Source organism: Nocardioides oleivorans (assembly GCF_004137255.1).
GTDB classification, from domain to species: domain Bacteria; phylum Actinomycetota; class Actinomycetes; order Propionibacteriales; family Nocardioidaceae; genus Nocardioides; species Nocardioides oleivorans.
In genome coordinates this window covers 1,805,710-1,862,609 of the sequence record NZ_SDWT01000001.1, presented here as the reverse complement: position 1 = coordinate 1,862,609, position 56,900 = coordinate 1,805,710, and the positions used below count along the sequence as shown (strand labels likewise).

48 protein-coding genes, 1 pseudogene and 1 riboswitch (2 of these 50 only partly in view) are annotated in these 56,900 nt (G+C 71.4%); of the genes and pseudogenes, 23 read left to right on the top strand and 26 right to left on the bottom strand.

The annotated features are described in order from the left end of the window. The 4 genes from EUA93_RS08820 to EUA93_RS08805 form a co-directional block, all read right to left on the bottom strand. Positions 1-352, bottom strand: partial view of a TatD family hydrolase gene (locus tag EUA93_RS08820; RefSeq protein WP_129399786.1) — the beginning only. Its footprint begins 407 nt before the window's first position; 352 of the gene's 759 nt are visible here — the first part of the coding sequence; its start codon is at positions 350-352; the stop codon falls past the left edge of the window. A 14-nt stretch (positions 353-366) separates the two neighbouring features. Continuing rightward, on the bottom strand, positions 367-1,743 hold the full coding sequence (qatC, locus tag EUA93_RS08815; protein ID WP_129399785.1) for a Qat anti-phage system QueC-like protein QatC: 1,377 nt from the start codon (positions 1,741-1,743) through the stop codon (positions 367-369). After that, positions 1,740-2,342, bottom strand: a complete 603-nt coding sequence (locus EUA93_RS08810; RefSeq protein WP_207208639.1) for a hypothetical protein — start codon at positions 2,340-2,342, stop codon at positions 1,740-1,742. Before EUA93_RS08810 ends, qatC begins: the two co-directional genes overlap by 4 nt. A gap of 103 nt (positions 2,343-2,445) precedes the next feature. Further along, complete coding sequence (locus EUA93_RS08805; protein ID WP_165355101.1) at positions 2,446-4,476, bottom strand: KAP family P-loop NTPase fold protein; 2,031 nt, start codon at positions 4,474-4,476, stop codon at positions 2,446-2,448. A gap of 228 nt (positions 4,477-4,704) precedes the next feature. Here EUA93_RS08805 and EUA93_RS08800 point away from each other — a divergent pair, with 228 nt between their 5' ends. Beyond that, positions 4,705-6,486: a diadenylate cyclase gene (locus tag EUA93_RS08800; RefSeq protein ID WP_129399782.1), complete on the top strand. Its 1,782-nt coding sequence runs from the start codon at positions 4,705-4,707 to the stop codon at positions 6,484-6,486. A 245-nt stretch (positions 6,487-6,731) separates the two neighbouring features. Here EUA93_RS08800 and cbiE read toward each other — a convergent pair whose 3' ends face one another. Beyond that, positions 6,732-7,946, bottom strand: a complete 1,215-nt coding sequence (gene cbiE, locus EUA93_RS08795) for a precorrin-6y C5,15-methyltransferase (decarboxylating) subunit CbiE (protein WP_129399781.1) — start codon at positions 7,944-7,946, stop codon at positions 6,732-6,734. An 18-nt stretch (positions 7,947-7,964) separates the two neighbouring features. Then, positions 7,965-8,111: riboswitch (cobalamin riboswitch) on the top strand. A gap of 27 nt (positions 8,112-8,138) precedes the next feature. Between cbiE and EUA93_RS08790 the strand changes: the two genes are divergently transcribed. The 7 genes and pseudogenes from EUA93_RS08790 to EUA93_RS08760 all read left to right on the top strand — a co-directional run bounded on the left by EUA93_RS08790 (position 8,139) and on the right by EUA93_RS08760 (position 16,102). After that, entirely contained in the window at positions 8,139-10,208 is a 2,070-nt protein-coding gene (locus EUA93_RS08790; RefSeq protein ID WP_129399780.1) for a magnesium chelatase subunit D family protein, read from the top strand. Further along, on the top strand, positions 10,205-10,843 hold the full coding sequence (bluB, locus tag EUA93_RS08785; RefSeq protein ID WP_129399779.1) for a 5,6-dimethylbenzimidazole synthase: 639 nt from the start codon (positions 10,205-10,207) through the stop codon (positions 10,841-10,843). The genes EUA93_RS08790 and bluB overlap by 4 nt, the downstream gene beginning before the upstream one ends. After that, positions 10,843-11,457 (top strand): cob(I)yrinic acid a,c-diamide adenosyltransferase, encoded by a 615-nt coding sequence (gene cobO / locus EUA93_RS08780; protein WP_129399778.1) that lies wholly within the window; start codon positions 10,843-10,845, stop codon positions 11,455-11,457. The genes bluB and cobO overlap by 1 nt, the downstream gene beginning before the upstream one ends. After that, positions 11,451-13,918, top strand: a pseudogene (locus tag EUA93_RS22300) (cobyrinate a,c-diamide synthase). The gene cobO and the pseudogene EUA93_RS22300 overlap by 7 nt, the downstream one beginning before the upstream one ends. Positions 13,919-14,074: 156 nt before the next feature. Next, the gene (locus tag EUA93_RS08770; RefSeq protein ID WP_129399777.1) at positions 14,075-14,293 is read left to right on the top strand and encodes a CbtB domain-containing protein; all 219 of its coding nucleotides are present in this window, start codon (positions 14,075-14,077) and stop codon (positions 14,291-14,293) included. Between the two features lie 10 nt (positions 14,294-14,303). Then, positions 14,304-15,110 carry a CbtA family protein gene (locus EUA93_RS08765; RefSeq protein ID WP_129399776.1) on the top strand — a complete coding sequence of 269 codons (807 nt, stop codon included), beginning with the start codon at positions 14,304-14,306 and terminating at the stop codon, positions 15,108-15,110. A gap of 62 nt (positions 15,111-15,172) precedes the next feature. Then, the gene (locus tag EUA93_RS08760) at positions 15,173-16,102 is read left to right on the top strand and encodes a cobalamin biosynthesis protein (RefSeq protein WP_242497295.1); all 930 of its coding nucleotides are present in this window, start codon (positions 15,173-15,175) and stop codon (positions 16,100-16,102) included. On the opposite strand, the gene EUA93_RS08755 is transcribed toward EUA93_RS08760, so the two are convergent. The 5 genes from EUA93_RS08755 to EUA93_RS08735 form a co-directional block, all read right to left on the bottom strand. Further along, on the bottom strand, positions 16,086-16,514 hold the full coding sequence (locus tag EUA93_RS08755; protein ID WP_207208638.1) for a DUF6069 family protein: 429 nt from the start codon (positions 16,512-16,514) through the stop codon (positions 16,086-16,088). The two genes, EUA93_RS08760 and EUA93_RS08755, sit on opposite strands and share 17 nt — an antisense overlap. Continuing rightward, on the bottom strand, positions 16,511-17,479 hold the full coding sequence (locus EUA93_RS08750) for an RNA polymerase subunit sigma-70 (RefSeq protein WP_242497294.1): 969 nt from the start codon (positions 17,477-17,479) through the stop codon (positions 16,511-16,513). Before EUA93_RS08750 ends, EUA93_RS08755 begins: the two co-directional genes overlap by 4 nt. Positions 17,480-17,665: 186 nt before the next feature. After that, entirely contained in the window at positions 17,666-18,178 is a 513-nt protein-coding gene (locus EUA93_RS08745; protein WP_129399774.1) for a YflT domain-containing protein, read from the bottom strand. 31 nt (positions 18,179-18,209) lie between these two features. Continuing rightward, positions 18,210-18,953: a cobalt-precorrin-6A reductase gene (locus EUA93_RS08740; RefSeq protein ID WP_129399773.1), complete on the bottom strand. Its 744-nt coding sequence runs from the start codon at positions 18,951-18,953 to the stop codon at positions 18,210-18,212. Then, positions 18,950-20,446, bottom strand: a complete 1,497-nt coding sequence (locus EUA93_RS08735) for a cobyric acid synthase (protein WP_129399772.1) — start codon at positions 20,444-20,446, stop codon at positions 18,950-18,952. The genes EUA93_RS08740 and EUA93_RS08735 overlap by 4 nt, the downstream gene beginning before the upstream one ends. 419 nt (positions 20,447-20,865) lie before the next feature. On the opposite strand from EUA93_RS08735, the gene EUA93_RS08730 reads away from it, so the two are divergent. The 3 genes from EUA93_RS08730 to EUA93_RS08720 are packed head-to-tail and all read left to right on the top strand — an operon-like array spanning position 20,866 to position 23,904. Continuing rightward, a complete protein-coding gene (locus EUA93_RS08730) occupies positions 20,866-22,269 on the top strand; it encodes a glycoside hydrolase family 16 protein (protein ID WP_129399771.1) in 1,404 nt (467 codons plus the stop codon). A gap of 29 nt (positions 22,270-22,298) precedes the next feature. Next, positions 22,299-23,084 carry a pentapeptide repeat-containing protein gene (locus EUA93_RS08725; RefSeq protein ID WP_129399770.1) on the top strand — a complete coding sequence of 262 codons (786 nt, stop codon included), beginning with the start codon at positions 22,299-22,301 and terminating at the stop codon, positions 23,082-23,084. Positions 23,085-23,133: 49 nt separating this feature from the next. Then, positions 23,134-23,904: a lysophospholipid acyltransferase family protein gene (locus tag EUA93_RS08720; protein ID WP_129399769.1), complete on the top strand. Its 771-nt coding sequence runs from the start codon at positions 23,134-23,136 to the stop codon at positions 23,902-23,904. Between the two features lie 2 nt (positions 23,905-23,906). Here the strand turns inward: EUA93_RS08720 and EUA93_RS08715 are convergent, their stop codons facing one another. The 7 genes from EUA93_RS08715 to dnaK all read right to left on the bottom strand — a co-directional run bounded on the left by EUA93_RS08715 (position 23,907) and on the right by dnaK (position 33,019). Next, on the bottom strand, positions 23,907-24,176 hold the full coding sequence (locus EUA93_RS08715; protein ID WP_129399768.1) for a hypothetical protein: 270 nt from the start codon (positions 24,174-24,176) through the stop codon (positions 23,907-23,909). 55 nt (positions 24,177-24,231) lie between these two features. Continuing rightward, on the bottom strand, positions 24,232-25,542 hold the full coding sequence (locus EUA93_RS08710; protein ID WP_129399767.1) for a reverse transcriptase family protein: 1,311 nt from the start codon (positions 25,540-25,542) through the stop codon (positions 24,232-24,234). A gap of 297 nt (positions 25,543-25,839) precedes the next feature. Next, on the bottom strand, positions 25,840-28,746 hold the full coding sequence (locus EUA93_RS08705; protein WP_165355098.1) for an Ig-like domain-containing protein: 2,907 nt from the start codon (positions 28,744-28,746) through the stop codon (positions 25,840-25,842). A 121-nt stretch (positions 28,747-28,867) separates the two neighbouring features. Then, a complete protein-coding gene (locus tag EUA93_RS08700; protein ID WP_129399765.1) occupies positions 28,868-29,284 on the bottom strand; it encodes a heat shock protein transcriptional repressor HspR in 417 nt (138 codons plus the stop codon). Further along, on the bottom strand, positions 29,281-30,453 hold the full coding sequence (gene dnaJ, locus EUA93_RS08695) for a molecular chaperone DnaJ (RefSeq protein ID WP_129399764.1): 1,173 nt from the start codon (positions 30,451-30,453) through the stop codon (positions 29,281-29,283). The genes EUA93_RS08700 and dnaJ overlap by 4 nt, the downstream gene beginning before the upstream one ends. 11 nt (positions 30,454-30,464) lie before the next feature. Continuing rightward, positions 30,465-31,139 (bottom strand): nucleotide exchange factor GrpE, encoded by a 675-nt coding sequence (gene grpE / locus EUA93_RS08690; RefSeq protein WP_242497293.1) that lies wholly within the window; start codon positions 31,137-31,139, stop codon positions 30,465-30,467. After that, on the bottom strand, positions 31,136-33,019 hold the full coding sequence (gene dnaK / locus EUA93_RS08685) for a molecular chaperone DnaK (protein ID WP_129399763.1): 1,884 nt from the start codon (positions 33,017-33,019) through the stop codon (positions 31,136-31,138). The genes grpE and dnaK overlap by 4 nt, the downstream gene beginning before the upstream one ends. A 194-nt stretch (positions 33,020-33,213) precedes the next feature. Between dnaK and EUA93_RS08680 the strand changes: the two genes are divergently transcribed. Next, a complete protein-coding gene (locus EUA93_RS08680) occupies positions 33,214-33,504 on the top strand; it encodes a Dabb family protein (protein WP_129399762.1) in 291 nt (96 codons plus the stop codon). A gap of 40 nt (positions 33,505-33,544) precedes the next feature. Here the strand turns inward: EUA93_RS08680 and EUA93_RS08675 are convergent, their stop codons facing one another. Then, a complete protein-coding gene (locus EUA93_RS08675; protein ID WP_129399761.1) occupies positions 33,545-34,345 on the bottom strand; it encodes a GNAT family N-acetyltransferase in 801 nt (266 codons plus the stop codon). A gap of 118 nt (positions 34,346-34,463) precedes the next feature. On the opposite strand from EUA93_RS08675, the gene EUA93_RS08670 reads away from it, so the two are divergent. The 3 genes from EUA93_RS08670 to EUA93_RS08660 all read left to right on the top strand — a co-directional run bounded on the left by EUA93_RS08670 (position 34,464) and on the right by EUA93_RS08660 (position 38,964). Then, complete coding sequence (locus tag EUA93_RS08670) at positions 34,464-35,177, top strand: SGNH/GDSL hydrolase family protein (protein ID WP_165355097.1); 714 nt, start codon at positions 34,464-34,466, stop codon at positions 35,175-35,177. A gap of 210 nt (positions 35,178-35,387) precedes the next feature. Then, positions 35,388-37,421: a M4 family metallopeptidase gene (locus EUA93_RS08665; protein WP_129399759.1), complete on the top strand. Its 2,034-nt coding sequence runs from the start codon at positions 35,388-35,390 to the stop codon at positions 37,419-37,421. Between the two features lie 103 nt (positions 37,422-37,524). Continuing rightward, positions 37,525-38,964, top strand: coding sequence for a M28 family metallopeptidase (locus tag EUA93_RS08660; protein WP_129399758.1), 1,440 nt, complete (start codon positions 37,525-37,527; stop codon positions 38,962-38,964). A 14-nt stretch (positions 38,965-38,978) separates the two neighbouring features. Here the strand turns inward: EUA93_RS08660 and EUA93_RS08655 are convergent, their stop codons facing one another. After that, positions 38,979-40,904: a M3 family metallopeptidase gene (locus EUA93_RS08655; RefSeq protein ID WP_242497292.1), complete on the bottom strand. Its 1,926-nt coding sequence runs from the start codon at positions 40,902-40,904 to the stop codon at positions 38,979-38,981. 64 nt (positions 40,905-40,968) lie between these two features. Between EUA93_RS08655 and EUA93_RS08650 the strand changes: the two genes are divergently transcribed. Next, positions 40,969-41,799: an aldo/keto reductase gene (locus EUA93_RS08650; RefSeq protein WP_129399757.1), complete on the top strand. Its 831-nt coding sequence runs from the start codon at positions 40,969-40,971 to the stop codon at positions 41,797-41,799. A gap of 148 nt (positions 41,800-41,947) precedes the next feature. Then, a complete protein-coding gene (locus EUA93_RS08645; RefSeq protein WP_242497291.1) occupies positions 41,948-43,174 on the top strand; it encodes an MFS transporter in 1,227 nt (408 codons plus the stop codon). Here the strand turns inward: EUA93_RS08645 and EUA93_RS08640 are convergent. Further along, positions 43,171-43,698 carry a hypothetical protein gene (locus EUA93_RS08640; RefSeq protein WP_129399756.1) on the bottom strand — a complete coding sequence of 176 codons (528 nt, stop codon included), beginning with the start codon at positions 43,696-43,698 and terminating at the stop codon, positions 43,171-43,173. The two genes, EUA93_RS08645 and EUA93_RS08640, sit on opposite strands and share 4 nt — an antisense overlap. A 105-nt stretch (positions 43,699-43,803) precedes the next feature. Between EUA93_RS08640 and EUA93_RS08635 the strand changes: the two genes are divergently transcribed. The 4 genes from EUA93_RS08635 to EUA93_RS08620 all read left to right on the top strand — a co-directional run bounded on the left by EUA93_RS08635 (position 43,804) and on the right by EUA93_RS08620 (position 46,526). Then, positions 43,804-44,598, top strand: a complete 795-nt coding sequence (locus tag EUA93_RS08635; RefSeq protein ID WP_129399755.1) for a hypothetical protein — start codon at positions 43,804-43,806, stop codon at positions 44,596-44,598. Between the two features lie 10 nt (positions 44,599-44,608). Further along, positions 44,609-45,115: a DUF1648 domain-containing protein gene (locus tag EUA93_RS08630; protein ID WP_129399754.1), complete on the top strand. Its 507-nt coding sequence runs from the start codon at positions 44,609-44,611 to the stop codon at positions 45,113-45,115. A gap of 101 nt (positions 45,116-45,216) precedes the next feature. Then, entirely contained in the window at positions 45,217-45,516 is a 300-nt protein-coding gene (locus tag EUA93_RS08625; protein ID WP_129399753.1) for a hypothetical protein, read from the top strand. Continuing rightward, on the top strand, positions 45,513-46,526 hold the full coding sequence (locus tag EUA93_RS08620) for a hypothetical protein (RefSeq protein WP_129399752.1): 1,014 nt from the start codon (positions 45,513-45,515) through the stop codon (positions 46,524-46,526). Before EUA93_RS08625 ends, EUA93_RS08620 begins: the two co-directional genes overlap by 4 nt. A 31-nt stretch (positions 46,527-46,557) precedes the next feature. On the opposite strand, the gene EUA93_RS08615 is transcribed toward EUA93_RS08620, so the two are convergent. The 6 genes from EUA93_RS08615 to EUA93_RS08590 all read right to left on the bottom strand — a co-directional run bounded on the left by EUA93_RS08615 (position 46,558) and on the right by EUA93_RS08590 (position 55,511). Continuing rightward, positions 46,558-47,319 carry a sucrase ferredoxin gene (locus EUA93_RS08615; protein ID WP_129399751.1) on the bottom strand — a complete coding sequence of 254 codons (762 nt, stop codon included), beginning with the start codon at positions 47,317-47,319 and terminating at the stop codon, positions 46,558-46,560. 48 nt (positions 47,320-47,367) lie between these two features. Continuing rightward, positions 47,368-48,438, bottom strand: coding sequence for a hypothetical protein (locus tag EUA93_RS08610; protein WP_129399750.1), 1,071 nt, complete (start codon positions 48,436-48,438; stop codon positions 47,368-47,370). Between the two features lie 68 nt (positions 48,439-48,506). After that, the gene (locus EUA93_RS08605; RefSeq protein WP_165355096.1) at positions 48,507-51,461 is read right to left on the bottom strand and encodes a helix-turn-helix transcriptional regulator; all 2,955 of its coding nucleotides are present in this window, start codon (positions 51,459-51,461) and stop codon (positions 48,507-48,509) included. 347 nt (positions 51,462-51,808) lie between these two features. Beyond that, positions 51,809-52,981, bottom strand: a complete 1,173-nt coding sequence (hutI, locus tag EUA93_RS08600) for an imidazolonepropionase (protein WP_129399748.1) — start codon at positions 52,979-52,981, stop codon at positions 51,809-51,811. Further along, positions 52,978-54,306 carry a formimidoylglutamate deiminase gene (locus EUA93_RS08595; protein WP_129399747.1) on the bottom strand — a complete coding sequence of 443 codons (1,329 nt, stop codon included), beginning with the start codon at positions 54,304-54,306 and terminating at the stop codon, positions 52,978-52,980. The genes hutI and EUA93_RS08595 overlap by 4 nt, the downstream gene beginning before the upstream one ends. Then, positions 54,303-55,511, bottom strand: coding sequence for an allantoate amidohydrolase (locus EUA93_RS08590; RefSeq protein ID WP_207208635.1), 1,209 nt, complete (start codon positions 55,509-55,511; stop codon positions 54,303-54,305). The genes EUA93_RS08595 and EUA93_RS08590 overlap by 4 nt, the downstream gene beginning before the upstream one ends. An 85-nt stretch (positions 55,512-55,596) precedes the next feature. Here EUA93_RS08590 and EUA93_RS08585 point away from each other — a divergent pair, with 85 nt between their 5' ends. Both EUA93_RS08585 and EUA93_RS08580 read left to right on the top strand, forming a co-directional pair. After that, on the top strand, positions 55,597-56,211 hold the full coding sequence (locus tag EUA93_RS08585) for a nitroreductase family protein (RefSeq protein ID WP_129399746.1): 615 nt from the start codon (positions 55,597-55,599) through the stop codon (positions 56,209-56,211). Beyond that, positions 56,208-56,900: the 5' portion of a M20/M25/M40 family metallo-hydrolase gene (locus EUA93_RS08580; protein WP_129399745.1), read on the top strand. 666 nt of this gene lie beyond the right edge of the window; the window shows 693 of its 1,359 coding nt (coding positions 1-693); its start codon is at positions 56,208-56,210; the stop codon falls past the right edge of the window. Before EUA93_RS08585 ends, EUA93_RS08580 begins: the two co-directional genes overlap by 4 nt.

Sequence of the window (56,900 nt, the reverse complement as noted above, 5' to 3'; positions counted from 1 at the left end):
GCTGCGCTTCTGCTAGGACAGCGCTGAAGATGCGGAGTTGGTCCTTCTTTGTCGCTCGTCCCTGTTTCGAGAAGTCGAGACCGACTTCACCGATCCAAGTGGTCTCGGGCACCAGCCGAAAGAAGCGCGCAAGATCGTTGGGAGTGAAGGTGTGGGATCGAAGCGGGTGGAGCCCTAGAGCGACCTGGATGTGATCGCGTCGCCCGAGCCGCGTACGTAGGCGCCGGTACTCCTCGGGGCTCTCGGTGACGGCCACGATGGAGGTGGTGGACTCGGCTGCTCGAACGACGGAGATCGGGTCGCCGTATGCGCCGATATGACAGTGGGTGTCGATAAGGTGCGCTGGGTTCATCTTCCCGGTTCTAGTTAGAGGTAGCCGTGTCGTTCGAGGCGCGCCCTGGTGTGGTCGGACGCGCCGCGCAGCCAGTCTTGCAGTTCTCTTAGGCCGTCGCGCCAGACGCGGACGAAGGCTTGGTGCTCGCCGTTGGGAATAGGACCGTTGCGAAGGATGTCGCGGTCGGGTCGGTCGTTGAATGCCCCGTTTATCACGGCACGTAGGTCGGCCGAGCGTGCCGTGCTCTTATCGAGGAGTTCTTCGCCCGTCAGCGCGTCCCAGGCGTAGTTATGTTGAGGGTCGGTGTCCCACCCCACGTGTGCCATTGATGCGCGGCGAATCAGACATGGGAAGCAGTAGCCGCAGTTCCCCTGCCTCTTCTGCACGTAGCGGGCGGCTTCTGGATGGGAGCAGGAAACGCTGTGTGGCGCGAGCCGTTTGAGGAGTTCAGGGTTCAGGGTCTCAGCGAGAATTTTACCCTTCGTCTTCAAACGAAAGGGGTTAAGAATCGGGTTGGACACTCCCAGTCGGTGGACCGCCTCCTGCAGGCCATTGACGAAGTGTGGGTGTGTGGTCCGTGTGCTGTAACTTCCGCTCCTCGCACGGGTCAAAGGGACGTTGATCCCGATGAACCCATTCTCTGGAATGTATACGGGCGTGTCGGGACCGACGGATGCCGCTAGCGCCAGCGCTGTAGTGAGAAACAGGAGTGATCTAGCACGAGTGGTGTTCTCGCGGTGGTGCGGGAGTGGACGCTGCTGCGAACTGTTCAGCGGAGCCGGGCGCAAGAAGAGCTGCTTTGATACAAGGCGATCCGGCCCATAGTGACCCCTGAGCTCATGCAGGAGTCTTTCTTGAGCGGTGGACGCCTGTCCGCCCTCATTGTGAGAGACGAGACACAGGCGACGGTTCGAGTCCTCCTCGAGAAGGTCAATAACTCCGGTGAGGGAATCGAGGCCACCCGAGAACAAGCAGACGCCGTCGACTGGGCCGACCGGCGTCACCTCACTGGGGACGCGCCTCAGTCCCTCGATTGGAGACCGGGGTTCCTCGTACACATCGATGGTCCATTGGTCGCCCGTCAAGAAGTTGAGGACGGATCCAATATCAGTGCCACGCCATCTTTTCGGGTCCGCGACTGGAATCGCGACTTGAAGACTGCGAGTCCAGCCATCCGCGGCCGCTGAGCGAAGCGCGGTCTTGTCCACGCAGTAGGTCGTGGCGCCAAGAAGAAAAAGGTCAAGTGCTTCGCGTGGGGCGCGCCATCCGTCGAGGAACCTTGCGCCCGCTTGCTTTCCGAGTTGAATCGTCGCCGTCGGGCTTCCAGGTGCCCAGTCGAGCACGCGCACGCCGGGGTCAGCAGGAGCGAGTGGTTGGGTGAGGTCGGTTCTGGTGCGGTACTCGGTCATGTCCGGTCCCCTGCATCGAGTGCGCTGATGGCGTCGTACGCTGACTTCATCGCGCTCTCCGCGATGGCCCTTCCCTGCGCGCCTTCCCAGTCGATGCTGCCGACATCGGACGGGACCGTGATCCCAACGAGATTCTCAATGATGTCGCGCATCTGATGGTCAGCTTGACGTTGGGACGCCGGATCAAGGCGGCTGAGTCGCTCGGCAACCACTGGCATCCGGTTGTAGATATACAGGGCGAGGAAGCGCTCGAGAAGGTTGTGCAGCTCTGCTTCCGTCACTCCGACACCTGCAAGCTCCTGCCACGAGTCGGCGTCGCCAAAAAGGTCGTCGAGGATGTCGCAGCCCGCATCTCGCGCAGCTTGGGCGTCGAGGTCGTCGCCGTTGCCGCCGATGAAGCTGATGAGCTCGTCAAGGACGAGGAAGCGGTCTTGGCCGACGAGTCTGACGAGACCCAGGGTGTTGAGGGTCTGTTCGACACCTTCAGTGGCAATGCCGGACAGGAGCGCACCGAGACGAGAGACTCCTCGCGTCCCCGCGACCCCGGTCGATGTGGCGGCCGCGGCTCCTCCAAGTACCGCGACATGGCGGGCAACCACACGTTCAGCTCTGAAGCCGGAGTCTGGACGACCGAGCCCGCGCACGTAACTGGTTGTTGCAACTTTGAGGGGCGTCCAGTTGCCTCCTCTTCCGGCAGTGCGGTCAGCCGACGTCCCCACTAGGTCCCGTCCTTTCACGCGCGGCCAGCGACGCCTCTAGGACGGTCTTGAGCGCGGTGTTGTCGCTGGACGCCCACACCTCGAAGAGGCTGCTGACGCCTGGACCGCCAGCAGGGAGGCGATTGACAGCCTTAGACGCGGTTTCGGGTGGGATGCTCGTCGCGGGGATACGCTTCAACACGTCACAGACCTGCTGAACGATGTCAGGAATGTGTTCCGCGAGCTCAAGTGCCGCGGTCATGGCGGTGCTCGCGGGAGCCCGTTGCACTCTCTCGAGTAGTGCTTCCGTGAACTGAGCCCGCTCGATGCTGTCCAAGTCCTTCACCTGGGGGTAATAACTGCGGCGGCTCGCGCTGAGGTCGTTCTGGACCTGAGTAAGGAGTTTCTGGAGAGCTGAGCTGAGGCGTGACGCAGAGACGCCGAACGAGAGCTTGTCTCGGGAGTAGGTGAAGTACTTACGAAGGTCAATGCTCGCAAGAGGCGGATCGGCGCGGAGCCAAGCAGCGATGTGTGGTTTATCAGCCCAGGTTTGCGCTTCAGATTCAGCAACCGGGGCGCTACGTCCCTTTGCGGGTTCTGCGGGATTCTTCTTGGCAGGCTTGGGTGAGACGCGCTTCTCGGGTGACTTCGCCTCTACGGACGCAGGCGCGGCACCGCGCGCCCGGTCTTCGGCCTGGGAGATCTCAGGACAACTCCCACCTGCGGCGATCTCCCAATCGAAGAGCCTCTGGAAGTCGGTCTGATGCTGGTCTTCAAGAACCATGAGCTTGGCGAGGATGGGGACCTTCAGATCGATGCTCCGGCGCGCTGCACTTCGATACTTGAGGAGAAGGTTGTTTAGAAACCGTTTGAGTTGGCGAGGGTTACCCCGAAGAGACGTGCTGAGGATCGGTGTCACCTCCGCGGCCCACGACAGGTCTGTGGCGAGTTCGTTCGGGATGTCCCCTAAAGCCTCCCCGGCGATTCCGGTATTGAACGCGACCGTGAGGTCACCCGTCGCGCGAACGGCGTCGGCCGCTTCCCGAACCTTCGCAAAGTCCCCCTTCTCCAGGTGCAACTCCGCGAAGAGAAGGTTTACGTAGGTCTCGGCCTCTGGCGCGGAGAGCGGAGGGATCGCGATCTTCAACTGGAGCATCTTCTCGAGGTAGTCGCGACCGATCCCAGCCCCGTCCGGCTTCCTCAAGTCCGGATAGCGCGAATCAATCGCGGCTTCGACGACCGACTGATTCAGCGCGAGGACGTACGCGGTCCTTGGCGTATTCAAGAACAGCCGAATCGCCTCAAACGTGTCCACAACTGTTCCCGGGAGGCATCGGTCGAGGTCATCGATTAGAACTATGACCGCTTCGTAGGGGGAGGCGGCAACGAGCTCGCCGAACAGCGTCCTGAAGCTTTGGATGTCGTTTGCGTGCTCTGCGTTGTCGTCGCCAGCACCGATCTCGTCAGGGGGCTCAGCGAGTGCCGTTTTCACCTCGCCGGCAACAGCCCCGGCACCCGTGGCCGCCAGGCTCACGACTTCCGGGTCGAGATCGGGGCTCACGACCTGCATAACGATCGGCGTCGCGCCGGCAACCATTGAAGCGCTAACACGTCCGCTGCGTCGACCGAGTCTCTTGAGGGCCTCGACGACCCTTCTGAGTCTAGTAATGTCGGCGGACAGTGTCGGCGCGTTCTTCTGGAGCGCATCGAGAATCGACGTCATCAGGGCGGTCTTGACGTCGTCGTAGTCCTGGTGCTGCCACGGGCTAAATTCGATGACCAGATAGCTGGGCTGGTCTACCTGTTCGCCATCAATCTCGACCGCAGCGGTGAGCGCAGCGATCTCACGGCCGGCGATACCCATGAGGCTGCTCTTGCCAGACCCCCAATCACCGAGCACGCCTACCGTGAGCGGGAGGAGTCGCGGCTCGGTGAGCGCAACAACCAGCCCGTCAACTAAGAAGTCGAACCCGAGTAGATCGAAATCGGCCTCGTTGTCAGCCCACACAGCAACCCCCGCCTCTGATGCAACCACGCTGCCACAGGGGCAGCACTGACGTAGCATTCTTGCCTGCTGACGCCTGGCAGTCGCGTTTACGACATCCGGGGTCTACCAAACCTTGTTGTTCTTGACGATCTCTCCCGCGCAAACGTGGCGGTTCACCGAGACTTCTTGCGTTGAAGCGATACGAGCCGCATCCCTCAGTTGGCCGCGCTCGACATTGGCTCGCGCCGAGGGTCGGTGTCAGGAAACAATGCATCTGTGCGAGACACCATCGACCAGTTCATGTGGCCGTTCCAACATTCATTCCGAGTCACCTTGGAACTTGCGGCTAGCCAGATCTTCGAGCAGATCGGGTTTGGCCTCGGGGTCCGAGCCTTCCTAGTCGGGTTCACCGACGACCCCGGGCAGCGTCACCCGATCTGTTTCGAGTCCGAGCTCGACGAGCTGGCCAAAGTCGATCTGAGCCACGTCCCCGCTGACGCACGCACCAGATATGCCGACAACGCTGGGTCCACCACGATTATCACCAGTGGTCGGCACCACGACCGCTACCACCGCGGGCTTCTCGACTCCATGCGCGCCGAGGCTGTTCAGGATGCACTGACGTCCTCATCCGCCGGCGCCGACCTCACGTTCTTTGTCGGGAGGTCCGCGCGCATAGGCGCGTACGAGATTCATCCCGTTGCCGCCGTCCCCACCGGCCGCTGGAACGGTAGGCCAGCCTTGAGCAGGACAACCATCGACCGGTACTCGGTCACCCCTTCCTTCCAGCATGCGGTGATGGAGGAACTGCTCTTAGCCGTTCTCAGCGACCTCCGCAACATCGAGCCACCAGAGATGTTCATGCCCAGCTGGGCCGCACGCTCCGAGATCATCCGCAAGGCGGCACAACGATTCGCGCAATCGGTCGCTGTCTATAGCGGCTACGAGTTCGCATCAGACGTAGCCGTGGCACTCGACGAAATCTCGGCTCAACCGTACGAGGGCCGAAGCAGCAATGGTGCCCTGGCCCTCGCCTCACCGGACAACCCGAAGATCGATCTCACTCTCCGGTTCGCAAGACCCATCCCCCTGTCCGAGACGCGTTCCATGCGCAAGGCGCTAGAGATGGCCACAAACGACCTCCATCTGCTGTGCGATGGCGAAAAGGTTCACGGTCTCGCAAAGATTCGAGACACGTATTCATCCGCGGACGAGGATATTTTCAGTTTCGTTGTCGTGGCTCGCGGTGCCTGGGAACTGCGTCATCACCTAGACAGGCTTCTCCGCGTCGAGAACACGCGCCCTACCTTCCCTCAACCATCCATCGATCCCGATGCCTTCAAGAGCATCGCCCGTCGCGTATTTTCCAGTTCTGTCCCAGCCGATGCGGAAAGACTGTGGGATCTCGCGGACCACGCATCCAAGGCTTCGCACGGCACGATCCTCGTCGTGCACAACGACGCACCGGGGGAGGCCGCACGGCTCGCTCCCCAAGCGCAGCAGGTTGCGCCGGGGCACCTCAACCCTGAACTCATCGACGCAATCACGCGCATCGACGGGGCGGTACTCGTGGATCCCGCGGGCGAATGCCACGCCATCGGGGTGATTCTCGACGGTGAAGCCACCGGAGACGGAGACCCGGCGAGAGGAGCCAGATACAACTCAGCAGTGCGCTATGCGAAAGCCAACGATCGGAACTGCATGGTCGTCATCGTGAGCGAAGACGGAATGATCAACGTGCTCCCAGACCTCCGCCGTCAAGTCACGCGCGCCGGAATCGAAGAGGTGGTACGGAAGGTCGAGGCCGCTGTCACGAACGACCCTGAGGATGGTGTGTTCAACAGGCGGTGGCGGCACATCGAGTCCGTTGCCTTCTACCTTTCCGCCGACCAGTGCGACCGGGCAAATGACGCTCGCGAGCAAGTTGAAGCCAAGCGCAGTAGGCATGCGAAGCGCGAATCGAATGACGGCCTTGGACACATCCTCAACGTCTCCTGGAAGAGGCTTACTCCAAACGCCGCGATGGACGCCACGTACTTCTATGAGGGCTGCAGTTAGAGGTCGGCTGCCAGAGCGGACTCAGATACATCGGAACTGTGGCGCGCCCGCAACAGAGGTCGCAGGGGGTTTGGGGCGCAGGAGCCCTCAGTTGACGAGTACTTCCTGAAGCTTGCATGCCGCCGCCCGTGCATCTCTGAATGAACACTGGGCGCTCGCCTAGCGAGGGTCAGCGCATCACTCTGGGCTACTCGTCGACGGTTGGATGTGCGGCATTCTGGGCGGATCGCAGCAGGTCCTGCGCTTCAGACTGGCGCTCGATCTAGAGCCCACTGAGTGACCCTGCGCGCGGGCGTCCACCCAGTGAAGGTCCCTACTGGCGCCGCGGTCTCGACCCCGATCCGAGTCAGCTCGCCGCCGTGGTCGGCGTACGCCTTGGCGAGCAACGTCTCGGTCTCGAGGGTGACGCCGTGAACGACGAGGCGGCCGCCTGGCTTCAACGCGGCGAGGCAGGTGTCCAGGACGCCTTCACGAGTGGCGCCGCCCCCGATGAAGATCGCGTCCGGGGCTTCGAGATCTGACAGTGCTGACGGAGCTCGGCCTTCGACGACCTGGAGGTCGGGGACGCCGAGAGCCTGAGCGTTCCGCGCAATTCGAGCCGCACGCTCGGGGTCGGACTCGATGGCGATCGTGCGGCATGTCGGGTGGGCGCGCATCCACTCGATGCCGACCGAGCCGGCACCCGCGCCGACGTCCCAGAGGATTTGCCCGGGGGCGGGCATGAGGCGGGCGAGCGCGGAGGCGCGGAGGTCTCGCTTGGTGAGCTGGCCGTCGTTCTCGAAGGCCGAGTCCGGCAGTCCGGGCGCCCAGGAGGCCAAGCCGTTTCCGGACACCCCGATGGCAATGATGTTCAACGCGGGAGACGCGACCGACCACGAGGAAGCGACGCCTGACCGAACACTTTCGGTCGACGAGCCGAGGTCCCCGAGGACCGTGAAAGAAGAGGCACCCCACCCGGCAGAGGTCAGCAACGACGCCACCGCAGCGGGTGTCGAGGCATCCGACGAGAGCACCAGGATCCGGCGGCCCGGTGCTAGGGCTAGCACCAGACGTTCCAAGGGACGACCAACAAGCGAAACGACCTCGCAGGACTCGGAAGACCATCCCATCCGCGCCCGAGCCAGTGCCACCGACGAGATGGCGGGCACCACCCGCACCGGAGCGCCGTACTCCAAGAGCGTCGTTGCGATCCCCGACACCAGCGGGTCACCGGAGGCAAGCGCGACGACCGGGCGACCGGCGTACTCAGCGAGCAGCGCAGGCAGAGAAGCAGCCAACGGCGAGGGCCACGACACCCGCACCTGACCGCCGACGGAGGGCACCAGGGAGAGGTGTCGCGAGCCGCCCCAGAGCACCGACGCCTCCAGCACCAGCGACTGCGACGACGGGGAGAGCGAGACCCAGCCGTCGGCGCCGATCCCGACGACCACGATCTCCGTGGGCACACCAGTGGACGACATGGCCGCAGACGCTATCGTGACGCGGACAAGGCGAGAGGTGCCCCGAAGCTTGGGGAGAATCTGGGAAGCCGGTGAAAGTCCGGCACAGGGCCCGCTGCGGTGACTCGAGACGTCGAACATGACGATCCGGGAAGTCCGAAGACCGGCCTCCCGTCGACCAGTTCCAACCTGGCAACGAGAGCGGGAGCCCCCATGCCACAGCAGTACCCCCTCTGCGCAGTCGTCGGCAGCGACGACATGACGCTCGCCCTCCTCCTCACCACGATCTCCCCCGAGGTCGGCGGCGTGCTCGTGCGCGGCGAGAAGGGCACGGCCAAGTCCACCACCGTCCGCGCCCTCGCCACCGTGCTGCCGCCCATCGAGGTGGTCGCCGGCGACCGGTTCTCCTCCGCCCCCGGCGAGACGTCACCCGACGGAGCCTGGGGCAGCGACGCGGAGACCGAGACCCGGCCCGTACGCCTCGTCGAGCTCCCCGTCGGCGCCACCGAGGACCGCGTGCTCGGCTCGCTGCACCTCTCCAAGGTGCTGGCCGACGGCGTCGCCGAGTACGAGCCCGGCCTGCTCGCCCGCGCGCACCGCGGCATCCTCTACGTCGACGAGGTCAACCTCCTCCACGACCATCTCGTCGACCTGCTGCTCGACGCCGCCGCGATGGGCCGCTCCACCGTCGAGCGCGACGGCGTCTCGGTCGCCCACGCCGCCCGCTTCGTGCTCGTCGGCACCATGAACCCCGAGGAGGGTGAGCTCCGCCCCCAGCTCCTCGACCGCTTCGGCCTCACCGTCGAGATCGCCGCACCGCGCGACCCGCAGCTGCGCGCCGAGGTCGTCCGCCGCCGGCTCGCCTTCGACGCCGACCCCGACGCCTTCGTCGAGTCGTACGCCGACGCCGAGCGCGCGCTGACCGACCGGATCGCCGCCGCCCGCAAGCTGCTCCCCGAGGTCGAGCTGACCGACGCGGTGCTGACCAAGGTCGCTGAGGTGTGCGCCGCCTTCGAGGTCGACGGGATGCGCGCCGACATCGTCACCACGCGCACCGCGATCGCCAACGCGGCCTGGAACGGACGGACCCACGTCACCCGGGCAGACATCCGTCAGGCGGCGCTGCTGGCGCTGCCCCACCGGCGGCGGCGGAACCCGTTCGATGCTCCCGGGCTCGACGAGGAGCTGCTCGACCAGGTTCTCGGGGACGAGGAGCCGGACCCTGAGCCGCCGCTTCCGCCGGAGCCGGACGGTGATGGCGGAGGCGACGACCAGGCGCCGGAGTCCGATCAGGGCGATGGTCCGGACGCCGGGTCGGATGGATCGGGTTTCGAGACGGGCGCAGAGCGCCCTCCTCAACCAACGGCGGAAAGCGCAGAGCGCCCTCCTCAACCGACGGATCAGCAGGAGGACCCGGGTTTCGACACGGGCGCAGAGCGCCCTCCTCAACCAGCGGATGGTTCGGGCGCCGGGCAGACGTCGGTCATTGGAGCTGCGGACCCCTACAAGGTGAAGCGGTTCGAGGTCCACGGCACGGGCGCCGGGGAGTCGGGCAAGCGGAGCCGCGCGCTGACGAGCAACGGGCGCCGGATCGGGGCCGACCCGACCGGCAACGGCGGGCTGCACCTGATCGAGACGATCCGGGCAGCGGCTCCTCACCAACAGGCACGAGGGCGCCAGGGTGGTCGGATCCTCTTCCAGGACGGCGATCTGAGGACGGCACGACGTGAGGGACGCGAGGCCAACCTCGTCCTCTTCTGCGTCGACGCGAGCGGATCGATGGCCGCGAAGAAGCGGATGGAGCAGGTGAAGACCGCGATCCTCAGCCTGCTGCTCGACGCCTACCAGCGCCGCGACAAGGTCGGGCTGGTCACCTTCCGCGCCGACAGCGCCGAGGTCGCGCTGCCGCCGACCCACTCGGTCGACATCGCAGCGAAGCGGCTCGCCGACCTGCCGGCAGGGGGTCGTACGCCGCTCGCCGAAGGCCTGCTCACCGCGGCCGAGGTGCTGCGGGTCGAGAGGGTGCGCGACCCGCGACGCCGCCCGCTCCTCATCGTGATCACCGACGGCCGGGCCACCCAGGGCGCCGACGCCGTGGTCAGGAGCCGGCAGGCTGCCGCATGGCTCGCGGAGCAGCACACCAGCGCCGTCGTCGTCGACTGCGAGCAGGGCCCGATGCGGATGGGCCTCGCCGGTCAGCTCGCGCTGGCCATGCAGGCCACGCACCTCCCGCTCGCGGAGGTCAGCGCGCAGGCCCTCACGAGCATGGCGCGCGCGGCATGAGCAGCCAGCTGGGTCAAGGTCTCTACGACGTCATCGCCCGCCGGCGCGACGTACGAGCCGAGTTCAGCGGCGACGACCTGGACCAGGACGCGCTGCGACGGGTGCTGCGAGCCGCCCACCAGGCGCCGTCCGTCGGGCACTCGCAGCCGTGGGACTTCGTGCTGGTGAAGGACGAGGTGAAGCGCAACGAGTTCGCCGAGCACGTCGAGACGGAGCGCAAGATCTTCGCCGACCAGCTCGACGGCGAGCGGCGTGCCACCTTCGAGAAGATCAAGGTCGAGGGCATCCGCGAGTCCGGCCTCGGCGTGGTCGTGACGTACTCCCCCGGACGGGGCGGGCAGCACGTGCTCGGCCGTCACGCGATCGCCGACGCCGGCCTCTACTCCACCTGCCTGGCAATCCAGAACCTCTGGCTCGCCGCCACCGCCGAGGGCCTCGGCGTGGGGTGGGTGTCGTTCTACCGCGAGGAGTTCCTCGCCGACCTCGTCGGCCTGCCCGACGGCGTACGCCCTGTCGCGTGGCTCTGCCTCGGGCCCGTCACCCGCCTGCAGGAGGTGCCCGACCTGGTCCGGCACGACTGGCGCAAGGGCCGCACCCTCGACGAGGCCATCCACATCGACAGCTGGAGCGCCTGATGCCCAAGGGAGTGCCGACCACCGTCCCCGACGACGGCCTGACCACGCGCGAGCGCCGCAACCGGCCGCTCATCATGGTCCACACCGGCCCCGGCAAGGGGAAGTCGACCGCCGCCTTCGGCCTGGCGATGCGCGGGTGGAACCAGGGCTTCAGCATCGGGGTCTTCCAGTTCGTGAAGTCCGCCAAGTGGCGCATCGGCGAGCAGACCGTGCTCGAGCGCCTCGGCGAGCTGCACGAGGAGACCGGCGAGGGCGGGCCCGTCACCTGGCACAAGATGGGCTCGGGCTGGTCGTGGTCGCGCAAGGCCGGCACCGACGAGGACCACGCCGCCGACGCCGCCGAGGGCTGGCAGGAGATCAAGCGCGCACTCGCCGAGGAGCGCCACGACCTCTACGTCCTCGACGAGTTCACCTACCCGATGAAGTGGGGCTGGGTCGACGTCGACGACGTCGTCTCGACGCTGGTCAACCGGCCCGGTCGCCAGCACGTCGTGATCACCGGCCGCCACGCCGACCCGCGCCTCGTCGAGGCCGCGAACCTCGTCACCGAGATGGGTCAGGTCAAGCACCCGATGGAGGTCGGGCAGAAGGGTCAGCGAGGCATCGAATGGTGACCCTCCCCCGCCTCATGGTCGCGGCCCCCGCGAGCGGCCACGGCAAGACCACCGTCGCCACCGGGCTGATGGCCGCCCTCGCGCGCGCCGGTCACACCGTCAGCGGCCACAAGGTCGGCCCCGACTACATCGACCCCGGCTACCACGCGCTCGCCACCGGCCGCCCCGGCCGCAACCTCGACCCGCACCTCGTCGGGGAGGAGCGTCTCGTACCCCTGTTGTTGCACGGCGCCACCGGCGCGGACCTCGCCGTCATCGAGGGTGTGATGGGGTTGTACGACGGCCAGATCGGTGGCGACGGCTTCGCCTCGACGGCCCACGTCGCGGCCGTCACGCGTACGCCGGTGGTGCTGGTGGTCGACATCTCCTCCGCCTCGCGCACCATCGCGGCCACCGTCCACGGCCTGATGACCTGGGCCCAGCCGCCCGTCGACGTCGTCGGCGTGATCCTCAACAAGGCCGGGTCCGCTCGGCACGCCGACGAGGTCGTCCGGTCCATCGGTGACCGGGTGCCCGTGCTCGGGATCCTGCAGCGGGACGACGGGATCGAGGCTCCGTCGCGGCACCTCGGGCTGGTGCCAGCCGCCGAGCGCGGGGATGCGGCTGCGGCGCTCGACCGGCTCGCCGGTCAGATCGCCGAGAAGGTGGACCTCGAGGCAGTCGTACGGCTCGCTGCCGCCGCGCCCGACCTGGCCGAGCGGCCGTGGGACCCCGCCTCATCGTTGGTCGAGGAGGGCGCCCTGGCGCCCGTCACGAGACCAGATGCTTCGAGGTGGCCGGGTCTCGTGACAGGACTTCGTCCTTCCTCGACCAGCGGCGGTCCGGGTGGGCGTCGACCCGTCATCGCGGTCGCCGGGGGCCGGGCGTTCACGTTCCGCTACGCCGAGACCGTGGAGCTGCTGGAGGCGGCGGGGGCGGAGGTCGTGGACCTCGACCCGCTGACCGACACCGAGCTTCCGGAGGGGACGACCGGGCTCTACCTCGGTGGCGGGTTCCCCGAGATGCATGCGCTGGAGCTCACCGCCAACGAGCAGCTGCGCACCGACATCAGGGACGCCATCGGGCGCGGGCTGCCGACGGTCGCCGAGTGCGCCGGCCTGCTCTACCTCTGCCGCACCGTCGCCGGGCCGTCCGGCCAGCCGGCGCACATGGTCGGCGCGATCCCGGCCGACGCCGCGATGGCGCCGCGGCTCACGCTGTCGTACCGCCGCGCCAAGGCCGTCGGCGACGACCTGCTCTCCCGCCCCGGGGAGTCGGTCACCGGCCACGAGTTCCACCGCACGCACCTGCTCGGCGACACCGGTGGCCAGCCCGCGTGGTGGCTCGACGGCGAGGGCGGTCCGCACCCCGCGGGTGTCGGCACCCGCACGCTCCACGCGTCGTACCTCCACGTCCACTGGGCCGGGCACCCGCACCTCGCGACGCGGTTCGCCGAGGCGGCAGCTGCGGCCGTGCCGGTGACGGCTGCCTTGCGGTGAACCTCCGCCACCACGGGGACCGGGAGGCGGCGCCCGGGCTGGTCGACCTCGCGGTCAACGTCCACCCGGCGCCGATGCCGCCGTGGCTGCGCGACGCCATCACGGCGAGCGTCGACGACCTGGCCCGCTACCCCGACCCCACCCCCGCCGAGGCGGCGCTCGCGGCGCACCACCACCGCGACCGGGGCGACGTGCTCGCCACGTCCGGCGCGGCCGAGGCCTTCACCCTGATCGCTCGGCTCCGGCCGTGGCGCAGGCCGGTCGTGGTGCACCCGCAGTTCACCGAGCCCGACGTCGCGCTGGCCTCGGCCGGTCACTCCCCGCACCACGTGGTCCTCGACGGCGGCTTCACCCTCGACCCGGCCACCGTCCCCGACGACGCCGACCTCGTGGTGATCGGCAACCCGACCAACCCGACCGGCGTACGCCACCCGGGCGCGGCCATCAGGAGCCTCACGAGGGACGGTCGGCTGGTCGTCGTCGACGAGGCCTTCAACGACGACGGCACCGAGAGCCTGGCCGACGAACCGGTCCCGGGCCTGCTCGTCGTGCGCAGCCTCACCAAGCTGTGGGCGATCGCGGGCCTGCGGGCCGGGTACGTCCTGGGCGAACGCGACATGATCGCCGGGCTGCGCGACCTGCAGCCCCCGTGGTCGGTGTCGACGCCTGCCGCTGCCGCGATGATCGCCTGCACCACCGACGAGGCCGTGACCGGGGCGAAGGCCCGCAACGCCGACGTGGAGCAGTGGCGCGAGCACCTCCAGCAGGGCCTCACCGCAGCAGGCATCGAGCACGTCACCAGCACCGCCCCCTTCGTGCTCGCCCGGCCCGGCACCGGCGTGCACGCGGCCCTGCGCGCGGCCGGTTTCGCCGTACGACGCTGCGACACGTTCCCGGGCCTCGACGACTCCTGGATCCGGATCGCCGTGCGCCCGCCCGAGGTGTCCACAAAGCTGCTCGAGGCCTTGTCAGCACTCCCCTGATCGCTGGTAGGTTGCGGCCTGATCGTGTGTGAGGAATCCGGTGGAAGTCCGGAGCAGTAGCGCTACTGTGACAGCCGCCCAGGTGGCTGGAGCCAGACCCGAGCTCGACGATCGCCCATCTATCAAGGGGACGCACTCATCCCCAGGAGGCATCACATGAGCAACGCCATTCCCGCTCCCGCGGCACCCGAGATCGCGGTCCCGAGCATCCCCGTCGCCCAGATCACCCCGTGGGCCCTCTTCTTCGGCCTGCTGGCCGTCCTCGCGCTGTTCTTCGTCAGCGCGGACCAGGGCGCCGTCAGCCTGCCCGCCGGCACCGCCATCCACGAGTGGGTGCACGACGGCCGGCACCTGCTCGGCTTCCCCTGCCACTGAGCGCGCGGGGATGACCGTACGCAACTTCCTGGTCACCGGTCTGCTCGTCGGACTGGTCGCCGGGGTACTGACGTTTGCCGTCGCCAACCTCTTCGGCGAGCCCTCCATCGACACCGCCATCGGGATCGAGGAGGCCAGCTCGGCAGCGGCCGAGGCGCCTGCCGCCGAGGACGGCCACACCCACGCCGACGGCGAGGAGGCCGGCCACTTGCACGGCGACGAGGAGGGCGGCATCAGCCGCACCACCCAGAAGACGTGGGGCCTCGCCACCGCCATGATCGTCGTCGGGCCCGCGCTCGGTGGCCTCGTCGGCATCGCAGCGGCCTTCGCCATGGGTCGGCTCCGCCGGCTCTCGCCCGCCCAGTCGACCGCGCTGGTCGCCCTGCTGGGCTTCGTCGCGGTGGCGCTCGTGCCCTTCGCGAAGTACCCGTCGACGCCGCCCGCCGTCGGCAGCGGCGACACCATCGGGTCGCGCACCGGGCTCTACTTCGCCTTCCTCGTGGTCTCGGTCGTCGCCATGATCGGCGCGGTCCTGCTCGGCAAGGCACTGCTCGGCCGGCTCCGCACCGCCGAGGCGGTCGCGGCAGCCGCAGCGGCGTACCTCCTGGTCGTGGTCGTCGTCGGGCACCTGATGCCGACGGTCAACGAGCTCGGCAGCTTCCCGGCCGACACGCTCTGGTACTTCCGCCGCGCCTCGCTCGTCACGCTCGCCACCCTGTGGGCGCTGATCGGCGTCGGGATGACCGCGATGGTCGCCCGGCAGCACGAGAAGGCGACCATGGCGCACGCCAAGCGCGAGCTGGCCGCATCGCTCTGACGATCGGGCCCCGGGTTTCGACACGGGCGCGGGGCGCCCTGCTCAACCAGCGGGCTCCGCTGGTGAGCAGGGCGCTGGGCCTCGCGCTCGGCCACCTCGCCGACCGGCGCTTCGGAGACCCACGACGGGGGCACCCCGTCGCCCTGTTCGGCACCACCGCACTGGAGCTGGAGAGGAGGACGTACGCCGACTCGCGGAGTCGTGGCGTCGTCCACCTGGCGCTCCTGGCCGGGGCCGCCGCGGGGGGCGGTCTCGTCCTGGAGCGCCGCTCGCGCGGGCACTTCGTGGCCCACACGCTGCTCACCGCGGCGGCGACGTGGACCGTGCTGGGCGGTACGTCGCTCGGGCGCGAGGCGTCGGCCGTGCACGGCTTCCTCGCCGCCGACGACCTGCCCGGCGCCCGGCAGCGGCTGACCCACCTGGTCGGGCGCGACACCAGCGTCCTCGACGAGGGCGAGGTCAGCCGGGCGACCGTCGAGTCCGTCGCGGAGAACACCTCCGACGCCGTCGTCGCCCCCCTCGTGTGGGGCGGGCTGCTCGGCATTCCCGGGCTGCTCGGCTACCGCGCGGTCAACACGCTCGACGCGATGGTCGGTCACCGGGGCGAGCGCTACGGGCGGTTCGGCTGGGCGTCCGCCCGGCTCGACGACCTGCTCAACCTCCCCGGCGCGCGGCTCAGCGGGCTGCTGGCGGCGGCCCTCGCCCCCACGGTCGGCGGCTCGCCCTCGGCCGCGCTGAGGGCGTGGGCCCGCGAGGCGCGACGCCACCCCAGCCCGAACGCCGGGGTGGTGGAGGCCGCGTTCGCCGGCGCGCTCGGCGTACGGCTCGGGGGGACGAACACCTACGCCCACGGGGTCGAGGACCGGGTGATCCTCGGCGACGGCCCGCCCCCGACCCGCGACGACATCGATCGCTCCGTCCGACTGGCGAGCCGAGTCGGGACCGGAGCGGTCGTCGTCGCGTGCGCAGTGGCGCTCAGGCGGGGTCGCTGACCCGTCGCAGCACGCGCACCAGCGCCGGGACCACCACGCCGGCCGCGACCAGGTGGAGCACGACGAGCGCGAGGACCGTGCCCGCACCGTGACCCCAGAGGACCGGCGGCACCAGCGAGAGCGCGGTCAGCACGACCGCGACGGTGAGGAAGCGTCGGTCGGGATCGGCGCTGAACCGCAGGAGGAGCGCGGCGATCACGATGCCCACCACCGAGAACAGGAACGTGATCGAGCCGAAGCCCGCGACCGGAATCGCGCCGCCATCGACCTCGAAGTCGGCGCCGAGCGCTTCCAGCAGCACCGCCACCAGGACGGTGGCCACCGCGGCACCGACGGCCGCGAGCAGTCCGGCGGCCACCAGCCGGCCGAGGCGCGAGCCGAAGCCCGTGCGGGCGACGGTCGTGGCGCTCATCGGTCGGCCTCCGAGCCCTCGAGCCGGGCCGGCAGACCGAGCCGCTCGAACTGCTCCGCGCCGAAGATGGTCACCTCGGTGACCGCCCCGCCGGAGATCCGGAGCACGTCGATCGTCAGGGGCAGGTGGGCCTGCTCCTGCTCGCGCCACTGGTAGCAGGCGATCGCCGGCTGGCGGTTGACCGACGTCGGCACCGTGCGCAGGCCCGTCATCTCGGGGTAGCCGTTGGCCGTCCAGTCGGCGACGACCGCGTCGCGCCCGACGAGCAGGCCCTCCCACGGCGGCATCGAGTAGCGCACGTCGTCGCGGAGCAGGGTGGCGATCGTGTCGAGGTCGGGGACGACGCTGGCGTCGGTGAAGCGTCGTACGAGCTCGCGGTTGTCGACGTCGTCCTCGGCCCCGGTCCACTCCTGGCGCTCGGCCGGCAGGTGCTCGCGCATCCCGGCGCGGGCCCGCTGGAGCGCGCTGTTGACCGAGTTCACCGAGTCGCCCAGCAGCTCGGCGACGTCCCTGGCCGGCCAGCCGAGCACGTCACGCAGGATCAGCGCGGCGCGGGGGCGGGGCGCGAGGTGCTGCACCGCGACGACGTAGGCCAGCTCGATCGTCTCGCGCGCGACGGCCTTCGCCTCGGGCTCGTCGGCGCCGGCCGCGGGGAGCTCGTCGAGGAGCCGGTCGGGATAGGGCTGGAGCCACAGCACCTCTCCGCCCGTCGCGGGGTCGGGGCGCCGCTTGGCCAGCAGGTCGAGGCATGCGTTGGTCGCGATCCGGTAGAGCCAGGCACGCAGCGTCGCGCGGCCGGCGTACGTCTCGCGCCGCCGCCACGCCCGCAGGAGCGTCTCCTGCACCGCGTCCTCGGCGTCCTCGAACGAGCCGAGCATCCGATAGCTGTGCACGTGCAGCTCGCGGCGGTGCGGCTCCACCAGCTCCGCGAACTCCGCCTCACCGACCTCGCTGAGGCTCCCCACGTCCACCCTCTCCGTCCGTGTCGCCGCCATCATCTCGTCCTCTCGTGTCGTCGGGCTGTCACTTGTATGACTGCGACGGCGCGGAGAACTCATCACTCGATGGACTTTGCACCCGAGTTTCCCGGTTCGTCCCCCAGATCTGGGCCGACAACCGGGGCGGTCACCGGATATCCGGTGACTCGCGGCTCAGGAGAACGGGTTCGGCAGCGCGCCCGGCAGCCCGGCGAGCACCTCGCGCGCCCGGGCGGCGTGCTTGTTCTCGACGAGCACCTCGTACTTCGTCGCGACGACCTGGGTGACGGAGGAGAAGTCGCGCGTGCCTCGGGTCGCGGCGTAGCCGATCAGCGCCCAGACCAGGCCGAACGTCGCACCCAGGAACACCGTGCCGGTCAGCACCTGCAGGACGCTCGACTCGGTGAAGAGCGCGAAGACGAGCCCGATGAAGACGCCGAGCCACAGCCCGGACAGGATGCCGCCGATCGCGATCTTGGACCACGTGAGACGGCCGGTGACGCGCTCGATCCGCTTGAGGTCGGTGCCGACGATCATCAGGTGCTCGACGGGGAACTCCGCGTCGGAGAGGAAGTCGACGCTCTTCTGGGCGGCGGCGTAGTCGTCGTAGACCGCCAGCGACTGGGGGAACTGCAGCGTGAACGGCGAGCCGGACCTGAGGGTGGGATTGATGCCGGAAGTCGACATGGGCGGACCTTTCGTGATCGGTCCTGCCAGCCTAGGGCTGCTTGCTGAGGACCCACTGAGCGGCGGCTCCGGCGTCGCTGACCGTCGCGACGCCGTCGGTCGCACCCGGACGTCGTACGACGACCACGGGCACGCCGAGCTGCCCGGCGGCCTCCATCTTGGGCCAGGTGTAGCTGCCGCCGGAGTCCTTGGTGACGAGCACGTCGACCGCGTGCTCGCCCAGCGTCTCGAGCTCGCCGGCGAGGTCGTAGGGACCGCGGTCGTTGACCACCAACCAGGACTGCGGGAGCTCGATGGCCGGGGTGTCGACGACCCGCGCGACCGCCCGGTGCCCGGCGAGCGGGCCCACGAAGCGGTCGAGGTGCTGGCGCCCGACGGTGAGGAGCGGACGCCTCCCGAGGCCGGCCGCCGACGAGGCGGCGGCGGCGTGGTCGTCGACCCAGTGCCACTGGTCCGACCCCGGCGCGTCCGACCACCCGGGGCGGGCCAGCCGGAGCAGGGGCAGTCCCTCGGCGGTGCAGGCGGCGACGGCGTTGGCCGACATCCCCTCCGCGAAGGGGTGGGTCGCGTCGACGACGGCCTGGATCCGGTGGCTCGTCAGCCACTCCCGCAGACCGTCGACGCCGCCGAAGCCGCCGATCCGGCACGGCCCGACGGGCAGCCGCGGACGGGCGACCCGTCCGGCGAGCGAGGACACGAGCTGGACGTCCGACCCCAGCAGGAGCGCCGCCAGCTCGCGCGCCTCGCTCGTGCCGCCGAGCAGCAGCATCCTCATCGGGAGGCCCCGGGCTCGAGCACCAGCAGGCCGTCGGGCGCGCCGGACGTGGCCAGGTCGAGCAGCGCGTCGAGGTCCAGGTGCTCCTCCGCCAGGTCGCCGAGGAGGTCGAGCCGTCGCTCGCGCATCGCGGAGAAGCTGACGTCCCCCGGCTCGTACGACGCCCCGGCCGCCGCCGAGACCTCCGACAGCAGCGCCCGCCGGAGCTCATCACCCTCGAGGCTGCCGTGCCACATGGTCCCGAGGACCGCACCGGCGCGCGCGCCGCCGAGGAACTCCTCACCGCCGTGCCGGGTGATCCGGCCGTGGTGGATCTCGTAGCCGTGCGCCGGTTGCCCCAGCGCCGTACCGATCGGCAGCCGCAGCACCTTGTCGGCGCCGAAGGTCGTGGTGACGTCGAGCAGGCCGAGCCCCGCCACGTCCGCGCCCACGGCCCCCTCGACACCGGACGGGTCGACGATGCGCCGCCCCAGCATCTGGAATCCGCCGCAGATCCCGAGCACCGGCCTGCCCGACGCCGCGTGGTCGAGGACGGCCCGGTCCATGCCGCGCGAGCGCAGCCACGCCAGGTCCTCGATCGTGGCGCGGGTGCCGGGCAGCACGACGAGGTCGGCGCCGGCCAGGGCTCGGGCATCGGAGGCGAAGGTGACGTCGACGCCGGGCTCGATGCCGAGCGCGTCGACGTCGGTGAAGTTCGAGATCCGCGGCAGCCGTACGACGGCCACGCGCAGGCGCGCCTCGTCGTCCGAGGTGCGGCGGCCGGCGAGGTCGAGCGCGTCCTCGGAGTCCAGCCAGAGGTCGGGGTGCCACGGCAGGACGCCGTACACCTCGCGCCCGGTCAGCTCACGGATCTGGTCGAGCCCCGGGCGCAGCAGGTCGACGTCACCGCGGAACTTGTTGACCACGAAGCCGGCGATGAGCGACTGGTCGGCCCTGTCGAGCAGCGCGACGGTGCCGAAGAGCGCGGCGAACACCCCGCCGCGGTCGATGTCGCCGACGACCAGCGTCGGGATCCGGCCGTGCTGGGCGAGCCCCATGTTGACGTAGTCGCCCTCGCGCAGGTTGATCTCCGCCGGGCTGCCGGCTCCCTCGACGACGACCAGGTCGTGGCGCGAGCGCAGGTCGTCGAAGGCGGCGTAGGCGGCGTCGCGCAGGTGGGTCCGCCCGCCGACGAAGTCCTTCGAGTCGATGGTCCCGCCGGGCCGGCCCATCACCACGACGTGGCTGCGCCGGTCACCACCGGGCTTGAGCAGGACGGGGTTCATCGCGGGCTCGGGCTCGGCGCCGGCCGCGACCGACTGGATCCACTGCGCGCGGCCGATCTCGGCGCCGCGACCGTCAGCCGTGGCGCAGACCATCGAGTTGTTGGACATGTTCTGCGCCTTGAACGGCGCGACCCGGATCCCGCGGCGCGCGAAGCCCCGGCACAGCGCCGTCGTCACGATGGTCTTGCCGGCATCGGACGTGGTCCCGGCGACCAGCAGCGCGCTCACCGGTCCAGCCTAGAGAGGTCAGGTCGCGGCACGCTCGCTGGCTCTCGGCCAAAGGCAGACGCAATCTTTACGCAGTCCATGTTTCACCCCCGCGACGTCCGGGGAAGTGTGGAGGTATGGGAAAGCTGATCTTCGACAACCGGGTGATCGGCGGCCTCTTCGTGGCGCTCATCTTCGTCAACGCGTTCGCCATGCAGAGCGGCTGGTACGCCTGATCCACCGCTCCTGTTCGTCGCAACCGGGCGACAGGAGCGCTGAGGTGTGCCTAGGGTCGGGGTAACCCGACCTCGGAGGTCGTCATCCGTCCCCCCACCGCGCTGCTCTCGCTGCTGCTCGCCAGCACCCTCGCCCTCGTCGCCCCGCACCCGACCCTCGCGCAGACCGCCGCCCAGCCGGCCGCGCAGCCGTCCGCGCCCTCGATGCGCGCCGGAACGCTGTCGGCCAGTCCCGGCAACGGCTCCTTCACCGCCGGGCAGGAGATCACCCTGCGCGGCAGCATCGGCGCCGGCGGTCGTCGTACGGTCCACCTCCAGAGCAACCTCGGCCGCAGCGGCGACGTCTGGCGCGACGTGGCCGGCGCGCGCACCCGGACCACCGCCGGCGGACGCTTCACCCTGCGGGTCCCGGCCCACTCGAGCCACATCGTCTACCGCGTCGTGTCCGGCTCCCGGCGCACCAGCACGTGGACCTCCGACGCCGTGCACCAGGAGGTCGTCCTCACCGCTCGGGGCAGCGCGGTCGCCGGCCAGCCGCTGACCCTCGTCGCCGACACGTCCGCGATGCCGCTGCTCGTGGGGCGTGCCCTCACGCTCCAGCAGCGTGTCGGTGCCTCGTGGACGTCCCTCGCGTCGTCGGCCGTCGGGTCCGACGGCACCGGTTCGTTCACCGTCACGCCGTCCGCGACCGGCCCCGCCGTCTACCGCGTGCGCCAGGAGGACTTCGACCAGGGCGTCGGGCACGTCGGCTGGTTCCCCAGCTACCCCGTGTACGTCGACGTCCGCCGCACGGCGCGCGAGCGTCCGTCGACCCGGGTCGCCGCCCCGGCACCGGAGCCCGTCCTCCGACGCAGTGCGCCGCACCAGAGCACCGCCGCCGGCTCGCTGCGGTGGGGCAAGCAGCTCTACGACTTCGACTGGGAGTTCGGCGAGTCCCTCTCCGACCGTGCGGCCGTCGGCACCCGACGGCGCGGGTCGTGGACCGACGCGAGCGACGGCACCGGCCGGATCGCGATGCGCAACGGCGCCATGCAGCTGAGCAGCAACAGCGAGGGGGCCGGCCGTGCCGGCTCACAGGGCTCGCTGGCCGCGATGCTCCAGGGCGGCGCCGCCCAGGCCTACGGCCGGTGGGAGACGCGACTGATGCCGATGGTACAGGCGGGGGGCTCCACCGACTACGTCCTCAAGGCCGAGCTCATCCCGCTGGCCGACGCTGCCACCGGCTGCGACGCCCGCGCGATCACGCTCGTCGAGGCGAGGCCCAGCACGAGTGGCATCACCATCGGTGCGAGGGCGGCGACCGGGCAGGCCTGGAGCCGCACCCTGCCGGTCACCACCAACCAGTCCTTCCACGCCTACGCCGTCGACGTGACCCCGCGCCGGATCACCTGGTTCGTCGACGGCAAGGCCGTCGGACGCGTCACCGATCCGGCCGCGATCTCCGGCCAGTCGATGACCGTGCGGATCTCGATGCAGGCCTCGGGCACGGCGCCGATGCGGACCACGCGCACGCTGGTCGACTGGGTGCGCTCCTACCCCGCCGGCACCGGACAGCGCACCCGCGGTGGCACCCGCCTCACGCCGGGGACGCACACCGCCACCTGCTGACGTTGGTGCGCTCCTGAGACGATGGACCGGTGAGCCTGCCCGACCTGCCTGTCCTGTCGTCGGACTGCTCGCAGTGCAGCGGCCTGTGCTGCGTCCTGCTGCCCTTCTCGCGCGACGACGGCTTCAAGGTCTCCAAGCCCGGCGGCACGCCGTGCGCGAACCTGGCCGCTGACGACTCGTGCGGCATCCACGCCACCCTGCGACGTGACGGCTGGGTCGGCTGCACCCGCTTCGAGTGCTTCGGCGCGGGGCAGCACGTCACCCGGGTGACGTTCGCCGGTGCGTCCTGGCGCGACCAGACCGACCTCGGCGAGATGGCCGCCGTGCTGTCCGTCGTGCGCGGCCTCCACGAGATGCTGCTGCACCTGCGGACGGCCGCCGACCGCGCAGCTGGCGTCGTGCCCGACGGGCTAGTCGAGGAGATCGTCGCCCTCGACCACGCCGACCCGGTCACCCTGCTGACCACCGACCTCGACGAGCTGCAGGCACGCGTCGGCACGGTGCTCCGCGACGCCAGCGTCGCGGTCCGCGGCTCCGGTCCCGACCTGTCCTACGACGACCTGGCCGGTCGCGACCTCCGCACGCGCGACCTCGGCCGCGCGACCCTGCGGGGAGCGGTCCTCATCCAGGCCGACCTCCGCGACACCTCGCTCGACGACACCGACCTGCTCGGCGCGGACCTCCGCGACGCCGACGTCCGCGGCACCGACCTGTCGTCGACGCTCTTCCTCACCCAGCCCCAGGTCAACGGCGCGCGGGGCGACGCGAGGACCGTGCTGCCGGACGGCATCGACCGGCCGGGCCACTGGACCTGAGTAGCCGTACTGCTGCCGGGAGCACCCGTCGGCCACCAGACTTCGCGGCATGGAACCCAGCACCTGGCAGCGCCCCGGCCTCCGCGCCGCCCTCCTCTACGCCCTCGCCGCCAGCCTCCTCGGCGCCGTCGTCTCCGCCGTCAGCCGGCTCGAGCTGACCCGCCGCTCGGTCCCCGACACCGAGCTCCCCGACGGCCCCGTCATCGTCATCGCCAACCACACGAGCTTCGCCGACGGCATCCTGCTCGCCCTCGTCGGCCGCCGCCTCGGCCGGTCGCTGCGCCTGATGGCCACCGGCGGCGTCTTCCGCTCCGGCCTCGTCGGGCCGATCGTCCGCCGGCTCGGCTTCATCCCGGTGCTGCGCGGCACGTCGTCCGCCGCCGGCTCCCTCGACGCCGCCGCCACTGCGCTCGAGGCCGGCGAGGCCGTCGGCCTCTTCCCGGAGGGCCGGATCACCCGCGACCCGGCGCACTGGCCCGAGCGCAGCAAGACCGGTGCGGTCCGCCTCGCGCTGCGCACCGGTGCCCCGGTCGTCCCGGTCGCGCTCGTCGGTGCCGAGCGCGTCGTCGGCTCGCGACGAATCCTCGGCCGGCTCCTGCGCAACACGGTGCTGCGGCCCCGGGTGGCGGTCGCAGTGGGCGCACCCATCGACGTACGACGCCTCGCGGGCCTCGCCGCTGGCGCGCCGGTCGACGACGCGACCGTGCGCCGGGTCGCCGACGAGGTGATGGCGGTGCTGGTGGCCCAGGTCGCCGAGCTCCGGGGCGAGGACGCGCCCCACCCCAGCGGCGTACGGGAGTCGGCGCTCGCGATCGCCTGACGTCAGGAGTAGCGGTGGCTCTTGGCCGCGTGGCCCTTCTCGCGGGTGCAGGTGCGGCCGCTGATGTTGCGGTGGCCGCAGAGCTCGTCGGTGTCGGCCGCGGCCTCGGCCGGGCTCGCGGCAGCCGCGCCGGCGCGCTCCTCGACCTTCTTGGGCGCGGGCGGCGCCACCGGGGCCTGCGCCTTCGGGCGGCTCGGTGCCGTGGCCGCGCGCTTCTGGGACTCGGCGTACTTCGCCTCACGCATCGCGCGGAGGTTGTCCATCTTGCTCATCGCTCACTCACGCCACGAACCTACGCGGTCGCACCGACATCGCGCGGCAGGACCCTCACCTGCTCCAGTCGATCTCGCGGTGCAGGGCCAGCAGCCGCGCCCCGCGCAGCGTGTCGTGCTGGGCGACCCAGGCGATGCGACCGCGCAGGTGCTCCTCGAAGGCAGGTACGTCGTCGCGGTTCTGGCTGCTGGGCCCGTGGACGCGGCAGTTGTGCAGGATCGCCCTGAGCAGGTCGACGTCGTGGCGCGAGACGTGCGGACGATCGTTGACCACGAGCCCGGCCAGCGCCTGGCGGCCGGCGCGCGGCATCACGCCGGTCTTGCGCGGGTTGAGCCGGAACCCCTCGTCGACCACGATGCGCTCGACCGCGTCGACGAGCCGCGAGGTGCCGGTGCCCCAGCCCCGCTCGCCGGAGAACGCCAGGTCGTCGGCGTACCTCGTGTAGCGCCCGCCCCACGACCGCGCCAGCGCGGTGAGCCGGACGTCGAGCGCGAAGGCGGCGAGGTTGGCCATGGCGGGCGACGTCGGCGCGCCCTGCGGCAGGTGCGGCGCGGCCAGCCGGCGACCGAGGCGCCAGTGCGCGTCGAGCAGCCCGTCGTCCGCCGGCGCCGGGATCGCCCGCCACGCCGCGAGCGGGAGCACGCTGGTCACCAGACCGGCGAGGGCGTGGGCCACCGGCTCGGGATAGCCGGCCGTGCGCCAGATGCCGTAGACCCGCGACACCGTCACGCTGGCGAAGAAGGCCTCCAGGTCCAGGTGCAGCACGACGCTCCGGCCGGCGTGGGGAGCGGCGTACGACCGCACCGACCCGCCCGGACGGAAGCCCCGGGCGGCGTCGTGCGGTGGGACGAGCGAGGCGACCTCGCGGAGCAGGCGTCGCTGGAGCGCCTTCAGCCGGGGCTTGGGTGCCTCGAGCACGCGGATCCCGCCGCTGGGCGCGACCCGGTGGCTGACCCGGTAGTGCTGGAGCGGCGACTGCCTGGTCAGCCTCGCCAACCGGCGCGGGTCGGCGAACCAGTCGAGCTCCGACGGCGCGAGGTCGAGGAAGGCGGCCAGGTCGCCGAGGCCGTCGAGGGCCGGGAGCCGCCACCGGTTGGTGAGCATCCGGGTCTCGGCGATCGGCAGCACGACCGCGCGGGCGCGCAGTGCCTTCGCCGCAGCGGGGCGGGAGGCGATGTTGGTGGCCAGCTCGCGCGGCCGGTCGACCGGCGCGCGCGGGTAGAGCTCGAGGACCTGGCGCGCCAGCGGCGGGAGCCAGCGCGGGCGCCGGCCCAGGACGACCGCTCCGCTCGCCTCCAGCCCGGCTCGGGTCCACTCCCCGGCGACGAACCCGGCCGCGAGCGCGCGGGCGAGCTCCGGCCTCATGCGGCCCGTCGGCTGGCGTGCGACAGCGCAGCCCGACCTGTCCCGTCGTGCGCGCGACCTCCTGCAGCGAAGCGCAGCGCGTCGCGCGCGGTGCAGTGCCCGAACGTTCCGGTGGTCCCCGGGGTAGCCCCGGAGAAGCTGACCGGTGACGCGCACCGGTGAGCCGTCTCGAAGAAGCGCTGCCGCACCCTCGGCACCCTAACCGGACGTGCGGACACCACGGCCTGGACCGGGCGGCGCAGGACGCACAGGACCCCGGGACGAGCGGCCGCGCCGCCCGTCCCGGGGTCCGTGGTGTCACCTGATGATGCTGAGCCGCACCGTCTGCGCGCCCTGCGAGCTCGTGAGCTTCAGGGACACGGTGCGTCCGGCCTTGAGCGAGCTGCTCGCGGTCAGCGAGGCCACCCACTCGGTGATGCCGCCGGTGCGACCGACCATCCGGAAGGTGCTCGCGGTGACCGCGTCCGAGCCGGAGAGCCTGGGCGCCTTGGTCGACATCACGTGGAGCACGCGACGCGAGCCCTTGCCGAGCGTCCAGGCCGAGCCGACCTGCTTCGAGCGCGCCAGCCACGTGCCGAGCACCTGGTAGGACGCGGTCGAGGTGGTGGTGTTGCCCGCGACGTCAGCCGTCGTGACCGTGGTGGTCATCGCACCGAACGGACCGCCGGTCGTGGCGACCGTGCAGGACGCGAGGCCCGACAGGGCGTCACCACCCACGCACTCACCGATGCGGGCGCGGCCCTTGTAGGTCTTGCCGTTGCCCACGCGCGACACCGACGCGGCGGGGGCCGTCAGGTCGAGGTTGTACGGGCCGGCGGTGACGGTGGTGACGCCGCCGTCGGTGCCGATGACGGTGCGGGTGACGTACTGGCCGGCACCCTCCTTGTCGAGGACCACGGGGGCCGGGCAGGTCGTCACGTCGGAGCCGCAGGTGAACGACACGGTGACCGGGCCGTTGTACCAGTCGTTGCGACCCGGGCCGTCCGCCTTCGGCGTGACCACGGGGGCCGTGCGCGAGGTGGAGGTCGAGGAGGCCTCGTGGTCGGCGTCACCGGCGTACGACGCTCCGACGACGGATCCGCCGTCGTTGGACGTGCCCTCGAGGGTCGCCGTGCCGTCGACGAGCGCGGCCGAGCCCACGTCGACGCCGTCGACGAAGAAGGTCACGTCTCCGGTCGGCTCGCCCGCACCGGTGACGGTCGCGGTGAGCTTGCCCGGGGTCGTGGTGACCGCAGTGGTGGTCGGAGCCTTGGCGACGACGAACGACGACTCGTCGTCGCCGCGGGCGAAGGAACCGTCCGCAGAGGTGTACGCCGCACCGATGGTGTGCAGACCGGCGTGGAGGCCGGTCACGTCGGGCAGCGCGGCCACGCCGTTGGAACCCACGGTGACCGGTGCGCCGATGGCGGTGCCGTCGAGGGAGAACTGCACGGTGCCGGTGGGCGTGCCGGCGCCGCTGGAGACGGTCGCCGAGACCGGCACGTCAGCGCCGAAGACGATGCCGGAGACAGGGGTCACGGTCACCTCGGTCGCGACTGCCTCCACCACCAGGGTGGCCGTGGCGGACACGCCGCCGACGGTGGCCGTCACCTGGTAGACGCCGGCGGTCGCCGGGGTGCAGGTGGCCGCGACGCACGCGGTCGAGGCACCGCCGTCGTACGGGGCGAAGGAGAAGGCCGCGGACGAGGTGAGGTCGCCGAGGTCGTTGCCGAAGGCGTCCTTGCCGGTCACGGTGTAGCTGCGCGACTGACCGGCCGCCACGACCGCGTTGGCCGGGGACAGCTTGAGGGTCGCGACGTCGGCGGCCGTGACGGTGAGCGTCGCCGAGTCGGTCACGGCGGCGCCGCCGGCACCCGGGGTGCTGGCGTTGATGGTGTAGGCGCCGACCACGTCGATCGTGCAGACGCCGCTCGGGCAGGCGACGTTGGTGCCGCCCGGACCGGTCCAGGTCACGAGGGAGTCGGCCGTGAGGTCGCCGAGAACGTTGCCGTAGGTGTCCGTGCCGGTGACGGTGTAGTCGACCTGCTCACCCGCTGCCGCCGTGCCGGTGGCCGGGGTGAGGTCGATCGAGGCCGCGTCACCCGCGACGACCTTGAACGTCGCCTTCTGCGTCTGGGTGCCGTAGGTGCCGGTGACCGTGTAGGTGCCGATCTGGGTCGCCGAGCAGGCGGTCGCGGTGCAGGTGGCGCCGGTGGCGCCGCCCGTCGGGGCGATCGTGAGCGTCTGGGGGGTGACCGTCTTGGTCGCCGAGCCGTCGGTCACCGTCATCGTGACCGGGTTCGCGACTCCAGCAGCCACCGAGGGGGCGCCGAGGCTGAGGTCCGAGCCGGCGAGGTAGGACGTGTAGGTGACGCGCAGCTGGGGAGCCTGGCCGGTCGAGTTGACGACGACCGTGCCGCCGGCCGGGACCAGCGAGGAGCCGCCACCGCCACCGCTACCGGTGGTGGACCCACCGCCCGCGCCGCCGCCGCCGTAGAGACCACCACCTCCGCCGCCGCCCCATTGCGCCCCGCCGTTGCCGCCGAGGCCGAGCTGACCGTTGGTGCCCGGGTTTCCGACCGGCGAGGCGCCGCCGGCGCCTCCCGCCGTTTGCGTGCCGCCAGCGCCGGGCGATCCCACAGCGCCGTCGCCCTGACGGCCGTTCGCGCCGTCGAGTCCGGCGTCTCCGCCGTTGGACTGCCTGAGGTCGCCACCGCCACCGCCGCCGGCCACGATGACACGCGACGACAGCGAGGACGGGTCGGACGACGGGACCGACCGGAGGTCGGTGGCACCGCCACCGCCGCCGGCGCTGCTCGCGGCGTTGCCTCCGCCGTTCCAGCCGCCACCGGGCCGACCGGCGTTGCCGCCCACCATCACGTAGTAGGTCGCACCGGGCGTCACCGGGACGTCCGCGCTCACCACGGCGCCGCGTCCGGGCGTCGAGGACGAGTCGTAGGTCGCGCCCTGTCCGCCGACGGCCACCACGCTGACCTTGTCGACGGCGTTGGGCACGCGCAAGGTCTGCGCGGACCCGGTGTAGGCGTAGGTCAGGGTGCAGGCGAAGGTGTTGCCGGAGAGCACGCAGTCCGCGTCGGGATTGGCCGCTTGCGCGGCGGGAGCACCGAGGCCAACGAGGGCCAGGGTGGTGGCAGGAAGGGCGAGCACGGTCAGCGTGCGCAGCCCGCGGCGCGCACGCGCGCCGACGGAGATCCGGGAGGTCATGGCCGAATCAGAACCTTCGCGGGCCGGACACCTCAGGCGAATCGTGCTGCTGTGCATGTCCCGTTGTTGCTTGTGGCAGTCCTGTGGCTCGACCTCACCCTCTCGGGCTGAGCAGAACGGGTCAGCCCGGCCGGCGCCAGACGACGACGGACTGACCGGCGGCCGTGTGGAGCACCGGGAGCTTGTTGGCCGGGGCAGCGGTCGTGGCGCGCGCCGCCACCGCGCGGCGTACGGCGTCGAGCTCGGCGAGGAGCTCCTCGTTGCGGGCGCGGAGGGCGTCGACCTGGAGCTCGAGGTCCATGATGCGGCGCACGCCCTCGACGCCCACGCCGGCGCTGGTGAGGTCGGCGATCTCGCGGAGCCGCTCGAGGTCGCGGTGGGAGTAGCGCCGGCCGCCGCCCCCGGTGCGACCGGGCTGGATCAGGCCCATGCGCTCGTAGGCGCGCAGGGTCTGGGGGTGCAGCCCGGTCAGCTCAGCCGCCACGCTGATGACGTACACGGCGGCGTCGGGGGACGGCGTGCCGAAAGGTGAGCTCATGACGAGAACAGCCCCTCACGCAGCGGCTTGCCGGCGGTGGCCGTGCGGTAGGCCTCGAGGGCCTCGCGCGCGGTCGGGTCGAGGTTGGCCGGGACCTTCACCTCGATCGTGGCGAGCAGGTCGCCCTTGGTGCCGTCGCGCTTGGTCGCGCCCTTGCCGCGCACCCGGAAGGTGCGGCCGTTGGGCGTGCCCGCGGGGAGCTTCAGGGTGACCGGCGAGCCGCCGAGCGTCGGGATCCGCACCTCGGCACCGAGCGCCGCCTCGTCGAAGGAGACGGGCACGTCGATGGTGAGGTTGTCGTCCTTGCGCCCGAACACGCGGTGCGGAGTCACCGTGACCTTCACGAACAGGTCGCCGGCGGGGCCGCCGTTCTCACCCGGGGCACCCTTGCCCTTGAGCCGGATCTTCGCCCCGTCCTTGACCCCGGCCGGGATGCGGGCCTGGATCGCGCGGGCGGAGGTGCCGCGGCCGGAGCCGTGGCACGTCGGGCACGCCTCGTCGTACACGAGCTGGCGTCCGCCGCACGCGGGGCAGGTCTCCTGCATCGCGAACGCGCCGCCCGCCCCGGACACCACGAAGCCGGCGCCCTCGCACCGCGGGCAGATGTGCGGCCGGGTGCCGGGCTTGCCGCCCGTGCCCTGGCACGTCTCGCACGCCGTGTCGGTCGGCAGCCGCAGCGACAGGGTGACACCGTCGATCGCGTCGGTGAACCCGATCGTGGCGCTGCTCTCCATGTCGGCGCCACGGCGCGGGCGGGGGGCCTGCTGCTGGCGGGTCCGCTGGCCGCCCCCGAAGAGGTCGCCGAACATGTCGCCGAGCCCGCCGCCGGCGCCGCCGCGCTCGCGGAGCAGGTCGTCGAGGTTGAAGCCGCCGCCGGCACCGCCGAAGCCGCCACCACCCATGCCGGGGCTGAACCCGCCACGCGACTGCAGCGAGCGGAACTCGTCGTACGTGCTCCGCTTCGCCTCGTCGCCGATGACGTCGTAGGCCTCGGCGACCGACTTGAACTTCTCGTGCTTGGCGTCGTCACCGGGGTTGGAGTCGGGGTGGTTCTCCCGCGCGAGCTTGCGGTAGGCCTTCTTGATGTCGGCCGCGCTCGCGTCCTTCGCCACGCCCAGGACCTGGTAGAAGTCCTTGGTGGCCCAGTCGTTGCGTACGGCGTCACTCATGGCAGCCCCCGTCAGCCATCGGCGGGATCGACCACCAGGACCTGGGCGGCGCGCACCACCCGGTCGCCGATCTTGTAGCCGGCCTTGGCGATGTGCTTGCACGTCGCCACCGCGACCTCCGGGTCGGTGCCCAAGTGGCTGAGCGCCTCGTGGAGGTTCGGGTCGAACGGGTCGCCGGGCTCGCCGAAGCGGGTCAGGCCGAGGCTGGTGACGACGCCGGTGAGCTGGTCGGCGACGGCCTTGAAGCCCCCCTCGATCTCCTCGTGCTCGCGGGCGCGGTCGATCGTGTCGAGCACCTCGATGATGGGCGCGAGGACGCGATAGGTCGCGTTCTCGGCCACCATCTGGCGGTCGCGGTCGACGCGCTTGCGGTAGTTGGCGTACTCCGCCTGCAGGCGCTGCAGGTCGGCGGTCCGCTCCGCGAGCTGTACGTCGGTCGAGGGCGGGAGGTCGGTCTCGCCGGTCTCGACGTCGATGACGTCCTCGGGCTCCAGTGGTCCGCCCTCCTCGAGCCAGTTGTCGACGCCGCTGATGTCGCGGTCGGCGCCGGGGTCGGTCGTGGTGTCGGACGCCGCGTCCGGCTGGCCGGCCGAGGCCGAGGCGCCCTCCACGGGCACCTCGACCTCGGTCTCGTCGGCCATCTCGCCGGCCGCGTCCCCGAAGGATCCGCTGCCGGGCGTGGTCACTTGTTCTCACCCTCCGGGTCGGACGGGGCGTCGGTGGCCTCGCCCTCGACGGGCTCGTCGACGATCTCGGCGTCGACGACGTCGTCGTCGGCCTCGCCGGTCGCCCCGGTAGCACCGCCCGCAGCGGCCTGGTCGGCCTCCGCGGCGGCGTACATCGCAGCACCCATCTTCTGGCTGGACTCACCGAGCTTGGTGACGCCGGCGGTGATCTCCTCCGACGTGGCGTCCTCCCTGGCGAGGGTCGCCTTGAGGGAGTCGACGTCGGCCTGGACCTCGGTCTTCACGTCGTCGGGGAGCTTGTCGGCGTTGTCGGTGAGGAACTTCTCGGTCGTGTAGACGAGCTGGTCGCCCTGGTTGCGGGCCTCGACGGCCTCGCGACGCTTGGCGTCCTCCTCGGCGTACTGCTCGGCCTCCTTGACCATGCGGTCGATCTCGTCCTTGCCGAGCGCCGAGCCGCCGGAGATGGTCATCGACTGCTCGCGGCCGGATGCCTGGTCCTTGGCCGAGACGTGCACGATGCCGTTGGCGTCGATGTCGAAGGTGACCTCGATCTTCGGCACGCCGCGCGGGGCCGGCGGGAGGCCGGTCAGCTCGAAGTTGCCGAGGGGCTGGTTCTGGCTCCACATCTGGCGCTCGCCCTGGGCGACCTTGATCTCCACCGACGGCTGGTTGTCGTCGGCGGTGGTGAAGATCTCCGAGCGCTTGGTCGGGATGGTGGTGTTGCGCTCGATGAGCGTGGTCATCACGCCGCCCTTGGTCTCGATGCCGAGGGAGAGCGGGGTGACGTCGAGGAGCAGCACGTCCTTGACCTCGCCCTTGAGGACGCCGGCCTGGAGCGCGGCGCCGACGGCGACGACCTCGTCGGGGTTGACGCCCTTGTTGGGCTGCTTGCCGCCGAGGAGCTCGGTGACGACCTCGGTCACGGCCGGCATGCGGGTCGAGCCACCGACGAGGACCACGTGGTCGATGTTGGCCACGGCGACGCCGCCGTCCTTCAGCACCGACTGGAACGGCGCCTTGGTGCGCTCGAGCAGGTCGGCGGTGAGCTTCTGGAACTCGCTGCGCGTCAGCTTCTCCTCGAAGTGGAGCGGGCCGGACTCGCCGTGGGTGATGTAGGGCAGGTGGACCGTGGTCTCGCTGGAGGAGGACAGCTCGATCTTCGCCTTCTCCGCGGCCTCCTGGAGGCGCTGCTTGGCGATCTTGTCGGCCGCGAGGTCGACGCCGTTGCTGTCCTTGAACTTCTTCACCATCCACTCGACGACGCGGTTGTCCCAGTCGTCGCCACCGAGGTGGTTGTCACCGGAGGTCGCCTTGACCTCGACGACGCCCTCACCGATCTCGAGCAGGGAGACGTCGAACGTGCCGCCACCGAGGTCGAAGACGAGGATCGTCTGGTCCTCGCCCTTGTCGAGGCCGTAGGCCAGCGCGGCCGCGGTGGGCTCGTTGACGATGCGGCTGACGTTGAGGCCCGCGATCTCGCCGGCCTCCTTGGTCGCCTGGCGCTGCGCGTCGGAGAAGTACGCCGGCACGGTGATGACCGCGTCGGTCACGGTCTCGCCGAGGTAGGCCTCCGCGTCGCGCTTGAGCTTCTGCAGCACGAACGCGCTGATCTGCTGCGGGGTGAACTTCTTGTCGTCGATGTCGACCGACCAGTCCTCGCCCATGTGGCGCTTGACGGACCGGATGGTGCGGTCGACGTTGGTGACCGCCTGACGCTTGGCGACCTCGCCGACGAGGACCTCGCCGGACTTGGTGAACGCGACGACGGACGGAGTGGTCCGGGCGCCCTCGGCGTTCGCGATCACGGTGGGCTCGCCACCTTCGAGGACGGCGACGACGGAGTTCGTCGTGCCGAGGTCGATGCCGACCGCTCGAGCCATGGTGTTACCTCCTGCGTTGGTTCTTCCGGATGCTTGGGGTTGTCGCCATCCTGCCGCGCTGCGGATCAGGAGGCAAAACACTTGAGTCGATCTGACTCAACTCTCGTTATCCAGTTCAACGCACGGCAGCGCCGTATGTTCCCGGATCCGGACACCGGTTCCGCGTGGCCCGCGTCACCCCTACCGTGGTCGGCATGATCCGGCACACCGTCGCCTTCCGTCTCCACCACGACCCCGGGTCGGCGGAGGAGGCCGACTTCCTCGCCGCCGCCCGCGCGCTGGCCGACATCCCGGGAGTGACGGCGTTCGAGCAGCTGCGCCAGACGAGCCCGAAGAACGACTTCGCCTTCGGCTTCTCGATGGAGTTCGACGACCGGGCGGCCTACGACGGATACAACGAGCACCCGGTCCACACGGCCTTCGTCGCCGAGCGCTGGGTGCCCGAGGTCGCCGACTTCCTGGAGATCGACTACACGCCGCTGTGACCCGGACCGGGACGCCTGGTCCGACAGCAGCCCCGGCGCCTCAGCGCGTCCAGACGTAGGGCGTCGTGGTCGTGACCGCGCGGAGGCCGGCGCGCTCGAGGATGGGGCGCGACATGTCGGTGCAGTCGGAGTGGATGTAGCGGATCCCCCGCTCGAGCGCGGAGGAGGCGCGGGCGGCCACCAGGGCGCGGTAGATGCCGCGACCGCGGAGCTCGGGGAGCGTCGAGCCGCCCCAGACGCCGGCGAACTCGGTGCCCTCGACGGGCGTCAGCCGGCCGGCGCACACGACCCGGTCGCCGACCTCGGCGATCCAGAACTCCGATGCGTCGGACTCCAGCTCGCGCATCGACGAGGCGAGCGACGGCCCGCGCCCGCCACCGAAGACCGACTCCTGCGCGGCGAGCATCCGGGTCAGGTCGTCCGACGCGGTGGCGCCGGGCAGGATGCGGCGTACGACGACCGGCCCCTCGGGCGTCTCCGACAGGGGTACGTCGACGGTGAGCAGCGACGCCTCCCCGATCATCACCGTCTCGACCGGCTCGGCGACCAGTCCGTGGGCGACGAGCCGCTCCCCGAGGTCGGCGGGCAGGTCGTGACCGCGCGACTTCCACTCGAAGGAGTCGACGTCGGTGTCGTCGCGGTAGTGCGCGACGGTCGCCCCGATCAGCGCGTCGAGGGCGTCGCCGGAGACCCCGCCGAGGTCGCGGTAGGACACGAAGCCGCCGTGGTCGAAGACCGCCCGCCACAGCGGACCGTCCCGGTCGACCGAGGTCGCCCGGGCCATCTCGGCCTCGGTGCGGAGCTGGTCGTCGTACGCCGTCAGGAGCGGGTCGGTCGTCATGGGCCGCAGCCTAGATCGGCCGGGACGGGCACCGCCTGCCGATAAAGCTGCCGGATGTAGGGGAAATCTCAGGGACATTCCCCTGCGCAAACGGCTCGGCAGGCCGCACACTTTTCACGTGGTCCATCGGGGGAACCTGCGCCGGGTCGTCGGCGCCTCAGTCGTGGTGACGCTGCTCGCTGCGCTCATGGCGTTCTACGTCGCCGACCGCGCGGGCGCCGGAGCGACGCGCTGCCAGCAGCACCGCGTCGAAGCACGCGAGCGCCAGTCGATCGTGACGGGCGACGGCGAGCAGGTGCTGGTGATCGGCGACTCGTGGTCGGTCGGCCTCGGCCAGGAGGACCTGGTCCGGTCGTGGCCGTCCCGGCTGCCGGGTCGCGTGCACGTCGCCGGCTTCTCCGGCTCCGGCTTCAGCGCGAGCGCGAGCTCGTGCGGACACGTCTCGTTCCACGCCCGCGCGGCCACCGCCGTCGCCGCCGTCCGCCCGCGGCTCGTGGTCGTCGAGGGCGGGCTCAACGACTTCGACCGCACCGACGCCGCCATCGAGCGCGGCTTCCGGGCCCTGATGGTCGACCTGGCCGCCGAGCAGGTCGTCGTGGTCGGCCCCGCCGCCGCGCCGTCGCGCGTCGCGGCCGTGCCGCGCGTCGATGGCGTCCTGGCTCGCCTGTGCGACGAGTACGGCGTCCCCTACATCCCTACGGACGACCTCGACCTCGACTACCTCGACGACGACCTGCACCTCACCGAGGACGGTCACGCCGAGTTCGGGGACGCCGTGGCCGAGCGAATCGCAGCCGTGGACCCCGCGCGTCCGGTGGTTCTGCTGCCCTGATTGCGCTCAGCGCAACGGAATCCCGCGGAGGTCCGATTATCGGACCCACCGCAAGATCTTCGGTCGGGATGTGCAACTTCTCGCGTTGCACGATCATGCAGATCCAGCCTCATTGACGAAGGTATGAGCGATTGCGAAGTTGTGCACTGGTCCGCATCACCCAATCCGTCATCGGGCTCTCGGGCTCGAACTCACGATTGGAACACCCCAGTGAAATCATCTCGACTGGCCGCACTGGCCGGTATCGCAGCGACCGCGGTCGCTGCGTCGTTCCTGGCACCGACCGCCACCCCGGCCGACGCCGCACCCACGGCGGGCAACCCCCGCCTCGAGGCCCAGCAGGCTGCTGCTTCCTGGGTCCAGGGCCACGGAAACGCGCTGGAGCGCGCGACCGCGGACTCGTTCGTCCGCACCGGCACGTACGACGGTGACGCCGGCGTCTACTCGATGGCCTACGAGCGCACCCACGAGGGACTGCGCGTCGTCGGCGGCGACTTCGTCGTGCTCGCCAACGCCGAGGGCCAGGTCGTCGGCTCGTCCGTCGCCCAGGAGCAGCCCGTCGAGATCGGCAGCACCACGCCGACCCTGAAGGCCGCCCGCGCTGCCAGGGTCGCGACGTCCCAGGTCGACCAGGTCACCGACGCCTCGGCGCCGGAGCTGGTCATCTGGCACCGCGACGCTGGCACCAGGCTGGCCTACGAGGTCGAGGTCCGCGGTGTCGACGCCGGCCACGTGTCGTGGCAGAAGGTCTGGGTCGACGCCAACGACGGCTCGGTCCTGGAGTCGCGCGAGCAGATCGCGCACGGCACCGGCACGGCGGCGTACTCCGGCCCCAACCCGGTCTCCATCCAGACCAGCGGCTCGGGCAGCAGCTTCAGCATGACCGACCCGACCGCGACCACGCTCAAGTGCCAGAACGCCTCGGGCAACGCCACCTTCACGGGCACCGACGACGCGTGGGGCAACGGCGACCCGACCAACCGTGAGACGGGCTGTGTCGACGCGCTCTACGCCGCGCAGCAGCTCAAGGGGATGCTGTCGTCGTGGCTCGGCCGCAACGGCATGAACGGCTCGGGCGGCTGGGTGCCGATCCGCGTCGGCCTCAACGACGTCAACGCCTACTACGACGGCACGCAGGTCCAGATCGGCCACAGCCAGACCGGCGGGCGCTGGATCTCCTCGATCGACGTGGTGGCCCACGAGTTCGGCCACGGCATCGACGACAAGACACCCGGCGGCATCTCGGGCGGCGGCACGCAGGAGTTCATCGGCGACGCGTTCGCGACGTCGACGGAGTACTACGACAACCAGCCCTCGCCCTACGACACCCCTGACCACACCATCGGTGAGGAGATCGACCTCGTCGGCCAGGGCCCGATCCGCGACGGCTCCAACCCGGCCAACGTCGGCGACCCGTCGTGCTACTCCAGCTCGATCCCCAGCGCCGAGGTGCACGCGGCCGCCGGCCCCGGCGACCACTGGTTCTACCTGCTCTCGCGCGGCGGCGTCTCGAAGTGCAACGGCCAGTCCGTCACCGGCATCGGTGAGCAGGCCGCGATCAAGGTCCTCTACAACGGCATGCTGATGAAGACCTCGTCGTCGAGCTACCTCAAGTACCGCACCTGGACGCTCACCGCTGCGAAGAACCTCGACAGCACCTGCGCCCAGTTCAACGCGGTCAAGGCCGCCTGGAACGCCGTCAACGTGCCGGCCCAGTCCGCCGACCCGACGTGCGGCGGTGGCACCACCACGCCGCCCACCACGCCGCCCACCACCCCGCCGACCGGTGGCAACCTGCTGCTGAACCCGGGCTTCGAGTCCGGTGCGACGAGCTGGACCGGCACCTCCGGCCCGATCACCAACAACACCGGCCGCGCCGCCCGCACGGGCTCGTGGAAGCTGTGGCTCGGCGGCAACGGCACGTCGAGCACGGAGACCGTCAACCAGTCGGTCGCCATCCCGTCCTCCGCCACCGCCGCGACGCTGTCGTACTGGATCCGCACCGACACCGCCGAGACCGGCTCGACGGCGTACGACACGATGCGGGTGCAGGTCGTGGACGGGTCCACCGTGACCACGCTGCGCACCTTCAGCAACGTCGGGACGAACGCGACCTACACCCAGTACTCCGCCAACCTGGCGGCCTACAAGGGCAAGACGGTCACCATCCGCTTCACGATGACCGAGGACTCCTCGCTCCAGACCAGCTTCGTGGTCGACGACACCGCGCTGAACGTCTCCTGACGTCCCACCGCACCTGACGGGGCGGGGCAGCCTGGCTGCCCCGCCCCGTTCTCCATCCGTGAACGAGCACCGCCGTTCCTCCACCTCTCGGGAGACCCACGCCATGCGCAGCATCCGTACGACCGCACTCTCCGCCGTCGCGACCACGACCCTGGTCGCCAGCCTGACCGGGGTGGCCCTCGCCGGCACCACGTCGCCGGCCGCCGCGGCCCCCTCGCCGGACCTGAGCATCACCAACGTGACCGCCAGCCTGCAGGCGCTGCAGGACATCGCGACCGCCAACGGCGGCAACCGCGCGACCGGCCGGCCGGGCTACAAGGCCTCGGCCGACTGGGTGAAGGCCAAGCTGGACGCGGCGGGCTTCACCACGCAGCTCCAGTCGTTCTCGACCTCGTCGGGCACGTCGTACAACGTCATCGCCGACTGGCCCGGCGGCGACGCCGAGCACGTCGTGATGACCGGCGCGCACCTCGACAGCGTCTCGGCCGGCCCCGGCATCAACGACAACGGCACCGGCTCGGCGGCGGTCCTCGAGGCCGCGCTCGCCTGGGCCGCCAGCGGCAACACCGCGAGGAACCACCTGCGCTTCGCGTGGTGGGGCGCGGAGGAGCAGGGGCTGCTCGGCTCGAACCACTACATGCGCAACCTGCCGACGGCCGACAAGGACCGCATCGACCTCTACCAGAACTACGACATGGTCGGCTCGCCCAACCCGGGCTACTTCGTCTACGACGACAACGCGGCCGGCAACGAGGCGCGCGACGCGATGACGGCGTACTACACGTCGAAGGGCATCCCGTGGGAGTACATCGACGTGCAGGGTCGCTCCGACCACGCGTCGTTCCGCAGCTACGGCATCGCCACGACCGGGATGTACTCCGGTGGCGAGGACATCAAGACGAGCGCCCAGGCGCAGAAGTGGGGCGGCACGGCAGGACGGGCGTTCGACCCCTGCTACCACCGCTCGTGCGACACCACGGCGAACATCAACACCACCGCGCTCGACCGGAACCTCGACATGATCGGCCACATGGTCTGGCTCTACGCCGACAAGGACTTCGGCGGCACCAGCGTCCCGCCGACCGGCGCCAACCTGCTCGCCAACCCCGGCTTCGAGTCCGGCGCCGCGTCGTGGACCGGCACCTCCGGCGCGATCACGAGCAACACCGGCCGCCCCGCCCACGCCGGCACCTGGAAGGCGTGGCTCGGCGGCAACGGGCGCGCGGCGACGGAGTCGGTCCAGCAGCAGGTGATGATCCCGGCCTCCGCGACCGCGGCGTCGTTGTCGTACTGGCTGCGCACGGACACCGCCGAGACCGGCTCGACGGCCTACGACACGCTGAAGGTGCAGGTCGTCAGCGGAGGTACGACGACCACGCTGCGGACCGTGAGCAACGCGGGCGCCAACGCCACCTGGGCGCAGACCTCGCACAGCCTCCTCGCCTACCGCGGCAGGACGATCACGGTGAAGTTCCTCGCGACCGAGGACTCCTCGGTCCAGACCAGCTTCGTCCTCGACGACACCTCGGTCACGACCTCCTAGGTCCGCGGCGGTCCCTACTCCTCGAGCCAGGCGGTCCAGGCGTCGAAGGAGTAGGGGCGGCCGAGGAAGTCGGCGACCAGGTCTGCGGCGTCGGCACGGCCGCCCTGCGCGAGCACCTTGTCGCGGTAGGCAGTCGCGACGTCGGTGGCGAACAGGTCGTCGTCGTCGAACGCGGAGAAGAGGTCCTTCGCGATCACGAGCGACCACATGTAGGTGTAGTAGCCCGAGGAGTAGCCGTCGAGGTGGCCGAAGGCGCAGTGCATGTGCCCGCCCTCGAGCGGCGGGAAGACCGAGTAGCGCCGCTGGAGCTCGTCGCCGTAGGCGGTGAGGTCGTCGTGCGGGCCGGCGTGGAAGTAGTAGGACCGCGCCGCGTAGGCCATCTGCTGCGCGGCGTAGACGCCCTTGCCGAAGTGGTCGGCGCGACGCATCGCGGCAACCAGCTCGGCGGGGATGGTCTCGCCGGCGGCGTTGCGCGCGAAGGTCGCGAGCACGTCCGCGTCCCACGCCCACTCCTCGAGCATCTGGCTCGGCGCCTCGACGAAGTCCCACTCGGTGGCGACGCCGGAGAAGCGGGTCCAGTCCCCCTGCCCACCCAGCACGTGGTGCACGAGGTGGCCGAACTCGTGGAAGAGGGTGACGACCTCGTCGTGCTCCATCAGCCCGCGGTTGAAGTTGCAGACCAGCACGCCCTCGGGGAGCTGCACGCCGGCGATGCCCTTGACCATGTCGAACTGCGCGGCGTGCTTGAACTTGCCTTCGCGCGGGTGGAGGTCGAGGTGGATGCGCCCGATCCGCCGCCCCTCGAGCCCGACGTCGTAGCTCGCGACCTCGTCGTGCCAGGTCCCGGCCTCGGCCCGGTCGACCGGCGTCCACTCGAGGCCGAACAGCCGACCGGTGACGTCGAGGAGGCCCTGCCGGACCTGCTCGAAACCGAAGTAGGTCCGCACGACCTGCCCGTCGACGTCGTACTGCTCGCGGCGGACGAGCTCGGAGTAGTAGCGCGAGTCGTAGGTCGCGACCACGTCGGTGCCGGGTACGTCGACCCGCTTGCGCTCGAGCAGCACGGCGAGCTCGCTGGCGGCCCGCTCGTTGGCGGCGGCGCTGATCCGCTCGATGAAGTCAGCGACGGCCTGGCCGCTGCCGATCATCTTGACCTCGGTGTCGTAGTCGGGCCACGAGTCGTAGCCGAGGAGGTCGGCGGTCTCGCGGCGGACCGCGAAGATGCCCTGGAGCACCTCGTCGTTGGCGGGCCACGCGACGTTGTTCTGGGCGAGCGCGAGCTCGTGGCGCGCGTCGCCGTCGGCGCCGAAGGTCATGAACGGCACGAGGTCGGGGTAGTCGGTGGTGATGGTGACGAGGCCGTCGTCGCCCGGCTCGTGGGCGGCGCGGTAGTCGTCCGGCAGTCCGGCGAGGCGCTCGGGAGCGACCTTGATCGAGCGGACGTCGTCGCGGATGTTGCGGCCGAAGTCCTGCGAGAGCCTCACGCCCTGCTCGCTGAGCTCCTTCAGCCGGTCGCGGGTGGCCTCGTCGCGATCGACACCGGCACGGCGGAAGTCGCGCAACGTGTCCTCGAGGATGCGCGTGGCGTCGGCGTCCAGGCCGTCGGTCGCGAGCCCGTCGAGGACGGCGTACAGCTCCAGGTCCTGGCCCAGCTCGGTGACGTACTTCTGCACCTCCTGGCTCAGCTCGTCGGCGCGGTCGCGCACGGCGGCGTCGGGGTGCACCTCGGCCCACAGGGCGACGGCCTCCGCGTTGGCGATCGCGGTCTCGGCGCGGTTCCAGGTGGCGAGCACGTCGTCGGCCGGTCCGCCCTTCACTGCGGCCACGAGCTCGACCGCCTCGGCGAGGCTGCCCTCGCAGCGCCGGCTGACCCACGTCAGCCAGTCACCGCCCCCGGGGAGGGCGAGGGGGACGAGCGGGGTCTCGGTCTCGGAAGTCACCCCAAGAGACTAGGACGCCCCTGGTGCCCGGAATACCTCGCGGGCTCCCTGCGTAGGGACCTGTATGACTGTTCCCGACATCTCGCTCCACGACGGCACGACCATCCCCCAGCTCGGCTTCGGCGTGTTCCAGGTGCCTGCAGAGGACACCGCCGCCACCGTGACGAAGGCGCTCGAGGCGGGCTACCGCCACATCGACACCGCCCAGATGTACGGCAACGAGGCCGGCGTCGGCGAGGCGATCAAGGCCTCTGGCATCGCCCGCGACGAGCTCTACGTCACCACCAAGCTCAACAACTCCTTCCACCTCCCCGACGACGCGCGCCGCGAGATCGACGCCTCGCTCGACAAGCTCGGCCTCGACCAGGTCGACCTCTTCCTCATCCACTGGCCGCTGCCCAACAAGTACGGCGGCGACTTCGTGCAGACCTGGCGCGCGCTGATCGAGGCGCAGGAGGCCGGCAAGACCCGCAGCATCGGCGTCTCCAACTTCCAGCCCGCCCACCTCGAGCGCATCGTCTCCGAGACGGGCGTCGTGCCGGTCGTCAACCAGGTCGAGGTGCACCCCTTCTTCGCCAACGAGGACGTCCGGTCCGCCAACGCCAAGCACGGCGTGCTCACCGAGGCGTGGTCGCCGATCGCGCAGGGCAAGGTCATGGACGACGACACCATCGGTGAGATCGCCTCCCTCGTCGGCCGTACGCCGGCCCAGGTCACGCTCCGCTGGCACGTCCAGCGCGGCGACATCGTCTTCCCGAAGTCGATGAACGCCGACCGGATGAAGCAGAACTTCGAGATCTTCGACTTCGAGCTCGAGCCGACCCACATGTCCGCGCTCGACGAGCTCGACCAGGGCGAGTCCGGCCGGATGGGCCCGAACCCGGACACCTTCTGATCTCGCCTTGGGCGGTGAGTGAGCCACATTTCCGGTGTGCGGAATGTGGGTCACTCACCGCTCGCCTCGGGCGGTGAGTGAGCCACATTTCCGGTGTGCGGAATGTGGGTCACTCACCGCTCGTCGGATCGGCTGAGAGGATGCGGCAGTGACCTCGGGCAGCGCGGCGGACTTCCGGTTCCGCGACATCGCGCTGGTGGCGTACGGCCCCTCCGTCGTCTCGGCGGTCGGGCACGGCGCGATCATGCCGGTCCTCGCGCTCCGGGCACGCGACCTCGGCGCGGACATCAGCGTCGCGGCCGCGATCGTCGCGCTGGTCGGCGTCGGCCAGCTCCTCGCGAGCCTGCCGTCGGGCGCCCTGATCGCCCGGATCGGGGAGCGGCGTGCGCTCGTCGCGGCGGGCTTCGTCGACGCGTGCGCGATGGCCTTCGCTGCGCTGACGGACTCCGTGCTCGGCCTCGCGGCGGGCGTCCTGCTCAGCGGGGTGTGCTGGACGCTGTTCCTGATCGCGCGTCAGGGCTTCATGATCGACGTGGTCCCGGCGACCCACCGGGCGCGCGCGATGTCGCTGCTGGGCGGGTCCTACCGCGTCGGGGTGCTCGTCGGGCCGCTCATCGGCGCGGGCCTCATCCACGTCACGAGCATCACCAGCGTCTTCTGGCTCGGCGCCACGATGTCGGTGACCGCCTCGCTGCTCGCCGGCACGATGCCCGACCTCGGCGAGGAGAAGCGCGCGGTCGCGAAGGCCAGCGGCCACCTCGGCGTGTGGACCGTGATCGGCTCGCACCGGCGCGTGCTCGCCACCGTCGGATCGGCCGTCGTCATCCTCGGCATGAGCCGGTCCCTGCGGCTGAGCCTGCTGCCCCTGTGGGCCGACCACCTCGGGCTGTCGGCGTCGACGACGTCGCTCATCTTCGCCGGCGCGGCCGCCATCGACGTCGCCTTCATGTGGCCAGGCGGGTGGCTGATGGACACTCGCGGCCGGATGTTCGTCGCCGTGCCGGTCGTGCTCTCGATGGCCCTCGCCTGCCTGCTCCTGCCGCTCGCCACCAGCGTCGTCACGGTCTCGCTGGTGATGGCGATGATCGCCTGCGGCAACGGCCTCGGGTCCGGCATCGTGATGACCCTCGGCGCGGACTCGGCGCCGGTCGACGGCCGCCCGCAGTTCCTCGGCGCCTGGCGCCTGTGCGGCGACATCGGCAACTCCGGCGGCCCGCTCCTGGTCAGCGCGGTCGCGGCCGTCGCGCCGCTCGCGACCGCCTGCCTCGTGCTCGGCGTGCTGATCCTCGCCGGGACCGGGTGGGTAGGCTACTGGACGCGGCGGGTCGACCTGGCGCGGGCCGCGGAGCCGGGCACGGTCCGGGCGGGGGCCTAGCCGACGGTGACGGTGACCTCGTTGGAGATCGCGTCGGAGTCGGTGTCGACCACGCGGAACCTGTTCTCCCCGGTGCGGGCGGTCAGGACGTAGGTCGCGAAGGTGCCGCCGCTGACCGACATCGTCACCGGGAAGTCGGTCCACTGCTCGTTCTCGAAGCGCTGCACCTGCAGGATCGCGCCCTCGCCGCCGGGGTAGCTGCCGGTGAGGTCGATCTGCTGCATCGCGCTCACCGACTGCTGCGGCGCGGACAGCGAGATGCCGGTGTCGGGCGCCTCGCTGGACGGCTGCCCGCCCGGGCTCGGCTCGGTCTCCTCCGGCGGCGTCTCGGTGCTCGTGTCGCTGGGACGTGGCAGCTCGAACGTCGCCGGGGTCTCGCTGCTGCCACTGGACGAGGAGGTGTTGCCGATGCCGGTGACCTTGACCCCGACCATGACCGCGAGCCCGCCGAGCAGTCCGATGACCACGGCGACGCCGACCAGGGCGACGAGCCCGGTCAGGACCGGGCGCTTCTCGGTGTCCATGAGGACCTCTCCAGCGACAACAGGGTCTCGCCATCATCCAAGACGGCTGGTTGCCTGACCAATCCTCTCGGTCACCGCGGTTGCACCGTCCGACAGGATGGGGGCATGCAGTCACCGTTGCGACACGGCAAGGCAGCCATCGGTACGACGATCGCCGGCGGCGCGCTGGCCGCGCTGTCCCAGGCGCCCGAGCGGGCCTCCCGGATCCTGCGCCACCGCTACCCCACGGTCGCGGTCACCGGGATGACCGGCGTCGGCAAGACCCGGCTCGCCGACCGCCTCTCGCGCCGGGCCACCAGCCAGGCGTCGGTCGACGCAGGGTCCGACGTGGGCTCGGCGACCATGGAGCGACGTACCCGTCGCAACGCGCGGCTGCGCGGCTACCGCTTCCGCGTGGTGCCGGGCGAGAACGCCGCGACCCGCCTCGGCGCCCTCGACGAGGTCTTCCACGACGAGCCGGTCGACGGGGTGCTGCACGTGGTCGCCAACGGCCACGCCACCCCGCGACGGACGGCCGGCACGACCGGCACCGCCGCCGCCACCCGCGAGCAGCAGCTCGCGGCCGAGCTGGAGGACTGGTCGATCACCGCGCACCGCGTCGCGAGCATGGCGGTGCGGCGCGAGCGACCGACGTGGCTGGTGATCGCGGTGACCAAGGCCGACCTCTTCGCCGACGACGTCGACGCGGCGGTGCGCTACTACTCCCCCGGCAGCGGCTCGCCCTTCGGCGACAAGCTCGACGAGCTGCGAGCCCTGGCCGGCGGCGCCAAGCTCTCGATCGACGTGCTGCCGGTGTGCGCCGAGGGCGGCGGGAAGAAGTCGGCGATGCCCGACAAGGCCGCCGCCGAGCTGCTCAACCGCCTCGAGCTGCGCATCGCCCAGCTCTGCGGCCACGTCTGAGGCGCTGCCGATGCGGTCCGGCCGACTCGCGCTGCTGGTCACCACGACGGCGTACGTCGTCGCGCTGGTGTGGTCGGTCGCGGTGCTGCCCGAGCGGGTGGCCGCGCACTTCGACGCGAGCGGGCGGGTCGACGCCTGGTCGTCGCGGACGTCGTTCCTCCTGCTGTGGGTGGTCGTCGGGCTGGTCGTCGTGGTCGGCGTCCCGGTCCTGACCCGCCTGGCCCTCCGCGGCGACGGGACCTGGGTGAACATGCCGCAGGCGTCGAAGGACCACTGGTTCGCACCGGCTCGCCGCGACGAGTTCCGCGTGCGCTTCCAGGACGACATGGAGGGCTTCGTCGCGCTGACCACGGTGCTCCTCTTGGTGCTGCTGGGGCTCACGACGTGGGTCGGCGCGACCGGCCGGGAGGACCTGCCGTGGTGGGTGTTCGCCGTCGCCATCGGCGCCTACCTCGCCGTCACGGCGCTGTGGGTGGTGCGGCTGCTGAGGGCCTACCGACCGCCGCCCGACGCCTGAGCGCACCCCTGCGGGGGTGCCTGGTCCAGACCGGGACGCGAGGTAGTTCACAGATTCACGACTTCTGGTTTCGGCGCTGTTCACCGGGGCACAAGATCGCCATGAGGCCGATCGCGATCAACCAGCGGGCACTGCGCAGTGCCAAGGAGGAGCTCGACTCCGCGCGTGAGGACCTGAGGGCCGCGCTGGGCGAGATCGACCACCCCGCCGACGACTTCCCGTGGCGCGACCTCGTGGTCGAGGGCGTGCGCAGCCTGGTCGAGGACGCCGAGCAGGTCGCGAAGCGCTGCCGCACCATCGCCACCGCCATCGACGACTCGGTCCTCGACTTCGACGAGCTCGACGTCATGGTGGGCCAGGCCGCCACCTTCGCCGCGAAGCTCGACGAGGTGAAGCCGTGACGAAGGTGACCGTGGACCGGATCGAGGTCCAGCAGGACGGCCTCCGGTTCGGCGACCCGATCGGCTGCGGCTACCACTGGACCGAGCCCGACGAGATCGATGCCTACGGCGACTCCGTGCGCCGGCTCGCCGGCAAGGTCGAGCTCGCCGTCGACGGCTTCGAGCGCACCGCCTCGATCTCCGAGGAGGTGTTCGCCGGCGAGGCCGCCGACACCCTGCGTGACCGGGCGGCCAAGCGCCACGAGGAGTCGGCCGCCGTCCGCGACAACCTGCGCGGCCTCGGCCGCGCGATCAACGCCTACTCCGACGTGCTCCGCCGTCACCGCGAGGGGCTCGAGCAGCTGCGCGACCACGCCGTCTCGGCCGGCCTCGAGGTCCGGGGCAACCAGATCTGGCCGCCGATCGAGACCCTGCCGGGCGACTCGACGCAGCAGCAGGCCGACGCCTGGGAGGCGGACTGGAAGGCCTACCAGGCGTGCTTCGAGACCAAGATCTCGCTGCGCGACGCCCGCCGGGCCAGCACGAAGGACCTGGTCAAGGCGCTGGCCGACTACGCCGGGGTGCACCCCGACAAGGACAAGCAGAAGCTCGTCGCCGCCGGCGGCCAGCAGGTCAAGTTCGGCGAGCTGCGCCGCGAGGCGGCCGAGGAGGCGATGGAGGCCGTGCAGGCCAACGACGCCGCCGACGCCGCGCGATCCACGGTCGACGCCCTCAAGCAGCGCGAGCAGAGGGCGCTCGGCGAGCTCGAAGACCTCGCCAACGCCGACGCGCCGGCCGACCAGATCAAGGCGCAGGCCGACAAGGTCGCGGCCGTCCACCGCGAGCTCGCCGAGGCGCGCGTCGAGGCCCGCGAGGCCGAGGCGACAGCTCAGCGCGAGCAGGCGCAGGCCAACCGCGCCGCCCGCAACCTCGAGGCGGCCGAGGAGGGCCGTCCCCGCATCGTGGCCGAGGGCCAGCCGATGCCGCAGGCGTCCTCCCAGCCGGTGAACCTCAAGGACCGCCTGGGCTGAGCGCCCGCGACCCTCTCCTGCCGGCCGGTGGTCAGCGGACCTCGTAGACCGTGGTGCCCTTGACCTTGGTGTCGCCGCAGGACTGGCGACGGACGGGACCGGGCACGGCGACGATCTGCGCGTCGGGCGACCCGCCGGCGCGCACGTGGAGCTCGCGGACCTGGTCGACCCCCGCACGTCCCGCCCGACCACGGGTCAGCCGCTCGGGGAGCTCGCCGCGCAGCACGGCCCGGCACGCGTCGAGCGCCTCGTCGGCGCCGAGGCGGCCAAGCGTGACCCCGCTGGGGAGCCCGAGCAGCGTCCCGGAGAACCGGTGCCCGCCCAGGTGCGTGGTCTCCCACGTCCCCTCGGGCCACTCGCTGGCCAGCAGCCCGGCGATCGGTCGCCCGATCTCGGCGCAGCAGCGGTCGCGCTTGCCGTTGGTGCAGACCAACCACAGCGGCTCCCCGGCCGGGTACGACGCCCACGTGTCGGGGTCGAGCCCGATCAGGTCCTCGGGCCGGTCGAGCACCGTCGCGCGGACGTCGTACCCCTCCGGCGTGGCGGTGGCGCGGAAGACGTGCGTCCCGGTGCTCGCGCTGCCGTCGGGCCGGCGCAGCAGGAACACCTTCAGGTCGAGCGCGGCGAGGTGCTCACGGACGACCTCGGGCAGCCGGTTGTCGGCGAGCGCGTCCTTGCCCCACGGTCCCGGAGCCTCGACCAGCAGGAGCTCGGTGTCGGTGGGCGCCGTGCCCACGATGGGCTCGTCGTCGCCGGCGCTCGCGAAGGAGCACCGGAAGTCAGGCTCGGACATGCGAGGAGTCTGGCGGACGGGTCCCCCGACCCGTCCGCCAGGACCCGGTCAGTAGCGCTGGCCCTGCCAGAGCAGGCCGGCCGCCGCGGTCTCGGCCGGGTTGCAGTAGCCGCCGTAGGTGTCCTGGATGCCACCGGTGATGATGCTGGTCGCGCAGTCGGCGGCGTGCTCGAGCGGCGCCCAGTCCGCCGCCATAGGCGTCGTCGGTCCGCTCGGGTTGTTGTCGGGGACGAAGACCTCGCCCGAGCGGGCGACGAGCGTCTCCCAGCTCTCGTTCGTGCCGCCCCACAGGTGGAACTGCTGGAAGTGGGCGCACTCGTGGATGGCCACCGCGAGCTTCTGCGCCTCGCTCTGCCAGGTGTAGGTGGCGAGGAGCGTCGGGTTGATCGTGAGGCCGTTCTGCCAGTCGAAGACGCCCGCCCGGTCGCCGGCCAGCGCGCCGGTCGTGTCGATGGTGACGTTGGAGTTGGGGCAGAGGTTCGCGATGGGAGCGTAGAAGCGGGCCTGCTCCCCGGTGTACATCGCCTGGTTCTCGAAGCGCACCGAGACCGGCTTCGACGCGATGCTCCGGCGGGCCTTCTTCGGGCCCTTCTTCAGCTTCTTGGTCTTGAAGCGGTAGTCGACGGTCTGCGCCGGGACGCCGGCGGTGACGGTGAAGGCCGGGACGCGTGAGCGGACGAGGCCGTTCTTGCCGATCTTGCCCTTCGCGCCCTTGAGCTTCGACCACTTCCCGCCATCGACGCGCGCCTGGACGAAGACCTTCGGCAGGAGCGGCTTCGACCCGCGGTAGGTCTTCCATGCCGCGGCCAGCTCGATCGAGGTGCCGGAGCCTCGCACGGCGCTCTGGAAGCCGAACCCGTCGAGCCGGTTGTACTTCAGGCCCCAGAAGGCGAAGAGCGGACGCCGGGCCGACGACGCGCGCGCCGTCACGCGACCCGCGTCGGGCGTGCCGAGGACCGGCGCGACCAGCGGCTCGGCCCCCTCGGCCGACGGAGCGGTGTCGGGCACGGTGCGGCCGGGGCCGTCGCTGGCGGAGGCGGGCGACCCGGCGGCCAGCGCCGAGGTCAGGGTCAGGGCGGTCGCGGCGAGGGCGACGGTCAGTCGGCGATGCGCGTTCATCGGGGCACTCCGTGGCTCGGGTCGGGCAGTGAGCTCCTTCCTACCCCGGATCGCGCGCCGCAAACGATTCACGCGTCGAGCAGCCCGCGCCGACGCGCGACCGCCGCGGCCTCGGTGCGGGAGGCGGCGTCGAGCTTGGCCAGGATGTTGGAGACGTGCACCGACACCGTCTTGGTGCTGATGAACAGCTGCTTGCCGATCTCGCCGTTGGTGCGCCCCTCGGCGACGAGGGCGAGGATCTCGGCCTCGCGCGGGGTGAGCACCGCCGTCTCGGACGCAGCGGCCGGCGCGGGCGCCGAGCCCTGGGCGGTCAGCTCGGCCAGCAGCGAGCTCGACCGCAGCGCGTGCGCGGCCTCACGGGCCTGGTCGGCCACGACGCGCGCCGCGGCGGTGTCGCCGGTCGCCCGCAGCACGCCTGCCAGCCGGACCCGCGCCTGCGCGACCTCGGGCACGCTGCCGTAGGCGACCGACGTCTCCTCGGCCACGCGCCACGCCCCGACCAGCTCCTCGGCCGAGGGCGGGTCGACCTGCGCGAGCCAGCGCCAGCGCAGGTGCTCGGCGGCCCGACGCGCGACCCACATGCGGTACTCCGGGCCGTGGCTGCCGTCGTAGGGCGCGTAGAAGTCGATGACCCTGCCACCGTCGGCGACCAGCCGCTCGACGTCGACGGCGGCGGCCTCCCGCTCGTCGGCGGACTGGTGCGCGGCCGCGGCGGCGAAGGCGCTGATCGCCACGGTCGACAGGCGGAGCCGGGCCTGGAACCACTCGTGCCAGAGGGGTACGACGGCGGCCACCACGTCGTCGTACACCGCGAGCGCGGCCGTGCCGTCGCCGGCCGCGACCGCCCGCATCAGCTCGGCGCCGCCCGCGGAGATCGCGGTGAGCCCGTCCGTGGTCCAGTAGTCGCGGAGCCGCTCGAGCGCCTTGGCGTGGCTGTCGCCGCGGATGCCGATCGTGACGAGCATCTGGTGGGCGAAGAAGAGCCACTCGTAGACCATGGGCGGGTTCTGGCCCGAGACGTCGAGCAGCTCCCACGCCTCGTCGAGCCTGCCCTGGTGCGTCAGCACGACGGCGAGCAGCAGCCGCGACTCGGCGGGGAACGGCGACCAGACGAGGCCGCCGACCTCGCTGCGCCCGATGACCTCGCGGTAGACCTCGACGGCGGTCTCGAGGTCGCCGGTGTCGTGGTGGAAGCGACCGAGCATGTAGAGCGCACGCAGCTCGGCGTCGATGAGGCCGGCCCGGCGGGCGCGGTCGGCGGCGGCCCGCCACCCCGAGCCCGGGCTGCTGCTGTCGTCGGCCTCGAGCCCGGCCAGGGTGGTGTGGAGCTCGACGGCCAGGCTGGTGAGGTCGTTGCGCTCGGCGATCTCGAGCGCCTCCACGGCCAGCGCGCGGGCCTCGTCGGCCCGCCAGCTGCCGAGGCCGCGGGAGCGGACGAAGAGCGCCTGGGCGAGCAGCTTGGGCGGTCCTCCGCGCAGCAGCTCGATCGCCTCCGCGGCGATCTCGTTGGGGTCGTCGGCGGTGTCGGTGAGCAGCAGCGCGGTGGCCAGCGCGGTCAGCAGCTGGCCGCGGTCGATGGCGGCTCCGTCGACCGGCAGCGTGGCGAGCCGGGCGCGGAGCACCTTGACCGCCTTGGGCACGCGACCGGCGGCGATCAGGGCCTCCGCGCAGCGCCGGGTGAGCGCGTGCGCGTCGATGCCGTCGAAGGGCGTGCGCGAGGTGTCGATGAGCTCGAGCGCGTCGAGGAAGTGGGTCGCCGCCTCGGACGGACCACCGACGGCGAGCGCCTCCTCGCCCGCCTCGATCGAGGCGTGCACGGCGACCGGTCGGTCGTCGGCGCGGCGGGCGTGCTGCGCGAGCTCGGCAGCGGTGCCGACGGCGCGGCCCTCCCCGAGCGCCGACACGAAGTCGGCGTGGAGCCGGACCCGCTCGCCGGGCAGGAGGTCGTCGTAGACCGCCTCGCCGAGCAGCGCGTGGCGGAAGGCGTAGGTCCCGCCGCGCGACGCGACGAGGACGTGGGCCTCGACCGCGTTGCGCAGCGCTGCCTCGAGCTCGGTGGTGTCGAGGTCGGAGACCGCGGAGAGCAGCCCGTGGCTGACCTGGCGCCCGGCGACGGACACGAGCCGCACCACGCGCCGGGTGGTGTCGTCGAGCCGGTCGAGGTGGACGAGCAGCACGTCGGCGAGCTCGCCGGGAACCTGGCCGGACCACGTCGCACCGACGAGCTCCTCGATGAAGAACGGGTTGCCCTCGGCGCGGTCGACGATGGAGACGTACTCCGCCTCGGACATCGTCGAGGGGTGCAGGGCGCGGACGAGGCTGCGCACGTCGTCGTCAGCGAGGGGCTCGAGCTGGAGCCTGTCGACGCCGCGCAGGCGGCTCCACTCCGCGACCTGGCGGCGCAGCGGGTGGCGGCGGTGGAGGTCGTCAGCGCGGTAGGAGACGACCAGCGCGACGCCAGGCAGCGGGCGGGAGAAGAGGAAGCTGAGCATGTCGCGCGTGGACTCGTCGGCCCAGTGGGTGTCCTCGACGACGAGGAGGAGCGGCGCCTGCTCGGCGACGGCGGAGAGGAGGTCGCCGACCGCGTCGTAGACGTTGCCGCGGTCGAGGGCCTGGTCGCCCGACGCGGTCTCGCTGCTGCGGATCCGGCGCCCGGGCTGGAGCCGGGCGAGCGTGGGGTGCTGGTCGAGGACACGGGCGGCGACGTCGGGCACGTCGGACATCAGGCGGCCGAGCACCTCGGAGAAGGGGAGGTAGGGCAGGGAGCTGTCGGCGAGGTCGAGGCAGTGGCCGGCGACGACCTGCCAGCCGGCCGCGAGCGCCTCGTCGCGCAGGGCCATGAGGAGTCGGGTCTTGCCGACGCCCGCGTCGCCGGCGACGAGCATCGCGCGGACGGTCGCGTCGTGCCGGGCGTCGTCGCCCTGGTCACGACCGGTCCCGGACGCGCGAATGCCGAGCTGGGCGGTGAGCTGCTCCAGCTCGGCATCGCGTCCGATGAGATCGGTGGTCCGCAGGGCCGGCACGGACGACATTGTGTCCTGCTCGACCGACACTGACGGGTCGATCGCGGTGCGGGTCACTTCCGGGTGTCGGTGGTGCGGACCCTGGTCCAGCGGCGGACGCCGTAGTCACGGCGCACCTTGTCCTGGCGGTAGCTGATCTCGGCACCCAGGAAGCTGTCGGTGGTGAACATGTCCTTCTCCTCTTCGTCGCGGCCCTTGCTGGACCGTGAGAAGAGATTCCGTCCATGAGGTAGCCCCGGACATCGGGCGCGTGCCCTATCTCCGCGTGGCGGGCTACCTCAGATGCGCGCCCCGGCGGCGTACGACGGCCGTCTGAGGTAGTCCTCCACCCCGGGGGTGGTCGCTGACTACCCCACGACGGGGCGGCCGGACTGCCAGACCCCGGCCACGAGCGGGACGCCGGGGCGGTAGGCGAGATGGACGTACGACGGCGCGTCGAGGAGGACGAGGTCGGCGGCCTTGCCGGGGGCGAGCACGCCGACGTCGTCGCGGTCGAGGGCGGCGGCACCCATCGCGGTCGCGGCGTGCAGCGCCTCGGCGGGACTCATCCGCATCTCGCGCACGGCCAGCGCGATGCACAGCGCCATCGACGAGGTGAAGCACGAGCCCGGGTTGCAGTCGCTGGCGAGGGCGACGCGGACGCCGGCGTCGATCAGCCCGCGGGCGTCCGGGTAGGGCTGCCGGGTGGAGAACTCGACGCCGGGCAGGAGGGTCGCGATGGTCCGTGAGTCTCTGAGGGACTCAACGTCGAGGGGGCTGAGGAAGGTGCAGTGGTCGACGGCCGCGAGGCCGAGCTCGCAGGCCAGCTGCACGCCCTTGCCGTACGTCAGCTGGTTGGCGTGGAGCCGGCCGCGCAGGCCGCTGTCGGACCCCGCGGCCAGGATGGCCCGTGCCTGGTCGACGTCGAAGGCGCCGTCCTCGCAGAACACGTCGATCCACCGGGCGTGCGGGGCAGCCGCCGCGAGCATGGGGCCGGTGACGAGGGCGACGTAGTCCTCGGGAGTGGTGCCGGCCGGGACGACGTGGGCGCCGAGGAACGTGGTCTCGTCGGTGAACTGGGCGGCCACCGCGAGGCTGCGAGCCTCGTCCAGCACCGACAACCCGTAGCCGCTCTTGATCTCCAGCGAGGTGGTGCCCTGCGCCCGCATCTCCGCGACGAGCCGGGCGACGTGCGAGGTGAGCTGTTCGTCGGTGGCGGCACGGGTCCTCGCCACCGTGGTCCGGATGCCGCCCGCCGAGTAGGGCTCACCGGTCATGCGTGCCTCGAACTCGGCGCTCCGGTCGCCGGCGAAGACGAGGTGGCTGTGCGAGTCGACGAAGCCGGGGATGACCGCACGCCCGCCCGCATCGACCTGCACGTCGGCGGCAGGCGCGTCGGCGGCCAGGCCGACCCACGCGATGCGGCTGCCCTCGATCACGACGGCGGCATCGGTGAGCAGGCCCAGGAGGCCGCCCGGCTCGGAGCGATCCGGGTCGTTGGTGACCAGCTCGCCGATGCCGGTGATGACGGTGGTGCTCATGCGTCCTCCCAGATGCGACCGATGACGTCGTCCAGCTCGCGGCCGATCCCGGCACGGTCGCCGTCGTCGTCGATGATCCAGCGCCCGTCGGCCATGACCCGTCGTACGTCCTCGGTGACGGCGGCGAAGACCACGGTGTTCTCGTCGCGTCCGGTGCCGGCCGTGCGCGGGCTCGCGGGATCGAGGACGACGAGGTCCGCGCGCTTGCCCACGGCGATGGCACCGGCGTCGTCCCACCACAGGGACGCCTGGCCCATCACGGTGGCGGCCCCGAGGAGCTCGCCGGCGGTCCAGTGGCCGCGCTGCTGCGTCGCCAGCCGCTCGTCGAGCTCGACCGCGCGCATCTCCTCGAAGAGGTCGACCACCGCGTGGCTGTCGCTGCCGAGGGTCAGCCGTGCGCCGGCGTCGTGGAGGGCACGGGACGGCCCGATCCCGTCTCCGAGGTCGCGCTCGGTGGTCGGGCAGAACGACGCGAAGGCGCGGGCACCCCCGATGAGGGCGATGTCGGCGTCGCTCAGGTGGGTGGCGTGGACGAGCGAGGTCGTCGGCCCGAGGAGACCGGCGTCGGCGAGCAGCCGGGTCGGCGAGACGCCGTAGGCCTCGAGGCAGCCGTCGTTCTCGGCGACCTGCTCGGAGAGGTGCACGTGGAAGGGACGGTCGCCGATCCCCGCGGCGACGTGGGCCAGGTCGGACGCGGGCACGGCGCGCACGGAGTGCACGGCGACTCCTGTCCGGGCGCCGTCACCCAGTGCGCCGACGGCGGCCGTCCGTTCCAGCCACTGCTGCACGCTCCCGTCGTCGTAGCGCACCTGTGCTCCCTGGGGCGGGGCGCCGAAGCCCGAGGAGAGGTAGAGCGTGTCGAGCAGGGTGATCCGGATCCCGGCCTCGCGTGCGGCGTGCACGAGCGCCAGCCCCATCTCGTTCGGGTCGGCGTAGGGCGTGCCGTCGGGCTGGTGGTGGAGGTAGTGGAACTCCCCGACGGCCGTGATGCCGGCGGCGGCCATCTCGCGGTAGGTCGCCCGCGCGAGGGCGAGGTAGGTCTCCGGGTCGAGCCGCGCCGCGACGTCGTACATCTGGTCGCGCCAGGTCCAGAACGTGCCGCGCTCGCGCTGGGTGCGGCCGCGGAGCGCCCGATGGAAGGCGTGACTGTGGGTGTTGGCGAGGCCGGGCACGACGAGGCCGCGCACCGGGACCGCGCACTTCGGGTCCGCATCGGGCGTGACCGAGGCGAAGCGGCCGTCGACCACCTCGACGAGGACGTCGTCGCGGAAGGAGCCACCGGTCGCCGTCGGGAGCCAGGCGCGCTCGAGGAGGTACGCCGTCATGCCGGCTGCCCGGGACCGGCCAGCTCGGCCAGCACGTCCGCGAGCGCCTCGACCCCGGCCAGGCAGTCGGCGGTCTCGGCGCGCTCGTCGGGCGAGTGCGAGATCCCGGTCGGGTTGCGGACGAAGACCATCGCGGTGGGGATGCCGGCCTCGGACAGGATGCCCGCGTCGTGGCCGGCCTGGGTCGGGATGACCGGCCAGTCGCGGAGGCCGGCGAGGCGCGCGGCCAGGTCGGTGTCGAAGGCGACCGAGCCCGAGACGGACTCGGCGGTCAGCGTCAGCGAGGTGCCGTCGCGCTCCGCGCGGTCGGTCGCCTGCCGCTCGATCGCCTCCACCAGCTCGGCGAGGGCGCCGTCGGACGACGCTCGCGCGTCGAGCCAGGCCGTGACGAGCGAGGGCACGGCGTTGGTGCCGTTGGGCTCGACCGCGATCCGGCCGAAGGTGGCCCGCTGTCCGGCGAGACGCGCCTGCTTGTTGGCCGCGAGCGCAGTCATCGCGTAGGACAGCATCGGGTCGTGCCGGTCCTCCATGCGCGTGGTGCCGGCGTGGTTGGCCTGTCCGGCGAAGTCGAAGCGCCAGCGGCCGTGCGGCCAGATCTCGCTCGCCAGCCCGACGGCGACGTCGCGGTCGACGAGGTCGCGGCCCTGCTCGACGTGGAGCTCGACGAAGGTGCCGACGCGGTCGAGGTCCAGGAGGCCGCGCGCGGGGTCGAGCCCGGCGTCGGAGATCGCGTCCGCGAGGAAGACGCCGTCACGGTCGCGCAGCTCCTTGGCCTGGTCCCAGGTCGTGGCCCCCGTGACCAGCCGTGAGCCGAGGCACGCGCGTCCGAAGCGCGAGCCCTCCTCCTCGACGAACACACCGATCCCCAGTGGTCGTCCCGGCTCGAAGCCACGGGCCCGCAGCGTGTCGAGGGCGGCGAGCGCGGAGACCACGCCCAGCGGGCCGTCGTACGCCCCACCGTCGAGGACGCTGTCGAGGTGCGAGCCGGTGAGCACGCCGTCGTCGCCGGTTCCCCACCAGGCGACCTGGTTGCCGATGCCGTCGGTCTCGACCGTGAGCCCGCGAGCCTCGCACTGCTCGGCGAACCACGCCCGCAGCTCGGTCTCCGCCGAGGCCCAGGGCTGGCGGAAGTAGCCGCCCGAGGTGGCCGATCGCCCCACCGGCGCGAGGTCGCGCCACATCTCCTCGAAGTCCTGACCGGCCATGGCGCCAGTCCACCGGGTGCGGCCACACCGGTCAACGAGCGTCGTCGGCGAGGCGTCTCGGATCCGAGACCCCTATAAAGGGGACATGGAGTTCCGTGAGGTCGTACGCCGTCGCCGGATGGTCCGCCGCTACGCCGAGCAGCCGGTCGACCCGGCCGTCGTCGACCGGATGCTCGAGCACGCGCAGCGGGCGCCCAACGCGGGCTTCACCCAGGGGTGGGCGTTCCTGGTGCTCGACACCCCCGAGGACGTCGCGCGGTTCTGGGTGTCGACCGGCGCCGACCCCGACACCCACAACACCTGGCTCGACGGGATGCGCACCGCGCCGGTCGTGATCGTGCCGCTGGCGAGCAAGGACGCCTACCTGGAGAGGTACGCCGAGGAGGACAAGGGCTGGACCGACCGGAGGGACGACCGGTGGCCGGTCCCCTACTGGTACGTCGACACCGGCATGGCCGCGCTGCTCATCCTCCAGACGGCGGTCGACGAGGGGCTCGGCGCCTGCTTCTTCGGCATCCCCGGCCAGCACACCGAGTCGTTCCGCGAGGCGTTCGACGTCCCGGCCGACCACAGGCCGGTCGGCGCGATCACCGTCGGGCACCGGGTCGCGGACAGCGGGGCGAAGGGATCACCGGCCCGGCGCGAGCGGCGCGAGAATCTGGTCCACCGGGGTCGCTGGGGCACTACGGTCAGCCCATGACCGACGGCCCGACCCCCCGCGTGGTGTCCGCCCTGCAGGCGCTCGTCCGCATCCCGACGGTCTCCGACCGCGACCCGTCGCGGATCGACACCGACGCCTTCGACCGCCTGCTGGCCGAGCTCGCGACGCAGTTCCCGCTGCTCCACGCGCGGCTCGAGCTGACGCGGGTCGGCACCCACGGCCTCCTCTTCCGCTGGGCCGGCGCGAGCACCGAGCGGCCGGTCGTGCTGATGGCCCACCTCGACGTCGTACCCGTCGACGGCGAGGCTCCCTGGCAGCACGAGCCCTTCGGCGGCGAGATCCACGACTCCGACAGCGGGCCGGCAATCTGGGGCCGCGGGACGCTCGACGACAAGGGCTGCGTGGCCGGGATCTGCGAGGCCGTCGAGTCACTGCTCGAGTCCGGGCACGTGCCAGCGCAGGACGTCTGGCTGTCGTTCGGCTGCGACGAGGAGGTCAGCGGGACGGCCGCGACCGAGGCCGTCGCCGTGCTCCGCGAGCGCGGCGTCACCCCGTGGCTGGTCCTCGACGAGGGCGGCGCGATCGCGGGCGGGGCGTTCCCGGGCGTGAAGGCGCCGCTCGGGGTGATCGGCGTGACCGAGAAGGGCACCACCTCGCTCGAGCTGGTCGCCGAGGGCCGCGGCGGGCACGCCTCCACCCCGGCCAGGAACGGCCCCACCGCACGCCTC

What these genes read in the sequence shown, in the direction of transcription:
- qatC (WP_129399785.1), bottom strand. Translation starts at nt 1,743, where the DNA reads ATGACCGAGTACCGCACCAGAACCGACCTCACCCAACCACTCGCTCCT.
- EUA93_RS08660 (WP_129399758.1), top strand. Translation starts at nt 37,525, where the DNA reads ATGCGCAGCATCCGTACGACCGCACTCTCCGCCGTCGCGACCACGACC.
- EUA93_RS08650 (WP_129399757.1), top strand. Translation starts at nt 40,969, where the DNA reads ATGACTGTTCCCGACATCTCGCTCCACGACGGCACGACCATCCCCCAG.
- EUA93_RS08740 (WP_129399773.1), bottom strand. Translation starts at nt 18,953, where the DNA reads ATGAGGATGCTGCTGCTCGGCGGCACGAGCGAGGCGCGCGAGCTGGCG.
- EUA93_RS08625 (WP_129399753.1), top strand. Translation starts at nt 45,217, where the DNA reads ATGAGGCCGATCGCGATCAACCAGCGGGCACTGCGCAGTGCCAAGGAG.
- EUA93_RS08630 (WP_129399754.1), top strand. Translation starts at nt 44,609, where the DNA reads ATGCGGTCCGGCCGACTCGCGCTGCTGGTCACCACGACGGCGTACGTC.
- EUA93_RS08615 (WP_129399751.1), bottom strand. Translation starts at nt 47,319, where the DNA reads ATGTCCGAGCCTGACTTCCGGTGCTCCTTCGCGAGCGCCGGCGACGAC.
- EUA93_RS08765 (WP_129399776.1), top strand. Translation starts at nt 14,304, where the DNA reads ATGACCGTACGCAACTTCCTGGTCACCGGTCTGCTCGTCGGACTGGTC.
- EUA93_RS08730 (WP_129399771.1), top strand. Translation starts at nt 20,866, where the DNA reads ATGCGCGCCGGAACGCTGTCGGCCAGTCCCGGCAACGGCTCCTTCACC.
- cobO (WP_129399778.1), top strand. Translation starts at nt 10,843, where the DNA reads ATGCCCAAGGGAGTGCCGACCACCGTCCCCGACGACGGCCTGACCACG.
- EUA93_RS08770 (WP_129399777.1), top strand. Translation starts at nt 14,075, where the DNA reads ATGAGCAACGCCATTCCCGCTCCCGCGGCACCCGAGATCGCGGTCCCG.
- cbiE (WP_129399781.1), bottom strand. Translation starts at nt 7,946, where the DNA reads ATGTCGTCCACTGGTGTGCCCACGGAGATCGTGGTCGTCGGGATCGGC.
- dnaK (WP_129399763.1), bottom strand. Translation starts at nt 33,019, where the DNA reads ATGGCTCGAGCGGTCGGCATCGACCTCGGCACGACGAACTCCGTCGTC.
- EUA93_RS08585 (WP_129399746.1), top strand. Translation starts at nt 55,597, where the DNA reads ATGGAGTTCCGTGAGGTCGTACGCCGTCGCCGGATGGTCCGCCGCTAC.
- EUA93_RS08790 (WP_129399780.1), top strand. Translation starts at nt 8,139, where the DNA reads ATGCCACAGCAGTACCCCCTCTGCGCAGTCGTCGGCAGCGACGACATG.
- EUA93_RS08595 (WP_129399747.1), bottom strand. Translation starts at nt 54,306, where the DNA reads ATGACGGCGTACCTCCTCGAGCGCGCCTGGCTCCCGACGGCGACCGGT.
- dnaJ (WP_129399764.1), bottom strand. Translation starts at nt 30,453, where the DNA reads ATGAGTGACGCCGTACGCAACGACTGGGCCACCAAGGACTTCTACCAG.
- EUA93_RS08590 (WP_207208635.1), bottom strand. Translation starts at nt 55,511, where the DNA reads ATGGCCGGTCAGGACTTCGAGGAGATGTGGCGCGACCTCGCGCCGGTG.
- EUA93_RS08710 (WP_129399767.1), bottom strand. Translation starts at nt 25,542, where the DNA reads ATGAGGCCGGAGCTCGCCCGCGCGCTCGCGGCCGGGTTCGTCGCCGGG.
- EUA93_RS08705 (WP_165355098.1), bottom strand. Translation starts at nt 28,746, where the DNA reads ATGACCTCCCGGATCTCCGTCGGCGCGCGTGCGCGCCGCGGGCTGCGC.
- EUA93_RS08680 (WP_129399762.1), top strand. Translation starts at nt 33,214, where the DNA reads ATGATCCGGCACACCGTCGCCTTCCGTCTCCACCACGACCCCGGGTCG.
- EUA93_RS08715 (WP_129399768.1), bottom strand. Translation starts at nt 24,176, where the DNA reads ATGAGCAAGATGGACAACCTCCGCGCGATGCGTGAGGCGAAGTACGCC.
- bluB (WP_129399779.1), top strand. Translation starts at nt 10,205, where the DNA reads ATGAGCAGCCAGCTGGGTCAAGGTCTCTACGACGTCATCGCCCGCCGG.
- EUA93_RS08700 (WP_129399765.1), bottom strand. Translation starts at nt 29,284, where the DNA reads ATGAGCTCACCTTTCGGCACGCCGTCCCCCGACGCCGCCGTGTACGTC.
- EUA93_RS08745 (WP_129399774.1), bottom strand. Translation starts at nt 18,178, where the DNA reads ATGTCGACTTCCGGCATCAATCCCACCCTCAGGTCCGGCTCGCCGTTC.
- EUA93_RS08635 (WP_129399755.1), top strand. Translation starts at nt 43,804, where the DNA reads ATGCAGTCACCGTTGCGACACGGCAAGGCAGCCATCGGTACGACGATC.
- EUA93_RS08640 (WP_129399756.1), bottom strand. Translation starts at nt 43,698, where the DNA reads ATGGACACCGAGAAGCGCCCGGTCCTGACCGGGCTCGTCGCCCTGGTC.
- EUA93_RS08610 (WP_129399750.1), bottom strand. Translation starts at nt 48,438, where the DNA reads ATGAACGCGCATCGCCGACTGACCGTCGCCCTCGCCGCGACCGCCCTG.
- EUA93_RS08755 (WP_207208638.1), bottom strand. Translation starts at nt 16,514, where the DNA reads ATGAGCGCCACGACCGTCGCCCGCACGGGCTTCGGCTCGCGCCTCGGC.
- EUA93_RS08720 (WP_129399769.1), top strand. Translation starts at nt 23,134, where the DNA reads ATGGAACCCAGCACCTGGCAGCGCCCCGGCCTCCGCGCCGCCCTCCTC.
- hutI (WP_129399748.1), bottom strand. Translation starts at nt 52,981, where the DNA reads ATGAGCACCACCGTCATCACCGGCATCGGCGAGCTGGTCACCAACGAC.
- EUA93_RS08675 (WP_129399761.1), bottom strand. Translation starts at nt 34,345, where the DNA reads ATGACGACCGACCCGCTCCTGACGGCGTACGACGACCAGCTCCGCACC.